This is a genomic window from Mesorhizobium sp. M0833 (genome assembly GCF_040319905.1).
Lineage (GTDB): Bacteria > Pseudomonadota > Alphaproteobacteria > Rhizobiales > Rhizobiaceae > Mesorhizobium.
Genome location: NZ_JAMYOQ010000013.1, coordinates 115,344 through 164,732, shown reverse-complemented (window position 1 = coordinate 164,732; position 49,389 = coordinate 115,344). Strand labels below are relative to the sequence as shown.

Here is a 49,389-nt window from a genome sequence, read left to right as displayed (position 1 = left end):
CCGGTCTTGCGCGAGATCCCGAACTCCCGGCACACCGCGCTCATGCCTTCTCCGTCGAGCAGGCGAGCCACAAAGCGAAGACGTTCCTCCATCACCGAACACTCTCTCCACGGCATCAACACCTCCCGGCAAAAACCGAAAAGTGTTACCTATGTGTCCGGTACAAATCGTCACCTATGTCTCGGGCCGCTCATCTTTGTCCCGAACGCAATCTCCCGGGCTTGCATCGAGATGACCGGGACGCGAGCGAGCCCCCGATCGGATTGATTTTTGCGCCGAAATATGGTGCTTCTCCCGCCCATGAATAGGTTATTTTTTGCGGTCCTCGCATGGATGGCGCTGCCTTGGCCGGCCAGCGCGATGGACAGCGCATTGCGCGCCGGCCTGCTGAAACTCGATCCGCAAACCCGGCTGGAGCAGCGATGCGACGCCGAAATTCTCGACCGGATTACCCGCGACGACCACAAATACAAAGCCGATCGTGTCGTCGCCTACGCTTTTGCGACGCCCGAAATGGGCGCCGATGCGATCAGGAGCCCGGGTGCTGCGTTTCGCAGCAAAGGACAATGGTACCGGCTGAAATTCAAATGCGAGACAGCGCCGGACCATATGGAAGTCCTGCAGCTCCGCTACCGGATCGGTGATGAAATTCCGGAAAGCGACTGGCCCAAATACAATCTCTATAATTAGGCATTCGCGACCTGTGGCCGCATTTTGCAGGTGTTTCGGGCCGATAGTCGCAAACTCTGTATATTGCCGACCTTGTTCTAACCAGTCCCTTGACGTCCGGGAACCATACACGTTAGGCCCTCCAGGCATTCGACGCAAACGGTCGGCCAACCAGCAAGGGACTTCCAGTCGATGGAAATTTTCACTGCCGCGGGCTTCTCTGCCCTGCTCCAGGTCATCGCCATCGACCTCGTGCTTGCAGGCGATAACGCCATCGTCATCGGCCTGGCCGCAGCGGGCTTGCCGGTCGAGCAGCGCAAGAGAGCGATTCTCATCGGCGTGGTGGCGGCAACGGTGCTGCGCATCGGTTTTGCCGCGATCACCGTCACCCTGCTGCAGATTGTTGGCCTGCTGCTGGCCGGCGGCATCTTGCTGCTGTGGGTGTGCTGGAAGATGTATCGCGAGCTGCGCACGTCGCATGCCGACGAGGTGGAGGCGACGGAAGCGCTGTCCAATTCCGATATCAACAGCGATGATATGGTGGCCGGCAAGACGCGTAAGAAGACCTTGGGTCAGGCGGCATTGCAGATCGTCATCGCCGACGTGTCGATGTCGCTCGACAACGTGCTGGCGGTCGCCGGCGCGGCGCGCGATCACTTCCAGGTGCTGGTGATAGGCCTCGTCCTGTCGATCGCGCTGATGGGCCTTGCCGCGAGCTTCATCGCCAAGCTGCTGCACCGCCATCGCTGGATCGCCTATATCGGCCTTTTGATCATCTTCTATGTCGCACTCGATATGATCTATCGAGGCGCGGTGGAAGTCTTGCCGCATGTCAGCAGTGCGGTGAGCTGACGCATCGACTCGAATTCGCATCGGCCGCGACTTCGATTTCGGCGAGCCTTCGGCGATGCCGGCGGTTGCGTTTCGCCGCAGCCGCTGCCCATACCAATGCGGCAACAACTGTGGTACTGCGCCGCCAATCCTGAATCCGGAAAAGCTTGATGTCCGCCCCTCGCGTCAGTTTCGTCAGCCTTGGATGCCCGAAAGCCCTTGTGGATTCGGAGCGCATTATCACCCGCCTGCGCGCTGAAGGCTACGAGATCGCCCGCAAGCACGACGGCGCCGACCTGGTCGTCGTCAACACCTGTGGCTTCCTCGATTCGGCTCGCGATGAATCGCTCAATGCCATCGGCTCGGCACTTTCAGAGAACGGCAGGGTTATCGTTACCGGGTGCCTCGGCGCCGAGCCGGACGTCATTCGTGAAAGACACCCCAACGTCCTCGCCATCACTGGTCCACAAGCCTATGAAAGCGTTATGGCGGCTGTGCATGAGGCAGCACCGCCGAGCCACGATCCCTACATCGACCTTTTGCCGCCGCAAGGGGTCAAGCTTACGCCGCGCCACTATGCGTATCTCAAGATTTCGGAAGGCTGCAATAACCGCTGCACCTTCTGCATCATCCCGGCGCTGCGTGGCGACCTCGTATCGCGGCCGGCCGCCGACGTGTTGTGCGAAGCCGAGAAGCTGGCCAAGGCCGGGGTCAAGGAGATCCTCGTCATCTCGCAGGATACCAGCGCCTACGGCATCGACATCAAATACCGGACCAGCATGTTCGGCGACCGCGAAGTGCGGGCGAAGTTCCTCGATCTATCAGAAGAACTGGGCAAGCTCGGTGTCTGGGTGCGCATGCACTATGTCTATCCCTACCCGCATGTCGCAGACGTCATCCCCCTGATGGCCGAAGGCAAGATTCTTCCCTATCTCGACATTCCGTTCCAGCATGCCTCGCCGCAGGTGCTGAAGAACATGCGCCGGCCCGCTCATGGCGAAAAGACGCTCGAGCGCATTCGCAGCTGGCGCGACGTCTGCCCGGACCTTGCCATCCGCTCCACCTTCATCGTCGGTTTCCCCGGCGAGACGGACGACGATTTCGAGATGCTGCTCGACTGGCTGGACGAGGCGAAGATCGACCGCGCCGGCTGTTTCAAATACGAGCCGGTCAGAGGCGCCCGCTCCAACGAGCTCGGCCTCGAGCAGGTGCCGCAGGAGATCAAGGAAGCCCGCTGGCACCGCTTCATGCAGCGCCAACAGAAGATTTCGGCAACGCAGCTCACCAAGAAAATTGGCAAGCGACTGCCGGTCCTGATCGACGAGGCGCATGGCAATTCGGCCAAGGGCCGGACCAAATACGACGCGCCCGAAATCGACGGCTCGGTCCATATCCAGTCGCGGCGGCCCTTGCGCGCGGGCGACATCGTCACGGTCAAGATCGATCGCGCCGACGCTTACGACCTCTACGGCTCGGCGGTCTGAGATCACTCAGTCCGAAATGAAAGGGCGCCTCGCGGCGCTCTTTCGTTCGGTGTGCTTCCCGGTTGCCTACTGCGGCAGCTTGTCGTCGACGCCTTTCACGTAGAAATTCATGCCGAGCAACGTGGCGTCGTCGGCGACCTCGCCCTCCTTCAGCCAAGGTGTGCCGTCCTGCTTGGCGATCGGCCCGGTAAAGGGGTTCCAGCCGTCGGCGATCTTCTTGGTGGTGGCCTCGGCCATCGCCTTGACGTCATCGGGCATGTTGGTGAACGGCGCCAGCTTGACGGCGCCGTCCTTGATGCCGAGCCAGACATTGTCGGGCTTCCAGGTGCCGTCGAGTGCCGCCTGGACCCGGCTGATGTAGTACGGGCCCCATTCGTCGGTCAGTGCGGTCAGTTGCGCGTGCGGTGCGAACTTGATCATATCGGAGGACTGGCCGAAGCCGTGCAGCTTGCGCTCCTCCGCCACCTGCAACGCAGCGGTCGAGTCGGTGTGTTGGACGATGATGTCGGCCCCTTGGTCGAACAATGCCTTGGCGGCGTCGGCTTCTTTGCCCGGATCGAACCAGGAGTTCACCCAGACGATTTTGGCTTTGAAGTTCGGATTGATCGACTGTGCGCCTAGCATGAAGGAATTAATACCCATCACAACTTCCGGGATCGGGAAGGAAACGATGTAGCCGGCGACACCCGACTTCGATTGCTTGGCGGCGATCTGGCCAAGTACGTAGCGGCCTTCATAGAAACGCGCATTGTAGATGCCGAGATTTTTGGCGGTCTTGTAGCCAGTGGCGTGCTCGAACATCACCTTGGGGAATTTTTTTGCGATCTTCACTTCCGGGTCCATGAAGCCGAAGGATGTGCCGAAAATGATCTTGCATCCCTCGCGCGCCAGGCGCTCGAAGGCGCGGTCGGCATCGGGGCCTTCGGAGACGTTTTCGAGATAGGCGGTCTCGACCTTGTCGCCGAGTGCCTTTTCCACCTCGAGGCGGCCCTGGTCGTGCTGGTAGGAGTAGCCGAAATCGCCGATCGGGCCGGTATAGACCCAGCATGCCTTCAGCTTGTCCGCCGCCTCGGCTGAGGCCGCCAGCGACAATGCGGCCGTCGTCGCCAGCAGGGCAATAAGCAGTTTTTTCATTTTGTTACCTCTCTGAGTTAAGCCTTGGAGCTTCCGTCTTTTTGTTGTCAACGATCCGGAACGAATGGCTGGCCCAAGGAGGCCGGCGTGTTCACCATCGTCAAACGTTTGTTGCGCGAGATTAGAACGAGAACCACGACGGTTGCCAGATAGGGCAGCGAAGAAAGCAGTTGCGAGGGGACCGGAATGCCGAATGCCTGTGCATGAAGCTGGCCGATCCAGACCGCGCCGAAAATATAGGCGCCGGCCAGCACCCGCCACGGCCGCCAGGAAGCGAAGACGACCAGAGCCAGCGCGATCCAGCCGCGGCCGGCGGTCATGTTCTCCACCCATTGCGGCGTGTAGACCAGCGATAGGTGGCCGCCGGCTAGGCCGGCACAAGCGCCGCCGAAAATCACTGAGAGATAACGGTAGCGGATGACATGGATACCAAGCGCATGGGCCGATGCATGGCTGTCGCCGATCGAGCGCAGCGTGAGCCCGGTGCGGGTCTTGAACAGGAACCACATGACGGCAGCGGTAAGCGCGATCGAGATGTAGAAGATTGGATCCTGGCCGAACAGCAGCTTGCCGACGACCGGGATTGCGGTCAGGCCGGGAATGTCGAGGTTTGGCAGCCTCTCGCCAGGCTGGCCGACAAAATTCGTCCCCATCATGCCGGAAAGCCCGAGGCCGAGCAGTGTCAGCGACAGGCCGGTTGCCACCTGGTTGGTGGCCAGCGACAGCGTCATGACAGCGAACAGAAGCGAGAACACTGCCCCCATGGTGATTGCCGCCAACAGCCCTATCCAAGGCGAGCCGGTGAGATAGCCGGCGCCGAAACCGCCGACCGCACCCATGATCATCATTCCTTCGACACCGAGATTGAGCACACCCGAACGTTCGACCACCAGTTCGCCGATCGCCGCGATCAGCAGCGGCGTCGCCGCCGTCGCGATCGTCAAGAGGATGTTGACGGTGACGTCCATCAGCGGGCTCCCTCCAGCTTCGGCGCTGCCTCGAGCTTCGGCGCGGAAAAGCCGATCAGGCGAATGCGGTAATGGATGAGCGTGTCGCAGCCGAGCACGAAGAACAAAAGCATGCCCTGGAACACGCGCGCCACCTTGTCGGAGATGCCGAGCGCGCTTTGCACTGCCTCGCCGCCCAGATAGGTCAGCGCCAGCACAAGGCCTGCGGCGACGATGCCGAGCGGATTGAGCCGGCCGAGGAATGCCACGATGATAGCGGTAAATCCGTAGCCGGGCGAGATCACCGGCTGCAATTGTCCGATGGCTCCCGAGACCTCCGAAATCCCGGCAAGTCCGGCCAGTGCGCCCGACAGCAGGAAGGCAAAGAAGACCATACGGTTAAGGCCAAACCCGGCGAAGCGCCCTGCCCTCGGGCTTGAGCCGAGCACACGGAGCTCGAAGCCTTTCAGCATACGGCTCATCAGGATCCAGATCAGTATCGCCGCGACCAACGCGAAGACAAATCCCCAGTTTGCCCGGCCGGATTCCGGGAGGAGTTCCGGCAGTATGGCCGAGTCGTTGAACTGGATGGTTTGCGGGAAACCGTGGCCCTGCGGATCGCGCCACGGCCCGCGTACGAGCCAATCGAGGAAGAGCTGGGCGACATACACCAGCATCAGGCTGGTCAGGATCTCGTTGGTGTTGAAGCGCGTCTTCAGCAGTGCCGGGATTGCAGCATAGGCAGCCCCACCGACCATGCCGAAAAGAAGCATCAGCGGCAGCACCAATGGGCCTTCGAACTGCGGAAACAGCACAGGGAAGATCGAGCCGACAATGCCGCCCAGGATGAACTGACCTTCGGCGCCGATGTTCCAGATGTTGGCTTTGTAGCAGACCGACAGTCCGACCGCGATCAGGATCAGGGGGGCGGCCTTGATCGCCAGCTCATGCAGCTGCCAGACCTGGCTGATCGGTTCGATGAAGTAGATGCGGAACGCACTCAACGGGTTGACGCCGAGCAGCGCGAACATGATGGCACCGGCTATGATCGTCAAAACGAAAGCGATGAAAGGCGAGAGTGCCGAAAACAGCATCGAGCGCTGCGGGCGTTTTACAAGTTCGAGGCGCATCAAGCCGTCTCCAGCGTATGTTCGGCATGACCGGGTTCGGCGCCGCCCATCAGCAGCCCGATTTTCTCGAATGTCGCTTCAGCTATCGGCAGCGGCTTCGACAGTTCGCCATTGTGCATGACCGTGATCGCATCGGAAATCTCGAACAGCTCGTCGAGGTCCTGGCTGATCACCAGCACCGCCGAGCCGCTGCGCGCCAGTTCGATCAGCGCCTGGCGGATGTGGGCCGCCGCACCCGCGTCGACCCCCCAGGTCGGCTGATTGACCACCAAGACGCTTGGCCGGCGGTCGAGTTCGCGGCCGACGATGAATTTCTGCAGATTGCCGCCCGAAAGGGCCGCAGCCTCTGGGTCCGGCGCGCTCTTGCGCACGTCCATTGCCTTTATGATGCGTTGAGCAGCGGTATAGATCCCATCGCTCTTGACCATTCCACCGGCGCCGACAAACATCTTGCCGTCGGTGGCGTGGCGCGACAGAAGCAGGTTTTCCGAAAGCCTCATGCGCGGTGCTGCGCCGTGGCCGAGCCGCTCTTCCGGAACGAAGGCAGCGCCCATCAGGCGCCTGCCGGTGATGGCGAGGCCGCCGGCATCCTTGCCGCGGATGCGGACCGAGCCGGTATCCTCCTGCAGCACCTCGCCGGAAACGGATTCGAAGAATTCGCCCTGGCCGTTGCCGGCCACACCGGCAATGCCGATCACCTCGCCTGCCCGGACTTCAAGATTGATGTTCCTGAGCGGGATCGAGAACGGGGTCGCCGGCTTGCGCGTGAGTTCGCGGATTTGAAGCAGCACCGGCGCGGTCTCGATACCCTCGGCCGGCGCCCGCACCACGGCCTGGACCTCGTTGCCGACCATCATGCGCGCCAACGAAGACGCGGTTTCCTGGCGCGGATTGCAATGGCCGACCACCTTGCCGTGACGCAGCACGGTGGCGCGGTCGCAGATGCGTTTGACTTCTTCCAGCCGGTGAGAAATGTAGAGGATGGACTTTCCTTCCGAACGCAGCCGTTCGAGCGTCTCGAACAACTTATCGGCCTCCTGCGGCGTCAGCACCGAAGTTGGCTCGTCGAGGATGATGAGTTGCGGCGTCTGCAGGAGGCAGCGGATGATTTCGATACGCTGGCGCTCGCCGACCGACAGATCACCGACCAGCGATAGCGGATCGAGAGGCAGGCCGTAACTGTAGGAGAGCGCCCTCGCCTTGGCCGAGATCGTGCTGATCGGCGAGCCGTCATCCAGCGACAGCGCGATGTTCTCCGCCGCCGTCAGCGCTTCGAACAGGGAAAAATGCTGGAAAACCATGCCGATGCCGAGCTTTTTTGCGGTGCCTGGGCTGGTGATCCTGACCGCCTGGCCATTCCAGAAAATCTCGCCAGAATTCGGTTCCAGCGATCCAAACAGCATTTTCACCAGCGTCGACTTGCCGGCGCCGTTCTCGCCAAGCAACGCATGGATCTCGCCCTTGGCGATGTTGAGATCGACATGGTCGCAGGCTGTCAGCGTGCCGAATATCTTTGTGAGGCCGCGAACCTCAAGCAGGTTTGCGCCGTCCTGATCTGCACTCACGGTGCCTCCATCTGGTTTGCCAGACATGTTCTGTGTTCCCGCAAGCATCGTATGCGCGCCCTGCTCTCTACGGTAAGCGCCTCACGACTTGAAAGAGCTTCAAGAATTTCAGCGGAAACTCAAGCGGTAAAGAGCAGTTCGCAAGAACCGCGGCGTCGGCGGGCCGAAACTGCGGGCGCTCAAGGGATAAGTATCGTTGTCCCGGTGGTCCTGCGCCCTTCGAGATCGGAATGCGCCTTGCCGGCCTCGCTGAGCGCGTAACGCTGGTTGATCTTGATCTTGACGGCGCCGCTGAGCACCACGTCGAACAATGCGGCGGCGGAAGCCTCGAGGTCTTCGCGCCTGGCATTGTAGACGAACAGCGTCGGCCGCGTTGCGAACAGCGAGCCCTTCTGCGCCAGCAACGAGATGCTGAAGGGCGGGATCGGCCCAGACGATTGACCGAAGCTGACGAACGTGCCGAGCGGCCGCAGGCAATCGAGCGAGGCTGGAAACGTGTCGTTGCCGACCGAATCATAGACGACGTCGCATTTCTTGCCACTGGTGATAGCGGCAACGCCGGCGACGAAATCCTGTTCGCGATAGTTGATCACGTGGTCGAAGCCATGCGCCTTGGCGAGTTCGATCTTGTCGGTTGAACTCGCGGTGCCGATCACCGTCGCGCCGAGATGCTTGGCCCATTGACCGAGGATCAGCCCGACACCGCCGGCCGCCGCATGAAACAGGATCGTGTCGCCGGCTTTCACCTTGAATGTACGGCGCAACAGATACTCGGCCGTCATGCCCTTTAGCATCACGGCTGCGGCCTGTTCGTCGCTGATGCCGTCCGGCACCTTCACCACGCGGTCGGCAGCGATCACGCGCTGCTCGGCATAGGCGCCGGTGGTCACGGCATAGGCGACGCGATCGCCGGGTTTGAGCCAGTCGACATCCGAGCCGACCTTAAAGACCACGCCGGCCGCCTCACCGCCGGGGATCAGCGGAAATCCGCCCTGCGGCGGATAAAGGCCCGAGCGATAATAGACGTCGATGAAATTGAGACCGATCGCGCTGTGCTTGACCAGGATCTGTCCCGAGCCTGGCTGCCCGGGATCGGCATCCTCATAGGTCAGGACCTCCGGACCGCCATGGGCATGGATGCGGATCGCTTTGGACATTTTCAGGCTCTCTTGGGATCAGGCTCTCTTGTCCGGCTTGGCGCCGAGATTTGGAAAGAACTGCATGATAGCGCCGATGCAGGCGAGGTAAAGCCCGGTGACCGTGATCCCGATCTTGATGAAGTCGCTGACCTGCTCGCCCAGCACGCCGATCTGGTCGTAGAAGGAGGCAAGTGCGGCCTGCGCCAGCGCCAGCGCGCCGAAAGCGCACCAAAGCAGCGTCATGCCGAGATTGACGCGCCGCAGCCGCTTCACCCGCACCGGATGGATGAAATTGATCGGCACGAAGGTGAGAATGCCGGCCACCACGACCACGGCGAAGGAAACCCATTGTCCTGGTTCGATGACGAACAGCGTGAACACCACCATGTTCCAGACGACCGGAAAGCCCTTGAAGAAATTCTCCTTCGTCTTCATGCCGGTATCGGCATAGTAGATCGCGCTCGACACCACGATGATCGCCGCCGACAGGAACGACAGGCGCTCGCCCATGAAGCCGCGCTGATAGAGCGCGAAGGCCGGAATCAACACGTAGGTCACGTAGTCGATGATGTTGTCGAGCAGCTCGCCCGACCATGTCGGCAGGATTTCCTTGACGTCGAGCTTCCTGGCGATCGGCCCGTCGATGCCGTCGACGAAAAGCGCCAGGCCCAGCCACCAGAACATCGCCGTCCACCTCTGCTCGCTTGCTGCCACCAGCGACAGAAACGCCAGGAATGAGCCCGACGCGGTCAAGAGATGGACCGAGAACGCCCGCGCCTGAGGCCATGTGACTTTCTTCTTCGGCCGCGGAATCCGGTCGGCGATTTTCCTGGCCGTCGTCTTCTTGCTCACGGGCCCCGCCAATCCAGCTTGCAGATTTCGGCCGAGCGGCCAGCAAAGTTCCAGTTGCGGCCAAAGGCCCGCATTTTGCTCTTGTCGGATTTGGCGACGATGATTTCCGGCGCAATCCAGTATTCCGAATTGCTGATGACCGTATCCTTGTCGCGATCCTTGCCGGTGATCGGCGTCACCGCACCATCGATGATCTTCGGTATCTGGAAAATGCGTGTTTTCTCACGCGTCTCGTAGGTGATCGGCACCTGCTCGACCCCGAGGAACTGTCCGACCAGGATGGAGAGCAGCGATGTGGTTCCACCCGCCTTGCCGGTGAATATCTTCGTCAGTCCCTTCACAGCGTAAACCGAGGCGCGCTTGTCGATGAAAAGGCCGGCCGTCCAGTTGCCGCGGCTCATATAGCCGGGGATTTCCATGATCAGCCCAAGATTGAGACCGGACAGGTCGACGTCGCCGAAATGGCCGGCATCGATGCGGAACCCCGCCCAGGTTTGGCAATAGCCTTCCGTAGGCGGATGGTTGCCGAGCGACAGAACGCAAGGGCAAAAAACCGTGCAATTGCAGGAGAGGACGAGTTCTCCCTTCATTGCCCAGTTTTGGTCTGTCATCGAATTGTCCCCCTCATGTCGAGACTACTAGTAGCGCTGCTGCCCAGACAAGCAGTATCGCACCGGCCAGCCGCGTCGGCAGATTGCCTGCCATCCGTTTTTCGACCAGGCTGAACAAGCCGATCATCGCCATCCAGAACACGTTCATCACACCGACGGCAAACATTACCAGCATTAGAGCCCAGCAGCATCCAAGGCACCACAGGCCCTGCTTCATGCCGAGCCGCAAAATACGAATGGGCCTGGCGCTCCAGTTGGCGAACAGGACCGAGAACGGATTTCTGCACTTGTCCAGACAGACTTCCTTCAGCCGGCTGAACTGATAGAGACCAGCGATCGACAGCGCGGCTGCCCCGGCAATTCCAACCAGCGGATCGAGCATCTGCCCGGATGAGGCGAATGCATGGATTGCGAGCGTCAGGGCAGCGAACATTGCCGAGGCGACAAGCCAGACGCTCAAATATCCAGCGACCAGGATCAGCGGATGGACGGCCGGCTCCCTCTTGATCCGGGCGGTATCCGCGATCTCGCAATAGGTGCGGATCATCGGCGCCGCGGAGGGCAGCATGGTCGCGATGGCCATCAACAGCCACATCGCGGTGAGTGCCCCGCCTTGCGCGCCTACGCTTGCGCGAACCGGCGCCGGCGCAAGGCAGAGGGCGAAGAAACGGGCAAGGAAATCCGGCAACGGCAGTTGCGGCAGGTATTCCAGCACGGCATCGCCGGGTGCATCGGCGCCCGGGAGCCGGCTTACGGCACCACGAACTGCCATTGCCCCGAGGAGGAGCCAGGCAAGGGCGACGCCCATGCCGGCAACGACGCTCACCGCCAGTCGAGGGCTGCGCGCAACGCTCGCCATCGCGCGGCCGGTACCATCGAGGTGGCTGAAATCGTCTTGTTGGCCGGTCATGGCAACCGAATGGGCCGAATCGCCGCGTTGATCAAGCCGCATCACCTGACCTATATGGACCAGCAGGTCGGACAGGCCTCACCTCGCAATCCGGAAGCCGAATTTGGACCATCGGGAAACAGCACGGATACTGGTCGCCGGCAGCGGCCCTGCGGGGCTGATCGCGGCGCTTGGCTTTGCCGAGGCGGGCTTTCCCGTGACACTCGTCGGACCCGACGCAGCCGGCCCCGACGGCCGGACGACAGCCTTGATGAACCCTGCCCTAGAGATGTTCGAACGGCTAGGGATCTTCGACGGAATCAGGCCGCACGCAGCGCCGCTCAAGGTGATGCGTATCGTTGACGCAACCAACCGGCTGATCCGCAGCCCGACAGTGACTTTTCGCGCCAGCGAGATCAACGAAGAGCAATTCGGGCTGAACTTGCCCAACAGCGTTCTCAACCGCACGCTAGCCGAGGCTGTCACGCATTCGGGTATCGAATGGCGAAAGTCGATGGTGGAGGCATGGCGCCTCGATGCCGACCATGCCCATGCCGTTCTCGCCGACGGTAGCGAGGTTGAGGCATCATTGGCAGTTGCCGCCGATGGCCGTCAATCGCCGGCCCGCGAGGCAGCCGGCATCCGGACCTCGGTCCGATCCTTTCCGCAGGCGGCGCTGGTGCTCAATTTCGGTCACCGCAGCGACCATGCATTCACCTCGACCGAATTCCACACCGAGACCGGTCCGTTCACACAGGTTCCCCTGCCCGGCAACCGGTCCAGCCTTGTCTGGGTGCTCGAACCCGAAATCGCCAAGGATCTTGCAGCACTCGACGAGGCCGAGCTTTCGACGCGGGTCGAACAGCAGATGCAATCGATGCTGGGCCGCGTGTCGGTTGAGCCCGGCCGGCAGGTCTACCCACTTTCAGCGGTGAGCCCGTGGCGGTTTGCGCATCGCCGCGTGGCACTTGTCGGTGAAGCCGCCCACGTGTTTCCCCCAATCGGCGCGCAAGGGCTTAATCTCGGCATCCGGGACATTGACGACCTGATTGGTACCGCAAGCAGAAACCGCTCGGACCCGGGCGCCGCCCAGACGCTTGCAGCCTATGATTTCAAGCGACGGCCGGACATTCTGGCGCGCAGCAGCGCGGTCAACCTGCTGAACATGTCGTTGCTTTCCGACATGCTGCCGGCCCAGCTGATGCGCAGTGCTGGTCTTGGCGCGCTTGAGGGGTTTGCGCCGTTGCGGGCGTTTTTCATGCGCGAGGGTCTTCGACCCGGCAGCGGTTTTGCGGCGTTTTTTGGCGGATTGCGAAAAGCGGCCGCGCGATAGCGATCGTGGCGCCGCCCTTGATCCGCATCTTGTGATGCTCAACCCGGCATCAGTTGATCGGGATTGAATTGACGCGGCGTCTGCGCCAAATAATGACGATGTCGACCGTAAGGTCTGGGCCGATCTTTGCCTGACCGGTGCGTGAGAATCTAAAGTCCTGGAGCGTTTCCTTGCGTGTTCCAGGATGCGTGGCGTTCAAGAAGTTCAAGTGGTGAGTGCTATGAAAACAGCCAAATTCTCGATCGGACAGGTGGTTCGCCACCGGCTGTTTCCGTTCCGCGGCGTCATTTTCGACGTCGATCCGCAATTCGCCAATACCGACGAATGGTACGAGGCGATCCCCGCCGACGTGCGGCCGCGCAAGGACCAGCCCTTCTATCATCTGCTCGCCGAGAATTCGGAGACGGAATACATCGCCTATGTGTCCGAGCAGAATTTACTCGAGGACCGGTCGGGCGAACCGGTTCGGCATCCGCAGATTGGGGAAATGTTCGACAAGAAGCCGGACGGGCGCTACGAGCCGAAGCACCAATTGAGACATTGACTTAGTCGGGATCTGGCTGGGCTCGGACAGGCTTGAGACAAGTCTGGACCCGATAATCAGCCGATTCAATAAAAAAGCGGGGCATGAACCCCGCTTTTTGTTTTGTTCGAAAACCCGTCGATCAGTTGGCGGCCTTTGCCTTTTCCTGCTCTTCCTTGAGCTTCTTGGCAAAATCCTGATTGTTCTTGGCGACGAACTCCTGGAGCTTCTTCTGTCGGTCCTCGATGTCCGACTGCTGCAGCGGCGGGCCGTCGAAGGCGCCGCTGAAGCCGGTCAGCGCGATCTTGATCGGGTTCGGCTGGTTCTGGAAATTGACCGAGGTCAGTGTCAGGTTCGAACCTTTCTTGAAGGACGCGACGAGCTGATCGGTCAGCGGCACTTCCGCCACGCAGCGATCCGGGAAACAGATCACGTACTCGAGCTTCTGCGCCTTGCCGGCGTCGATCTGGAGGCCGATGCCGGGAGGAACCAGACGGCCAGTCGGAACCGTCACCTGGAACACCTTGCGGTTCACCTTGCCCTTCAATTCGATCAGGCTGACGCCGGTGATGAGCTGACCATTGCCGGCGGTGGTGATGTTCTGGACATTGCAAATGTCGACATCTTCCTGCTTGGTGCAGGCCTTGAACCAGCCTTGCGGAATCTGCTGTTGCTGCTGCGCGACAGCAGCGGGAATGCCGGCGCCCAGAATGCCGACCACGCCAGCGGCCATGACCGACAGGCGGTACGCGTTGCTGTTCAGGCTCGTCATGTCGTGCATTCCTCTCAAATGATCCCGGGACCGGCTTTTTTCATGCCGTGTGGTCCAGCTACCTGTTGCCGAAATGAGGCAACAGAATGACTTCGGACGGCGTGTTACACTGCAAGCGGCGCCGAATCCAGCCCGGGCCGCGCGAATCTTGGCCGAGGGACTGGGTCGAGGGATTGGCCGGTGCACGACCGGCTCATGTATGCTGCGCATCGAATCGGGAAGGAGACGGTCATGGGCCGCGTTGTCGTTTGGCTGATCGCCACAATCTTGTTTGTCGGCCTTTCCCTGCAGCCGGCCCTGTCGGAACCGAAGCACGCGCTTGCCATGCAGGGCGAGCCGGCGCTGCCGGCCGACTATGATCATTTCAACTACGTCAATCCCGACGCGCCGAAAGGCGGCAGCATTACCTATTGTGTCGTAGGCAGCTTCGACAATCTCAATCCGTTCATCCTGAGAAGTCTGCGCACCACCGCGCGCGGCATGATGGATCAAGCTTTTGGCAATCTTGTCTTCGAGCCGTTGATGCAGCGCAACTACGACGAGGCCTTCAGTCTCTACGGCCTGCTCGCCGATACCGCCGACATGGATCCCGAGCGCAAGAGCATCGAATTCCACCTCGATCCCAGGGCCAAATGGTCGGACGGCGAGCCGGTGACGCCGGAAGACGTGTTGTTCACCTATGATGTCTTCACCGAGAAGGGTCGGCCACCTTACAGCCAGCGAATGAAAGCGATCGCCAAGCTCGAAAAGACCGGCGACCGCAGTGTGCGCTTCACCTTCAACGAAAAGGCGGACCGCGAATTTCCCCTAATCATTGCGCTGACGCCGATCATCCCGAAACACGCGTTCAACAAGGACACTTTCGACAGGACGACGCTGAAGCCGGTGATCGGCAGCGGGCCTTACATGGTGGCGCAAGTCGCGCCCGGCCAGCGCATCGTGTTCAAGCGCAATCCGGACTATTGGGGCAAGGACCTGCCGTCCAAGCGCGGCTTCGACAATTACGACCAGATCACCATCGAGTATTTCCTCAACGCCAACGCCAAGCAGGAAGCGTTCAAGAAAGGCATCTGCGCCATCGACGACGACAGCGACCCGGTCAAACGCGAGCGCGATCTCGACTTTCCGGCCTTCCACAGGGGCGAGGTCATCGCCGAAACTTTCGATACCGGCATTCCGCCGGTGTTCAACGGTTTCCTGTTCAACACGCGGCTGCCGAAATTTTCCAATCCGATCGTGCGGCGCGCGCTCGGCATGCTCTACGACTTCGAATGGGCCAACAAGAATCTGTTCGGCGGCAAATACACGCGCACGATGAGTTTTTGGCAGAATTCCGAGCTGTCCGCGCTCGGCCACCCGGCCAGCGAAAAGGAAAAGGCCCTGCTGGCCCCCTACCCCGGCCGCGTGCCCGCAGATGTCATGGACGGCACCTACAGGCCGCCCGTTACCGATGGCTCCGGCCAGGACCGCAAGGTGCTGAAGGCGGCATTCGAGCTGCTGAAGAGCGCGGGCTATACGGTGCAGGACGGCGCGATGCTCGATCCCCAGGGAAAGCCGTTCGGTTTCGAGATCCTGACCGCCTCGCAGGACGAAGAGCGACTTGCCGCTATCTATCAGCGCACGCTTGAGAAGCTCGGCATCGATGTCAGCATTCGCAGCCTCGACGGCGATCAGATCCAGTCGCGCAAGCAGCGTTTCGATTTCGAGGTGCTGGTCGGCTCGACCGGTTTCAACAACTCGCTGTCGCCCGGTATCGAGCAAGCCGGGCGCTGGGGATCCGCTGCCGCCAAGGCCGAAGGCTCGTTCAACCTAGCGGGTGTCGCCGACCCCGCAGTGGACGCGGCGATCGAGGCGATGTTGAGAGCCCGCTCGAAGGAGGACTATGTCGCTGCTGTCCGGGTCCTCGACCGGCTGCTGATCTCAGGCAATTACATGGTGCCGACCCAGCACAACAACCAGCAATGGCTCGCTTATTGGAACTATCTGGAACATCCGCAAAAGACGCCCATATACGGTTATCAGTTGCCGACCTGGTGGCGCAAACCGAAGTGACCTCTTCAGAACAGGAGATCAAGATGAACGACGAGAACTCGATTACCGTCGATGTGGTCTCCGACGTCGTGTGCCCCTGGTGCTTTATCGGCCAGAAACGGCTCGACAAGGCGATTGCCGCCGTCGACATCGACGTTCACATACGTTGGCGGCCCTTCCAGCTCGACCCGACGATTCCGCCCGAAGGCAAGAACCGCCGCGACTACATGGTGGCGAAATTCGGCAGCGAGCAACGCATCCGCGAAATCCATGCCCGGATCGAGCCGTTGGGCGAGGCTGAGGGGATTTCCTTTGCCTTCGACGCCATCAAGGTCGCGCCCAATACGCTGGATGCGCACCGGCTCATTCGCTGGGCCGGGACGGCCGGCGAGGCCGTTCAGAACCGGCTGGTGCGCCGGCTGTTCCAGCTGAATTTCGAAGAAGGCGCCAATCTCGGCGATCATGCCGTGCTGATCGAAGCCGCCCGCGAGGCCGGCATGGATGCCTCCGTCGTCGAAACGCTTCTGTCGACGGACGCGGATGTCGAGGCGGTGCGCACCGAAATCGCCACCGCTTCGCGCATGGGCATATCGGGCGTGCCGTGCTTTCTGCTTGAAGGCAAATATGCGGTGATGGGCGCCCAGGACGCCGATACGCTTGCCGATGCGCTGCGCCAGGTGGCTGCGGCCAAGGCACGCGGCGAACTGGAGACGGCGAACTGAGCTGGGCTATTTTCGACTATTTCACCGTCACCTTCGCCTTGCTGACGAAAAAGCCATGGCCATGCTTGGCGGTGCAGGTCAATCCCTTGGTGGAGGACTGGCAGGAAAACAGCCCCTTGCTCCAGCTGTTGCCGTAGGCCTTGCTCGCCCGGGTTCGTGATCTGTGTCGGAATCCATGTCGGTCCGCATCCTGGACGTAGGGGCAACGTCGTTGCTTGGCTGATTACGGGCTCTCCCGACAAGGCGGCTTCACCCACGAATCATACAGGTCGCGTTCTGGCCGCCAACGAGGTCGGACCTGGCCGTAAGGGCGCGCTGAAGATCGGTTCAGGCTGTGAAGATCGACCGCTGGACGGCGCTTCTACGTTCACAAAGCTGTGTGAGGGCCTTCCCCAAGGGAAGGTCCCTACTTTCTCCGGTGCAGGCAAGTAACATATTGAAATTGCATTGATATCAAGCGCCTAGAATTCCGACGGCACAGCCCCGTGATCATCCACTCTGTTGCTCCACTGCAACGGCCGGCGAGTTAAGCCACCCGCGGCTGGTGAAAAGCTAATGGAAAATGATCAATTGGTGTTACTGTCCGTAATAAAAGAAAAATCGTTTGGGCGGGATAGTGATTCGGGTCGATAGACCAACGCGACATTCAATATCGGAAAAATGGCTCCGCGGTGCCGCAAGGCAGTCGCCCCTTACGCCCGTATCGTCGATGCGCAGCTTCTGGGGCCTGATGCGGGCCTACTGGTTTTCGGACAAGTGGGTGGAAGCCTGGACCTTGACGCTGGTGATCGCGCTGCTCACCGCGCTCTCCAGCAAGTCAGGCGTGTGGTTTGCCGTAGCATCCGGAGAGCTGGTCAACTCGATCGCCTTTTTCCATGATGCCGCGAACACCACCCCGCTTCAGACACTGCTGGCCAATGCCGGGATACTTGTCCTCCTGGTCTTGCTCAAGGATGCGGGTTTTACCGGTATCCGCAGCCTGGTGTCCGCAACGTTGCATCGCAAGTGGCGCGGCTGGCTGGACAGCCAGTTCAACGAAGCCCTGCTTGATTCCAATCACACCCATTTCCACGCTCAGCATGGCTCGTCAGGTGCCGCCGCTCCCGACAATATCGACCAGCGCATCCAGGAATCGATCAAGGATATGACGGGCGGCGCCATCGGCCTCGCGATGGGGGTTTTGGCCGTTGCTACTTCATTGTATTTCGTCGGCCAGCAACTGCTTGCACACTCGGCGGAGGTCAAAGGGCTGGAGTTCCTCGGCAGCTATGGCAGCGCCGTCCTCGCCTTTCTGGCAGTCGCCACCTACGTGCCGTTGAACACCTGGATCGCCGTCAAGCTGGGCAGGCTGCTGGAACGGCTCAATGTCAGGATGCAGCAGGCCGAAGGCAGCTATCGCGGCGAGCTGATCACCTTTCTGCGCCGCAGTTTTCATGTCGCCGCATCGCAAGGCGAGAACGTGCAGAAGGCAGTGCACAGCCAGCGCTATGTCGACATCGACCGCACCTGGGCGCGGCTGAACATCGTCAACACAGGCTACAATTCGTTCGAGCTGATCTACAATTTCATCGGTGCCCGCATTGTCGCCTACGGGCCAGGCTTGGTTCCCTTCATCCATAACGGGTTCGATCTCAAGGGCTACATAACCGGCTCCGAGATGGTCAACTCGCTGATCAGTCAATGCTCGTGGTTCATCCATGTCATGCCTGCCATCGCCGCGCTGCGGGCCAACAGCCAGCGCGTCACCGAACTCGCAAACGCGATCGAAAACGTTCAGCACCCGCAGGAATTTTATCAGCAGACCGGCCGCTCCGATTTTCGCTACGACCGCCAAAACCCTGTTTTCGGCCTGACCATCCAGAAACTAGAGCTGGCGCATCAGGGCGAGGACGCAACGCCCTTCCTGAGTGCCGCGAACTTGCGCTTCCGGCGTGGCGAATGGACGTTCCTGAAGGGCGAATCCGGCTGCGGCAAGACCTCGCTGATCAAGGCGATCAACGGCCTTTGGCCCTATGGCCGCGGAACCATCGTCTTCCCGGAAGGGGTCAGGAGTTTCTACGCCGCCCAGGAGGTGAAGCTGCAGCAGGTTTCGCTGAAGCAATTGGTCTGCCTGCCCGGTTCCGAGCATGATTATCCCGACGTGCAGGTCGCATCCGCCCTGCACAAGGCCGGCCTCGGCGATTTCATCGAGCATTTGGCCGATGAGAGCCGTGAAGGAAAGATCTGGGATCAGGTTCTCTCGGGTGGGCAGAAACAGAAGCTGGTTGTCGCCCGTATCGTGCTGCAGCAGCCGGGATTGCTGTTCCTCGATGAAGCCACTGGCGCTCTCGACCCCGATGGACGGATCGCCTTCCACCAGGCGATCAAGGACAATTGCCCTGATGCAACTGTGATCTCGATCATGCATGAGGCGACGCCGCCGAGATCGCTCGCGGGCACCGAATTCTACCACAGCGTCGTTGCGATCGCCGACGGCGTCGCCACCAAGAAGCCGCTGGTTCCGAGCTTGCCGGTCGAGCTCACCACCATCCTCACGCAGCCGACGCGGCCGTCCGAGGACAAGTGGCTGCGCTTTCCCCGCCGGCTTAAGCAGAGATAGCTGCGGCACCATTGCCAGCATCCAGCCTGCCTGCCACGTAGCCCGATCACAGTCTCGCGATCCGGTCGGTCTGCCGCCGTTTTAACCCGCTCTCGCGATTGACTCGGCAAGGCGCGCGCCTATGTTGCGCCGGCTTGCAGAATCTCAATCCGAACCCGCGAGCAGAAAGGTCACCGCGCCATGCCTGGCGACAGTCACAGTCGAACGCAACCGCCGTCCGCTTGACGTGATCTGACAGGCTCACGTCCTGCCGGACGGCAAGGAGTGAGCCATGAACGAGTTTTCCCCCGTTGCGGGCGGCGATGCCATCGCCATCGCCCGCGTACTTGCTAACGAACATGTCGCCGACATGGTCGAGGCGCTGAACCAGGAGCCTCGCGAGACGGCATCGGAGCTGCTTTGCGAAGTGCCGTTCGAGCGGCTGGTCGAGATCTTCGACCAGCCGAAGCTCAACGGCGCATCCGAACTCGTCGAGGCACTACCCCGCATCAAGGCAGGCAGACTGCTTGCCGCCATGTCGGTCGACCGCGCCGCCGACATACTGCGCGATCTGAACGAACCGGCTCGTTCCGAGCTGCTCGGCGGCCTGGCGCCACCGCTGCGCGCGACGCTGCTTGCTATTCTCGGCTACCCCGAGGGCAGCGCCGCCTCGCTCATGACGACTGAATATGTCAGCGTGCCGCCGGACTGGAGCGTTGCCCGCACGCTGGATTACATTCGCAAGGTCGAGCGGACGCGCGAAACCGTCTACGCGATCTACATCGTCGATCCGCAAACGCAGGTCCTGTTGCGCTCGACCAGCCTGCGTCGACTGATCGCTGGCGAACCCGACGAGCTGATCATGGCAATAGCGCCGGATCGTGCGCCTATCACTGTTTCACCGCTGACCGATAGTGAAAAGGTTGCTCAGTTGATCTCCAAATATGATCTGCTCGCCGTCCCGGTCGTGGACAACGGCAAGCTGCTCGGCATCATCACCATCGACGACATTATCGATACGATGATCTCGGGAACGACCGAGGATGTGCATCGTTTCGGCGGCGTGGAGGCTCTCGACGAGCCCTATATGAAGATGGGGTTTCTGGCGATGATCCAGAAGCGCGCCGGGTGGCTGTGTGCGCTGTTTATCAGCGAGATGCTGACCGCCAACGCGATGCAGAGCTACGAGGGCGAGCTGGAAAAGGCGATCGTGCTGACCCTGTTCATTCCATTGATCATGAGCTCCGGCGGCAATTCCGGCTCGCAGGCGACCTCGCTCGTCATCCGAGCCCTGGCGCTGCGCGAGATCGGCCTTGGCGACTGGTGGCGGGTGGCCCTGCGGGAGCTGCCCACCGGCCTGGTGCTTGGCTCGATCCTTGGCGTAGTCGGCGTCTGCCGCATCGCGCTCTGGCAATATTTCGGCTTCTACGACTACGGCCCGCACTGGCCGCTGATCGCAATGACGATCGGCGCCACACTGGTTGGCATCGTCACCTTCGGCTCGCTGTCTGGATCAATGCTGCCGTTCGTCCTGAAGCGCATCGGCTTCGACCCGGCCAGCGCATCAGCCCCGTTCGTCGCCACGCTGGTCGACGTCACTGGGCTGGTGATTTATTTTTCGGTGGCGCTGGTAATCCTGCGCGGAACGTTGCTGTAAGATCACGCACTTCCATCGCGGCAATCTCGTTGCCGCGATGGGTCGTCGTCGCGTCAGACGCGCTCACCATCTCTCACCCGGTAAGTCGGTTTGTACATGGTGACGAGTTCTTCCGCCGCGGTCGGATGCACCGCCATGGTGCGATCGAAATCATCTTTGGTCAGCCCGGCCTTCAGCGGTATGCCGAGAAGCTGCGCCATTTCGCCGGCGTCCGGCCCGAGGATATGGGCGCCGAGGACCTTTTTCGAGCCGCCGTCGACGACCAGCTTCATCAGCATCTTTTCATCGCGGCCGGAAAGCGTGTGCCGCATCGGCCGGAAGGTGGCGCGGTAGATTTCAAGATCCGAAAAGCGCTTTGCCGCCTCATCCTCCGACAGGCCGACCGTGCCGATCTCGGGCTGTGAAAAGACTGCGGTGGCGATCGTGTCATGGTCGGGCGCCGTCGGCTTGTCCTTGAAGGCGGTCTCGACGAAGCACATCGCCTCGTGGATCGCCACCGGCGTCAATTGCACGCGGTGGGTGACGTCACCGATCGCCCAGATGTTGTCGATGTTCGTGCGGGAGTATTCGTCGACCTGGATTGCCCCGGTTTTGGTCATCTCGATGCCGACGCCTTCCAGCCCCATGTTCTCGGTATTGGGAATGCGGCCGATGGCGAGCATGACCTGGTCGACCGTCAGCACGGTGCCGCCGGTGACAAGCGCGTCGAGCCGGCCGTCAGGGCGCTTCCTGACCCACTCGGACACGGCGTGGCAGAGGATTTTTATCCCCTTCTTTTCCATCGTCTCGTGCAGCATGCGTCTGAGGTCCATGTCGAAGCGGCTGAGTATCTCCTTGCCGCGATAGACCAGAGTCGTGTCGACGCCCAGCCCATGAAAGATATTGGCGAATTCGACGGCGATATAGCCGCCGCCCTCGATCATGATTGCCTTCGGCAGTTCCTTGAGGTCGAAGGCTTCGTTGGAAAAGATGCAGTGCTCATGGCCGGGCAATGCCGGATGCGGCGCCGGGCGCCCGCCGGTAGCGATCAGGATCTGGTCGGCGGTAACGGTGCGATCCTCACCGAGAAGATGCACCACATGCGGATCGACCAGGGTGGCGCGCGAATGAAAGACCTCACCGCCGGCGCCCTGCACGTTCTTCTTGTAGACGGCCTCCAGCCGGCTGATTTCGCGATCCTTGTTGGCGACCAGCTTCTGCCAGTCGAAATGCCCCTCAGGCACCGTCCAGCCAAAACCGGCAGCGTCGGCGAAATGCTCGGGGAATTGCGAGGCGTAGACATAAAGCTTCTTCGGCACGCAGCCGCGGATCACGCAGGTGCCGCCGTAGCGGAATTCCTCGGCAATGCCGACACGCTTGTCGAGTAAGGCAGCGACGCGCGCCGCCCTCACCCCGCCGGAGCCGCCGCCGATGACGAAAAGATCGTAGTCGTAACCGGCCATGGTCCAGCTCCTGCCCCTCAAACAACGAGACAGGTAGGCTGCCAGCCACCAAAAGAAAAGCCCGGACTTGCCGGGCTTTCTGGTCCAGTGGCGGTCAGGCCACTCGGAAGTCCCCGATCAATTCGGCGTGGCGTCCGCGGGAGCAGCCCCGTCTGCCGGGGCGGCACCCTCGGCAGGTGCAGCCTGCGCCTTGGCATTCGCCGCTGCACCCAGGGTCTCGCCGACCTGCTGGGCGAGATCGCGAGCGAGGCCGTTCTGCCAGATCTCGGCAGCCTTCACCAGTTCGCGCGTCACGATCGGGCCGTTGTCGAGCAGCTTCTTGCCGGAATCGGAATTGTAGAAGGCGGCGATTTCATTGAGTTCCTTTTCCGAGAACACCTTTGCGTAGGCAAGCGCTGCTTCCTTTTCCAGGTCGGCGCGGCGCGATGCCAAGGCCATCGCCTTCTCGTTGATCGTCTTGGCGATCAGTTCCTGCATGTCCGGGTTCTTCTGGATCAGCTGCTGCTCGAGCGCCGCGGCCGCTTGCGGCAGGATGTTGTCGAACGTATCCGTCGCATGGATCGCCGCGACCGCGGCACGCGCCGCCTTCAGATGCGCATCAGTGACGTCCTGCGAAAACGCCGGCGACGAAAACGCGAAAACGGCCGAGGCCGCCAGAATGGCAAAAAAGCGGCCAACCCGGTTATGCAACATCATGATCGGTAAAACTCCTTGGTTTTCGGGCGGCATGGACGGTTTGGATGCCGTCGCCGCCGGCTATGATGGCCGTTGTCGCCAGCCCGATGAAAAGACCATGCTCGACCACGCCGGGAATGGCGTGGAGAGCATTCGAAAGCGCTCTTGTATCCGGAATGCGGCCAAAAGATGCATCGAGGATAAAATGGCCGCCGTCTGTAACAAATGGCTGGCTCCCCGTCATCCTCAATGTAACAGGGCCGGAAAGGCCCAGGTTTGCAGCCGCCGCGCCAACCGCAATTTCGGTGGCGCGCAGGCCAAACCGGTTGACTTCGATGGGCAGCGGAAAGCGGCCGATCATCTCGACCATCTTGGAGCTGTCGGCGATGACGATCATGCGGGCGGAGGCCGCCGCGACAATCTTTTCGCGCAGCAGCGCGCCACCGCCGCCCTTGACCAATATCAGCGCCGGATCTATCTCGTCGGCGCCGTCGATGGTGAGGTCGAGCTCCGGTGTTTCCTCGAGGGTTGACAGCGGCACACCAAGCTGGGTGCAAAGGACGGCGGTGCGCTCCGAGGTCGGCACGCCGATGACAGTCAGGCCGGTGGCGACCTTGTCGGCGAGCAGCCGCACGAACTCATCCGCTGTCGTACCGGTGCCGATGCCGAGCCGCATGCCATCCGTGACATGGGCCAGCGCTGTCCGCGCGGCCTCAACCTTCAATTGCCTCGCATCCATTGCCGGGCCCCACGATTTGTTTCGGCGCTCGTAGCATTTTTGCCGAGCTGGTCAAAGGACCTTGCCCGCGGTGGATAAGCCGGCTTGCCTGAACGGGCCGCAGCGGTTATCGCCTGCCGGCAATCGAATCGTCACAGGACAGGCCATGACCCGACCGACCATCGTGTTCGACCTCGACGGGACGCTGATCGACACGGCGCCGGACCTGCTCGACAGCCTCAACCACAGCCTTGCCGCCAGCCAGCTCGCGGCCGTCGACGAAGCCGGCTTCAAGCGTTTCGTCGGCCATGGCGGCCGCGTGATGATCGAGCGCGCCCATGCAGCGCAGCACAGGTCGCTGGCCGTGGAGGAGCACGATCGGCTGCTAAAGCTGTTTCTGGACCATTACACCGTTAACATTCCCGGCAAATCGCGCCCCTACCCGGGCGTTCCCGAGGCGATCGCACGGTTCGAGGCAGCCGGTTACCTGCTGGCCATCTGCACCAATAAATACGAGGCCAATTCGGTGGCACTCATCGAGGCGCTCGGCATGACCAGGCATTTCGCGGCGATCTGCGGTCAGGACAGTTTTCCGTTCCGCAAGCCCGACCCGCGCCATCTCACGCGGACTATCGCGCGCGCCGGTGGCGACCCGCACCGTGCACTGATGGTCGGTGATTCGCAGACCGATATCGACACGGCAAAGGCCGCCGGGATTCCGGTAGTGGCAGTCGATTTCGGCTACACTGATCGTCATGTGCGGGAGTTCGAGCCGTCGGCGGTGATCTCGCATTTCGATTCGCTGACGCTCGATCTGGTACAAGGGCTGATGGCCGCGGCGGAGGGCTGAAGCCGGTCATAGTCCAGACGGCCAGATGACGGCCGACAAGTGGTTGACTTCGCAGGCCGGCCTCCCTTATATCGCGGCGCGCTTGGCCTTCGGGCAACGAGCGGGCGATTAGCTCAGCGGGAGAGCACACCCTTCACACGGGTGGGGTCGCAGGTTCAATCCCTGCATCGCCCACCATCTTTTCGGCACTTAGCCATCACCGACGGGGAAGGCTGCCGTGATCGAGAACCAGCGCATGATCGCATTGGTTTTCCGTGCGCTTTTCCGCAAGCTATAAGACTGACAGGCACACTTACGCTTAGCACAATTGCCGGTCTGGACGATCCGCAAGCCCGAGTCCGGGAACAAACCCGTATGTAGATGAGTTTCTGCTCATCGAAATGTGAGGGAAAGCCATGTCCAGACTTGTTTTGGCGGCCGCCGTGCTGCTTGTCGGCGGATCGGCCTTTGCCGCGGACGAAAATCCGGTGCCGCCGCAGAATGCCAAGAAGCTGTCGGAAATCATCGCCAAGGTAGAGCAGCGCGACGACTTCCGCTACATCAAGGAAATCGATTGGGACAGCGGCGCCTACACCGTCATTTATTACACGAACGACAAGGCGAAAGTTGAAATCACCTATGATCCGGTGACAGCTGCGCCGAAATGAAGCTGGCCGCCAACGGTCCAGATTCTAAAAAATGCCTCTCCTCGAAGGCCCGCGGCCTTCGGCACACCCTTGTGTAGATATGACTTTGATGGCTGACTGGGTGCTATCATTTGCGCGCGGGGGTGGGCATGGCGACGGTAAAGCACGTATTGAAACGCTTTCTGATGATGCTCGCGGGTTATTTCATAGCGGTATTGGTTGGGCTGATCGCGGTGGCGGCAATCTATGGCGGGCTGAGTTCGCTGCCAAATGCGCCGAATTATTTCGACGTCATGGGTGTCACCCCCGTTGCGGTGCTGCTGTTGCCGCCGCTCGGCATGTTCATCTATTTTCTGACGATTGTGATGACCGGCCTGCAGACGCTGATCTTCGCACTGATTGCCGAGTTTTTCTCGCTGCGCAGCTTTTGGCTGCACATGATCTTCGGCGCGGCGGCCGCGGTTGGCGGCTTCGCCTTGATCTGGCCCAGTGTACCGGACGACACGAACCCGGAGCGCTGGGCCGATATCGGCATCATTGCCGCCGCAGGCGTTGTCGCGGGCTTGGTCTATTGGCTCATCGCCGGACGCGATGCGGGTTTCCGGCGTCCACTGTTTCAGCGCTAGAACCGTATCTCTCAGCTGGCCGGCGAACGCACCGCTTCCGTGCTGTCGAGCGCCTGCTGCAGCCTTGTGTCGCGGCCGTAGACGTCATTGAAATATTCGACGGTACCGGACAGGTCCGGCCATGCGGTGAAATAGGCGACATAGACCGGGATCTTGCGTGTCACGTCCTCGGTCGAATGTCCGTGTTTCAGTCTGTCCTCGATGTAGTCGACCGAGGTACCGAGCACGGCAGCCGCCATGCCGCGCGGATCCTGCAAGCGAACGCAACCATGGCTGAGCGCGCGCATGTCGCGCTGGAAAAATGACTTCTGTGGTGTGTCGTGCATGTAGATGGCGTGCTTGTTGGGAAACAGTATCTTCAGCTCGCCCAGCGCATTGGCCTCGCTCGGCAGCTGGCGCACGCCGTAGGGTATCTTTGCGCCATAGGCCCCCCAATCGACTGAGGATGAGGGAATGCGCTTGCCGCGGGCATTGACCACCTCATAGCCGGCGCGGTCGAGATAGCCAGGATCCCGCCGCAGCCGCGGCAACATCTCGTTGACCAGGATCGACTGCGGCACGCCCCAATAGGGATGAAAGTCGACCTGCTCGATCTGATCATAGAAGAAAGCAGTCTGGTTGGTGGGCCTGCCGACTACGGCGCGGGTCTTCAGCTTCTCCTCGCCGTCGTCGATATAGCTCGCGGTGAAAGCCGGCTGGTTGATGAAGACGCGCGGGCTGCCGAGGTCGGAAGGCAGCCAGCGCAATTCTTCGAGCGCAACCCGAACCTTCTGAATTTTGTCGGCCTTGGACGTTCCGGCCAACGATGCGACGGTACGCGGGCCGATGACGCCGTCGCCTTTCATGCCGGCCCGTTTCTGCACCGCCTTGATCACCGGCACCAGCTCCGGATCGTAGACCTCGCTGGTGGCGAGCCTCGCCAGCACCTCGCCATAGGCACCGCCCATCTCGTCATCGAGATTGCGCGCGATCCTTGTCAAAAGCTTCGGCAGCTCGGGGCTGGTCTGCCCCGGTTTCAACAGCAGATTGGGATCGACGACGATCTCGTCCTCGGCGCTTGCCTGTAGCGATTCCAGTTCGACGCGCAGCGCCTGATACTCGGAATTCTGTGGATGCCGTGATTCGAGATAAGTACGCACTTGCTGGGTATGGGCCAGCGTCTTCAGTACCCCTTCCATGTCGAGCGGCTTCGGCGGAAAATCGTAGTAGCCGGTGATGCGGTTGGGATCGACGCGGCCGCTTTGTGCGTCACGGGCGTAGCGCAGGACACGGGCCGACATCGCCATCTCGAAGCGAACCAGCTCTTTCAGGCGCTCATCGGCATTGCCCGCCGATGCGCCTGCTGCCGGAACTTCGACGGTGTAGTCGGCGGGCGTCAGGCCGTAGCTCGCGGCCTCGCCCAGCACCCGCACCGCATCCTCGGCACGGCTGTTGGGACTGGTTCCCGTCACCCAGATGAAATCCGGATTGGCTGAGTAGTACGCGATCAGCGCCTTGGCGATGTCCTTCTCGGCGTAGAGATCATAGCCGTCGAGCCCGGCAATGGCTTCGCGGAATGCAGCCCCGGTGGCCGTCGGCTCGAATGCAGCATCCTGAGGCGTTGCCGGTTCAGGCGCTGCCGACAGTGCCGAAAAATCGACGCGCACCAGTGGATCGCTCTTGTAGGTGTAATAGGACGGGCTGCTGATTTGCGCACCACCACCCCCACCGGAAGCGGCTGGCGCCTTGGGCTTGTATTTTGACGGTGGCGGCGGAAAGTTACCTTTCGGCGGTGCGTGTTTGACGCCGCCGCCGAAAAGCATGTCGAAGAACCCTTGCGCTTCAACCTGCGGCGTCCCGAAGGCCAACATTGCCGCGGCCACCGCGAACGGCAGCACGGTTGCTTTGTTTCCAAGGAGTTTCATGGATCACCCGCTCCGGTTGAACCGGATCCCGTTCCGCACCGCTTTCACGGTCTCGCCCACCCCATGGCGGATGTAAGGCGTGACTACACTGATTCATACTGATTTCGTTAAGCTTCCATAAATTTCGGAACGTCTGTTGCAGAACGGTTTCACAACGTCGTGACGGGTCAAGCGAATCCGTCGCCGTCCTCGGCCAGAACGGCAACCGTCCAGTGACCAAGTCTCACGCGTTTGCGCCGCCGTCGATGGTCAATGCCGCGCCTGTCACGAAGCGTCCTTCGGGACCGGCAAGCCAGGCGACCATGCCGGCGATCTCGTCGGCCGTTCCGAAGCGAGGCATCGCCATCTTCTGGCGCTGATGCTCGGCGTGCGGGCCGGCTGCCGGATTCATGTCGGTATCGGTCGACCCCGGATGGACGACATTGGCGGTGATGCCGCGCGGACCGAGATCGCGGGCAAAGGCCTTGGTCAGGCCAACCAAGGCAGCCTTGCTGGCCGAATAAGCGCTCAGGCCGGCGTCGGTGGCACGCTCGGCCAGATTGCTGCCGATCGAGATGATCCGGCCACCCTCGCCCATATGTGCTGCTGCCGCCTTGACGGCGACGAACGGGGCCCTGAGGTTGACCGCCATCGTCTCATCGAAGTCGGCAAGCGACAGAGCATCGATCGGCGCAGCGCGCCAGATGCCGGCGCTGTTGACGAGGATGTCGAGCCGTCCGAAGGCTTTTGCTGCCTCATCGACTGCCGCCTCGATCGCCGCAGCATCCCGATTGTCGGCCTTGATGGCAAAGCCCCGGCCGCCGGCCGCCTCGATTTCCCTGACCACCGCGAGTGCCCTTTCCTCACCATTCACATAGGTGATCGCCACGCCTGCGCCGTCGGCCGCGAGCCTTCTTGCGATCGCCGCACCAATGCCGCGGCTGCCGCCGGTGACGAGGGCGGCCTTGCCGTTCAAGCTTCTGGATGACATCTGCTTCTCCATTTTGTAGTAATTGATACATAAATATCTGCCAGCCTTGCTGAACCACGTCAACTGAATTATGTATCGATCAATACAGAAAGGATGCCATGCCGGAACGAGGCCGCCCCCGCACCTTCGATCGAGCCGCCGCCTTGCGGCGCGCAATGGAAGTGTTTTGGGTCAAGGGTTATGAGGGCGCGTCGATAAGCGATCTGACCGCTGCAATGGGCATCAACTCACCCAGCCTCTATGCCGCCTTCGGCAGCAAGGAAGCGCTATTTCTCGAGGCAACCGAGCTTTACACGCGGGTCGAGGGAACCGAGATCTGGTCCGCGCTGGAAAAGGCGCCGACCGCGCGCCAGGCCGTCGAGCGGTTCCTGCGGCAGACTGCCAGGGCCTATTCACAGACCGGTCGTCCGCAAGGCTGCCTTGTCGCGCTCGGCGCATTGCACCAGGACTCAAGCCGCGGCGCCATCTGCGATGATCTGCGCCGTCGCCGCGCCGAAAACCGCGAAGCGTTGCTGAGACGCTTCGAGCGTGGCGTGGCCGAAGGAGAGTTGCCGGCCGATTTCGACTGCGGTACGGCCGCGACCTTTTACGCGACCGTGCAGCACGGCATGTCTATCCAGGCGCGCGACGGCGCGTCGCGCTCGGCCCTTCTGGCGACGGTGGCCGGGGCAATGGCGGCTTGGATAGCGATGGCCGGCACCGGGGTGGCGGCGTGACGATCGAACCCGGCAGACAAGACCAGACATTCAGATCACTGCAGAGACGGCTCCAGCCTGCCGGCAACGAAGCCAACGGCACGCTCCACCACACCCCTGTCGGCGAGAATGCGGCGGTGGCCGAGCCCGTCGGCCCAGTACAGCCGCACATGGTCTCCGGCGCGCGCGTAGAGCCTTGCATGATCGGCGGACACTTCGCGGTCGTCCGGCGCGTGGATCACCAGCGTCGGCAGCAGCGTGCTTGCCAGCTGGCGATCACCGGTAAACTCGTGCAACGGCCGGCCGGCGATACGCTCGACCCGGTCGGCCATGGCGACCTGCGAGCGCGAGCCGACATTCAGCATGCGACTGAAATCAGCAAAGATTGCCGGCAGTGAGCTCGGCGCAGCGATAAGCACCAGTCGCCCGGCCGCCAATCGCGGGATGTTCCTGATTGAACCGGCAACTGCATTGGCGGCAACGGCACCACCAAAGGAATGGCCGACGATCGCGGCAAACGGCCCGAACCATTCGCCGGCAACCCGTGCCGCGTCGACCGCACTGACCAGGGTAAGCCGGCGGCCCTGCGACTGGCCGTGGCCCGGCAGGTCGAGCGAGACGACCTTATAGCCAGCATCGCGATAGGCTTCGATCAGCGTGCGCATGTATTCGGTGCGCGAACGCCAACCATGGATGACGAGCACGGTGCCGGCAGTGGCCCTGCCCGGCTCGGGCCGGAATTCATGCACCATGACGCAGCCGGTTCTGGTCTTTAGCCGGTGATGTCGTGCCTGGGTCATGAAATCGGCGGCGCGATCGATTGCGCGGCGCTCGCCTTCACTCAAGCTCTTCTCATGCGGCGTGCGGCAGAACAGCTCGAATGCAGCGCGCCCGGTGAGTCGCGGTGCCACATGCTCAGCCACTCCGAACGTGCCGCGGATGACCTTCAGTCCAAATGATGCCATAGTGGCGATCCATTCATTGGTTCAAGCATGAACATAATAGTTCAAACATGAACATTAAGCAAGACCTGCCCTGGGACAACCCGCGCTTTCGCAACTGGGTGGCAGTGGCGCGCGCATGCCACGTGCTGGAACGCACCCTGGCGGTGAAGCTGGCGCCGCTCGACCTGAAGCCGGCGCAGCTCGACGTGCTGATGAACCTCTACCGTCATCCCGGCATGTCGCAGCACGACCTCGCTCGCCGGCTGCTGGTCGGTCGCTCCAACATCACCATGCTTTTGCCGCAGCTGGAGACTCGTGGCCTGCTGCGCCGCGAGGGCGACGAGAAGGACAAGCGCGTGCTGCGGCTGACGTTGACCGAGACCGGCGAGGCACTGCTGATGCAGGCGCTGAAGGTCCATATGGCGCTGATCGAGAAGGCGATGAGCCAGTCGACGCCGGAGCAATGCGACATGATCGGCGAACAGATGCGTAGGGTTGCCGAGGTTTTGAAGACCGCCTGACAGCCCAGCGCTCCACCAACAAGTGCTTCACCACATCGATTTTTTCGCGCGCTCCGGCCATTCCTTGTCGTAGACCTCGCCGTCGATGTTCTTGCGGCTGGTGATTTCCAGGATTTGGCCGGGAGTCGGCAGCGATCTCGGGTCGACATGCCTTGCCGGATTCCACAACTCCGACCGGTGGATGGCGCGGGCGCACTGGAAATAGACCGTATCGACCTCGATGACCGTCACCGAGCGCGCCGGCTTGCCTTCGACTGCGAACGAGTCGCAGAGCGCGGCATCGGTGGTGATGTGGGCGCGGCCATTGACGCGCAGCGTCGTGCCGGAACCCGGCACCAGGAACAGGAGCGCGACGCGCGGATCGCGAAGGATGTTCCTTAGCGAATCGGCACGGTTGTTGCCGCGCCGGTCTGGCATCATCACCGTTTTCGGATCGTGGATGCGGACGAAGCCGGCGAGATCGCCGCGCGGCGAGCAGTCCAGCCCTTCAGGCCCGCAGGTTGCGAGCACGGCGAACGGCGAAGCCTCGATGATAGCTGCGTATTCGGGAATCAGCTGATCGAGTTCTTTGACCACCGACGCCTCGCCAGGCAGGCCATAGAGCGTTTCGAGCTGTTCGACGCTGGTGATCATGGACATGTTTTCGTCTCCAAAGCTTTGCCGGCGCTACTCCAGATGCATGACGTTTTCACGACATCGTGCCCGCTTGCCGGTCATCAGGAAACGGGTGTCGAGGCAACGCGAAGAAGGGCAAACCGCTTTCACCTACACAATCGCACCGACGGATACGGAGACCGAAAATGGATAAACCGCTCGACCGGCGACGCACCGCCATGGAACTTATTGAAAACATGTTCAATGTTGAAATGCGTTTCCTGCAATCAGGGTCGGAAAGCCTCGATGTGCTTGCCAGCGCATTCCATGCCGAGATTGTGGTGCATGAGCCGCAGTCCCTGCCCTATGCCGGTGACTGGAATGGCCTCGACGGCGTTGGCGCTCTTTTCCGCAACATGCGGGAAATCTGGAGCGACGTGGCGGTGGAGGATCTTCAAACCGCCCAGAACGATAACGTGGTGTTCATGAGCTGCATGCTTTCGCTGACGTCGCGAGCCACTGGTGCAACAATCATACAGCCGTTTGCCGAAGTCTTGCGCTTCAAGGATGACCGACTGATCGAAGGCACGCCGTTTTACTATGACACCGGCGAGATACTGGCGATCCTGCGCTGAGCATACCGCGAAACCATTCAGCGGTCGCGGCTCAGCCCCTTCTCTTCCAACTCGGCGAGATAGGCGGCCCAGCGTGCGTCCTTCTCATGACCCAGCGTATGCAGGTAGTTCCAGGTGAAGATACCGGTGTCGTGGAAATCGTCGAAGGTGATGCGCACGGCATAGTTGCCGACCGGCTCGATCTTCAGGATCGCCACATTGCGCTTGCCGGGGACGGTGACGCGCTGTTCGGGCGAATGGCCCTGCACCTCGGCCGATGGCGAGGCGACCCGCAGAAGCTCGGCCGGCAACTCGAACGGCTGATGTCCCGGAAAGGTCACGGAAAGCAGCTTGCGATCTTTCGAGACCCTGAGTTCCTTCGGCGCTGTCATGGTGGTGGATCCTGCGGAGAACCGCCCTTCCCTACGCCGCTTCGTGTCGAGGGAAAAGGCCGCATCGAAAGTTCCGACATGATCTGTCGGCGTCGGAATGTTACCGGAGATCGCGAGCTGATATCTTGAATGGCAAGTTGGCTCGTATCACATAGCTATATATAACGAAGCCGTTCACGGCCACGGGAAGCGTACAGCATGGATATGATCGATCCTTTCGGTCGCACGATCACCTACCTGCGCGTGTCGGTTACGGACCGCTGCGATTTTCGCTGCACCTATTGCATGGCCGAGGACATGACCTTCCTGCCCAAGAAGGACCTGCTGTCGCTGGAAGAGCTCGACCGGCTCTGCACGGTCTTCATCGAAAAGGGCGTGCGCAAGCTCCGCCTCACCGGCGGTGAGCCGCTGGTACGCAAGAACATCATGCATCTTGTGCGCCAGCTTTCGCGGCATCTCGAGAGCGGTGCGCTGGAAGAGCTGACGCTGACCACCAATGGATCGCAGCTTTCCCGCTTTGCCGCCGAGCTCGCCGACTGCGGCGTCAAACGCATTAACGTCTCGCTCGATACTCTCGATGCCGACAAATTTCGACAGATCACCCGCTGGGGCAATCTGGACAAGGTCATGGATGGCATCGACGCCGCGCAGGCGGCCGGGCTGAAGGTAAAGCTCAACGCTGTGGCGTTGAAGGACTTCAATGACGCCGAATTGCCGGACATGCTACGCTGGGCGCATGGCCGCGGCATGGATCTGACGGTCATCGAAACCATGCCGATGGGCGAGATCGATGCCGACCGCACCGATCAGTATTTGCCGCTGTCGCTGCTGCGTGCAGCACTCGAGCGCCAATTCACGCTGAGCGATATTCCCTACAAGACCGGTGGCCCGGCCCGCTACGTCCATGTCGCCGAGACCGGCGGGCGGCTGGGCTTCATCACGCCGATGACGCATAATTTCTGCGAAAGCTGCAACCGGGTCCGGCTGACCTGTACCGGTACCCTTTACATGTGCCTCGGCCAGGAAGATGCCGCAGACCTGCGCGCGCCACTGCGTGCGTCGGAAGGCAACGAGCTGGTCGCCGATGCCATCGACGACGCAATCGACCGCAAGCCCAAAGGCCATGACTTCATCATCGATCGCCGCACCAAACGTCCGTCGGTGTCGCGGCATATGAGCGTCACCGGCGGCTGATTTTTAGCCGATTTCGTGCAAGAACAATCGCCTTGGTATCAGCGCGAGGCAAGGCGTGCAGCGGTTTCTTGTAGTCCTGACGTTTTTCGGAGTGATGGCGGGGACCGTGGCAGTTGCCGCGTCATTTACCTATACGAACGAGCGCTTCGGTACCGTCTGCACCTTTCCGGATGAAATCTTCACTCTTCGCCAGGCTGAGCCGGATAATGGCGATGGACAACAGTGGCTCACTGCCGATGGCGCCAGCCTGATCTGTTCAGGCATTCTCAATGTCGATGATGACACCCCGAAAGCCTTCCTCTCCGCCGAGAGGGCCAGCCAGGAACCTGGCTATAAGATCACCTACAGCAAGACCGGCAAGGACTGGGCGGTGCTGTCGGGCATCAAAGGCGGGAACGTCTTCTACGAACGCCGCCTGTTCGGAAAAGATGGTGTCATCCGCACGGTCTGGATCGACTATCCGCCAGCCCTGAAATCGAAATACGACCCGCTCGTCGGTGCCATCGCCGGCAGCCTCAGGGGGCCGTGAGCATCCGGCCCGTCTCGACGTATTCGCAGCCTATTGTTTTTGCTGATGAATTAAGGCTGACGCGTGTAGTCGTACTGCACGGCGAGCCATTTCCTGCCGGTGCCATTGGCCTGGAGGAAATGCTGCTCGGCCACCTCGTGGTTGTCGCCATCCCTGGAAATGATGAAATCGGAGGCCGTGTATCGTCCTTCGACCTCGGGCCCGAAGCCGACGAAACCAAGCGGCTCGAAAAGCAGTGAAATCTTGCCGTCCTCCTCGCCACCAAAACTCCAGGCGGGCATGATCCCTGCCGGGAAACGGGTGTCCATGGAGACATACTTCCAGCGGCCCTCCACCCGGTCATAGCTCAAATAGGCTATCCGCTGGAAGTCCGGGATTTTCGACCCGGGCGCCGGGCGCATCACCTCCTGCATGAAGGGGCCGATCATCGTACGTTCGGCCACCAGCCCGGTCATCACGATCGGCTGCGCACCGGGGGTTGGCCAGATCGTGTTGACGACGTTCCATTTCCCGATGCGGCGAGCGAGCTCATTCGCTTCGTGACCCGGCGTGGACATCCGTTCGACTGCCGACGCCGAAGCGCCGTTCTCGGCCAACGCAGGCGCTATCGCCATGAAGATGACCGCCAGTGCAGAAGAGAACCGGAAAGCCGACGAAACGTGCCGCCTGCTGCCTGTGCCAAGCCTGGCCGCATTGCCCCGTGCATTCGTCATGGACCACCTCCCCGGACAAGATCAGAGGCCTACAATGACCAATTTGGCGACTCTTGCCGAGCAAATTGATCTCGTCGAGAATTTTCCTCGAGCGGCAGTGTGATCGATTTGCTATCCGAACCGAACCTTTAAAAGGGCACCTTTCGGGGTCACACCCAGAAAAGGTCTTGTCCGCAAACGGTCACCGGATTTACCGCAAGCCCATTCGAGCCTAGCCTCTGCTCTGGAGCGGTTCTTCGCCCAGTGGGGGAATACGATATGCGCAAACTCATTCTTTCTCTTGCATTGCTCAGCCTCGCGGCCCTGCCCGCGGCGGCCCAGTCGATCGGCGGCACCTATGCCGTGGCCGGCACCAATTTCGATGGATCGTCCTATGGTGGCAACGCGACGATCACGCTGACCAGCGAGACGACCTGCACGATCCATTGGGAGACGGGCAGCTCGTCCTCGGACGGCATCTGCATGCGCAACGACGATGCCTTCTCCGCCGGTTATGTCATGGGCAAGGCGGTCGGTCTTGTCGTCTACAAGGTGCAGGACGACGGCTCGCTGCGGGGCCTGTGGACGATTGCCGGTAAGGAAGGCAACGGCACCGAGGTACTGACGCCCAAATAAGCCCTGCCGCTCTTGCGCGACAGATGTTACGGGCCATAGAAAGGCTGTGGCCCAGCCCTTTGAGGTTGCTGTTTTGCGGGTGCCTGCTAGACGCTTGCTGCAGGATTCACCCGGTAATCTGCCTTGCCTCTTTCGCCAAACCTGCGCGGCGCGTTGTTCATGATGGTGGCCATGGCTGGTTTCACCCTCAACGACGCTATCACTAAATTCTCGTCGGAATCGATGAACATGGCGCAGGTCATGCTGATCCGCGGCGCCTTCGCTTCGCTTTTCGTTGGCCTGCTTGCGTGGCAACGCGGCGCGCTTGCCCGGCCAGGTTCGATGCTGCAGCCGACCGTTGCGCTGCGCGTTGCCAGCGAGGCCGGCGCCACGGTGTCGTTCCTGGTTGCTCTGGCGCATCTTCCGATCGCCAATGTCTCCGCCGTGCTGCAGGCGCTGCCGCTGGCGGTGACGATGGGCGCAGCGCTTGTGTTCAACGAGGGCGTCGGCTGGCGGCGCTGGCTGGCTATTGCCGTCGGTTTTGCCGGCGTGCTGATCATCGTGCGGCCGGGCTTCGAAGGGTTCAGCGTCTTTTCTCTGCTGGCGCTGGCCAGCGTGGCATGCTGTGCGGTGCGCGATCTCGCCACCAAGCGGATACCGCAGGCAATTCCGACATTGCTGGTGTCGAGCGCCACCGCCCTTGCCATGACGTTTCTGGGCGCGGCATTGCTTTCACCGATGGGCGGTTGGACACCGATGACAGGACAAAGCACGGCGTTTCTGGCGCTGGCGGCAGTGCTCGTGCTCATCGGCTACCACTTCATCATCACGGCGATGCGGGTGGGCGATATCTCCTTCATCGCGCCGTTCCGTTACACCGCCCTGCTCTGGTCGATCCTGCTTGGCTTCACGATCTTCGGCGATGTCCCGGATCTGCCGATGATCGTCGGTGCCACGATCATCATCGCCTCAGGCCTCTATGCACTCTACCGCGAACGGATCGTCGGCCGGCGAAAAACAGCCGCCGAAAGCACTGGACCGGACATGGCGCCGGACGGCATATAGGATGACTGTCGACGACTGTCCGATTTGAAAACTGGATTTTGGTCATTGGGTCTAGGCAGCAAACGATGGGCCGACATATCGCAGGGATCATTCTGGCCGGCGGCCGATCGAGCCGGATGGGTGGCGGCGACAAGACCCTGCTTGCGCTTGGCGACGGCACCTTGCTCGACCGTGTCGTTTCGCGCCTTGGCCCGCAGGTCGGCCCGCTTGCGCTAAACGCCAATGGCGATCCGACACGATTTGCCGCGACGGGGCTTCCGGTGCTTGCCGACACCGTCAAAGGTTATGCCGGGCCGCTTGCCGGGATACTGACCGGCCTCGAATGGGCTTCCGACACGGCCTGCCAGGCGCTGGTCACGGCTGCCGGCGATACGCCTTTCCTGCCCAAGGACATGGTCGAGCGGCTGCTCGCGGCAGCCTATGCGCGCCCGGGCTCTATCGCGGTCTCCTGTTCCGGCGGAAAACGGCATCCGACCTTTGCACTCTGGCCGCTAGGGTTAGATCAGGCCTTGCGACAATTTCTCGTCGAGGAAGACAACCGGCGCGTTGCGGCGTTCATCGACCGGCACGGTTTTGTCGAGGTGGAATTTCCCATCCTGAAATCCGGCGGAGCCGAGATCGATCCGTTCTTCAACATCAACACTCCCGACGACCTTGCCCAGGCCGCGCATCTGTTGCAGAGCATCGAGCCATGAAAAGACGTATCTTTGGCATCACCGGCTGGAAGAACTCCGGCAAGACGACATTGACCGAAAAGCTGGTGGCCGAGCTCGTCCGGCGCGGCTGGAAAGTGTCGACGGTAAAACACGCCCATCATGATTTCGACATCGACAAACCCGGAGCGGACAGCTTTCGCCACCGGCAGGCGGGAGCGATGGAGGTCGCGGTCGTGTCGGGCAGGCGCTGGGCGCTGATGCACGAATTGCGCGGCGAGGACGAGCCGACGCTGGACGCGATCCTGTCACGGCTGGCACCCTCCGATATCGTGCTGGTCGAGGGTTACAAGCGCGAGGCGCACAAGAAAATCGAGACGCGACGGCTCGAGGCCAAGGACCGGACACCGCTCTCTGCAGCCGATCCACACATTGTCGCCATCGCCTCCGACTTCCACATTGTCGGCGAAGACCTGCCGGCCTTCGATCTCGACGACACGAATTCGATAGCTGACTTCATCGAGCGCGCCACCGGCCTGACGCGCTGAGATCGCGGCCGCAGGGGGTTCCGGCCACTTTCTCTCCATTTAGGCGTTTGACCCAGCGTCACCGTTTTCTGAACATGACCTTCCCTCAAGCGACGGTTTTTGCAGTTGCTTTTTCTTGGGAAACAATGGGAGTATCGCGCCAGCGGGCGGTCAAAAGCACCGCCCACAGAGCCGTTCGGGAACGACGGCCGGGACCAACAGAGAGGACCATTATGCGTATTGCACTGCGTATCGCGCTCGCCGCTTCGGCTGCGCTGCTGACGCTTGGCGTTGCCCAGGCCCAGGAAAAAACCTTGAGGATCGGTACCGAGGGAGCGTATCCGCCATTCAACAACCTCACCGCCGACGGCCAACTCGTGGGCTTTGATATCGACATCGCCAAGGCGCTGTGCGACGAGATGAAGGTGAAGTGCACCTTCGTCGCGCAGGACTGGGACGGCATCATTCCAGCCCTTCAGGCAGGCAAGTTCGACGCCATCGTCGCGTCGATGTCGATCACGCCGGAACGCGCCGAGAAGGTCGACTTCACCCACAAATATTACAATACGCCGCCGGCGATCGCCGCGCCCAAGGACACCGACATCAAGGGTGTCACCAAGGAAGATTTGGCCGGCAAGACGATCGGCGTGCAGGCGTCCACCACGCATTTCAACTATTCGACCAAGACTTATACCGAAAGCACCGTCAAGCCGTACCCGACCGCACAGGAATACCAGCTCGATCTGGCCAATGGTCGGCTCGATGCCGCCAATGACGACGTCGTCGTGCTGCAGCAATGGCTGGATTCGCCGGACGGCGCCTGCTGCAAGCTGGTCGGCACAATCAAGCCGGTTATCGAAATCCACGGTCCGGGCGCCGGCATTGCCGTGCGCAAGGGCGAGACCGACCTCGTCAACCAGTTCAATGCGGCGATCGACGCCATCCGCGCAAACGGAAAGTACAAGGAAATCAACGACAAATACTTCAAATATGATGTTTATGGCGGCGAGTCCTGATCGACCGACATAGGAGGACGTGAACGGCGGGAGATTCCCGCCGTTCTTATAAGGTTGCCGCGCACCAGGGGTGATGCGGTACGGGTCTCAAAGAGCCTAAAGGAGAACAGGCAGGCGGATGCAGAGCGCACTGACGCTTCTCAGTTGGGGACCCGAAGGCTGGCTCGACGATATCGCTGCGGGTGTATTTGTTACGGTATGTCTTGCGCTGGCCACTCTGCCCTTCGGGCTGACGCTCGGCTTTTTCGTGGCGCTGGCCAAACAGTCGGAAGAGCCGTCGCTGAGACTGGCCGGGAACATCTACACCACGATTTTTCGCGGAATACCCGAGCTGCTCACGCTGTTTCTGATCTTCTTCGGCATCCCATTGATCCTGCAGTACTTTGTCCGGCTGGTGAGCCCCGGAACGTCCGCCGACGTCAACAGCTTCGTCGCCGGTATGATCGCGCTGTGCTTCATTTTTTCCTCTTATTCCAGCGAGGTGTTTTTATCCGCGTTCCGCGCCATTCCAAAAGGGCAATATGAGGGAGGCTATTCGGTTGGCCTGTCCAGCGGCCAGACTATGCGGCTGATCGTGCTGCCGCAGTTGATCCGCATCGCGTTGCCCGGACTTGCCAATCTCTGGCTTATCCTGCTCAAGGACACCGCCCTCGTCTCGGCCGTCGGCCTCAACGAGATCCTCCGCCAGAGCGGGGTTGCCGCTCGCGTCACCAAGCACGCGTTCCTGTTTTACGGTTTTGCCGGCCTGATCTATCTCCTGCTGGCGATCGTCTCCTCCTTCGGCATCAACGCGATCGAACGAGCGGTCGGCGGCAGCGAGGTCAAGAGATGAGCCTTGCCACCGACGCGCTGAAGGTCGACCGGCCGCCGCCGCCCGCACGCGGCTGGTCGCGCCAACGCATCCTCGGCCATGTCCTGGTCGGCCTGTGGATCGCTCTCGGCATTGGCATGGTCGTCTACCTAGTCGCTGCGTGGAACCCGGAGTTCTTCCAGAAATATGCACCCGGTTACATATCCGGCCTCGGCATCACCCTGTTGCTGGTTGCCATCTCGATTGTGCTTGGCGCGATCCTGTCGGTACCGATCGCCTATGCACGCATGTCGAAGAACCCGATCCTTTCGGGGTTCGCCTATGCCTATGTCTATTTCTTTCGCGGCACGCCGCTGTTGGCGCAGACCTTCCTGGTCTACTACGGGGTCGGCTCCTTCCGGCCGGAGCTCGAGATGGTCGGACTATGGGGCTTCTTCCGCGAAGCGTTCAACTGCGCGATCTTCGCCTTTTCGCTGAATACGGCCGCGTACCAGGCCGAGATCTTGCGTGGCGCGATCGAGAGCGTGCCGCGGGGCCAATGGGAAGGTGCCGCCTCGCTCGGCCTGCATAAACTACAGACGATGTGGAAAATCATCCTGCCACAGGCGCTGATTGTGGCGCTGCGCCCCTATGGCAACGAGATCATCCTGATGATCAAGGGCTCGGCGATCGTCGCCATCATCACGGTCTACGATTTGATGGGCATCACCCGGCTCACCTATGCGCGCACCTTCGACTTTCAGTCGTATATCTGGGCGGCGATCATCTATCTGGTCATCGTTGAAACACTGCGCCACGGCGTCGAGTGGATCGAACGGCGCATCACCATCCATCTGCACCGCTGACTCCCATCGCCTTGCCTGATCCGGTAAGAAGACCGCAAAGCAGGCTTCTAAGGGATTCGAAAACATGGCTTCGGTGGCATTTCTCGGTCTTGGCGTCATGGGCTATCCGATGGCCGGGCATCTCAAGAACAAGGGTGGTCACGACGTCACCGTCTACAACCGCACCAGGGCGAAGGCCGAGCAGTGGGTTGCCCAGTATGGCGGCAGCCTCGCCGCGACGCCAGCCGAGGCGGCCGAGGGCAAGGATTTCGTCTTTTCCTGCGTCGGCAATGACGACGACCTGCGCTCGGTGACGACCGGCGCCCGAGGCGCCTTCAATTCCATGAAGAAAGGCGCCATCTTCGTCGACAACACCACGGCATCGGCCGAGGTCGCGCGCGAACTGGCGCAGCAGGCGCAAGCGCTCGGGTTTTCGTTCCTCGACGCCCCGGTCTCCGGCGGTCAGGCAGGCGCCGAGAACGGCATGCTGACCGTGATGATCGGCGGCGAGCCCGACGCCTTCGACAGGGCGAAGCCTGTCATAGATGCTTATGCCCGCATGGTCGGATTGATGGGACCGGCCGGGGCTGGCCAGCTCACCAAGATGATCAACCAAATCTGCATCGCCGGCCTCGTTCAGGGCTTGGCCGAGGGCATTCATTTCGGCAAGAAGGCTGGGCTCGACATCGAAAAGGTCATAGAGGTGATTTCCAAGGGTGCGGCCGGTTCCTGGCAGATGGAGAACCGGCACAAGACGATGAATGCCGGCAAATATGATTTCGGCTTCGCCGTCGACTGGATGCGCAAGGATCTTGGCATCTGCCTCGCCGAGGCCGACCGCAACGGCGCCAAACTGCCGGTGACGGCACTCGTCGACCAGTTCTACAAGGACGTGCAGGCGATGGGCGGCAAGCGCTGGGACACGTCCTCGCTGCTGGCGCGGTTGGAGAAATAGGATTTCGCCGTGGCCGAGCTTTCGCGTCAATCCAGCGCCGATGAAATTGTCGCTCATCTGCGCTCGATCGCCTCGGAGGAAAATCGACTTGGCATGCTGCGCTACGGCATCAAGATCGAACGTGCGCTCGGTATCTCGCATGGCCTCCAGCGGCAGATTGCCAAGAAAATCAAGCGCAACCACGAGCGTGCCTTTGAGCTTTGGCAGACAGGCATCATGGAAGCGCAGTTCATCGCTTCCGTGACAGCCGATTCGGAGCGGTTCTCCGCCGCGGATGCAAGACGATGGGCGGCGACTTTCGACTCCTGGGATATCGTCGACGGGGTGTCCGATCTCTTTGTCGATACGGATTGCTGGAAGGAATTGATCGCCGAATTCGCGGTCGACGAACGGGAATTTGTTCGACGCACGGCTTTTGCGATGATGGCCTGGTCGGTGATCCACCGGAAGAAGGAACCCGAGACGACCTTCCTCGAATTCCTGCCGATCATCGAAGCGCATGCGACCGACGGCCGCAATTTTGTGAAGAAGGCCGTGAACTGGGCGCTTCGTTCGATCGGCAAGCGATCGGTGAATTTGCACGGCCCTGCCCTTGCCGTGGCGCTAAAACTGGCGGCCTCGACAGACAGGACTGCTCGCTGGATCGGCAAGGATGCCGTGAAGGAACTCTCCGATGCCAAGACGCTCGAACGGCTCGCCGCCAGAAAAGCTTGACCTGAGCGAAGTGCGCTTCACGGAGGTGACGCAATCGACGCGCGCCGATTTCGAAAACCTGTTCGAGCAACCCGGCGGGCCGAAATACTGCTGGTGTATGGCTTGGCGCAATCTCGACCGCCGCGAGCATGTCGAGAACGACGAGAAGAAACGCGCGATGATGGCGCTGATCGACGCCGGCACGCCGGTCGGCATTGTCGCCCAGTTCGATGGCCGGACCGTCGGCTGGTGCTCGGTCGCGCCGCGCGAGAGCTACCGCAAGTTGTCACGACAGCAGGACGACCGCGAGGCCGGGATCTGGTCGATCGTCTGCTTCTTTGTGCCGAGAGCGTTGCGCGGTGGCGGGCTGGCAAGCGCATTGCTTGATGCAGCCATCGATCACGCCTTTGCCAAAGGTGCCACGACGATCGAGGCTTTTCCGGTCGACCAGGCATCGCCGAGCTACAGCTTCATGGGTTTTCGTGACATGTTCGTCGCCCGCGGCTTTCGCGAGATCGGCATGACCGGCTCGCGCCGGCATGTCATGCGGCTTGAACGTTGACCTTGGCGACAGCGGCAGCTTTACTTGCTGGCATAGGCCGCAGATCAAGGCCCAGCAGTGGAGCAGGAATGAAAAACCGTCTCAAGTCAGGCGCGACGCTTGCAGCCGCAGTGTTCGTCTCTGTTGTCGCAGGCAACGCTTGCGCCGGGACGATGCATATTTTCTGGAAGGATCTGCGCCCGGCGAGCCAGGCAGCCGCCGAAAGCGTCGGGCTGCCGATGATCGCGGCCAAAATGCCGGATCATGGATCATGGCGAAACGCTGTCACTCAACTTGCAGGACAAGACCGTACAACTCGCGGGCTATGCACTGCCGGTCGATCGCGACGGTGATCTCGTCTACCAATTCCTGCTGGTGCCCTGGACGGGGGCCTGCAGCCATATGCCGACGCCGCCGCCCAACCAGATCGTCCTCGTTACGCCTGCCCAACCCTACCGGATGTCTGAGGCCTACCAGCCGGTTTCGGTGACCGGCGCCTTGCAGCCGGGCATGGAGAAGAGTCAGCTTTTTATCCTTGACGGCGTAAGTGTCATCCAGTCGGGCTACGCTGTGCGCAAGGCCGAGGTGGTCGACGTCGGCACCGTGCCGGACACGATCACGCTGCCGGTCAACTCGCCCTGGACTTTCCTCAACAAAAAGAAAAACTAAGCAAAAGAATCTCAGGCGGCGTTGGCGCCGGACTCCTTGTCGAGCACCATGTAATCCAGCGGCATCTCGGTCGTGTATTTGATCTGCTCCATGGCGAAGGAAGACGACACGTCGCGGATCTCGATCTTGGCGATCAGCCGCTTGTAGAAGGCGTCGTAGGCGGCGATGTCGGGCACCACGACGCGCAAGAGATAGTCGACGTCGCCGCTCATGCGGTAAAATTCGACCACTTCGGGAAACTCCTGGATGACCTCCGAAAAGCGCCGCAGCCATTCATGGCTGTGCGAATTGGTGCGGATCGAGACGAACACCGTCACCCGCACATTGACCTTTTCATGATCGAGGATGGCAACGCGCCGCTTGATGACGCCCTCTTCCTCGAGCTTCTGGATGCGCCGCCAGCACGGCGTCGTCGACAGGCCGACCTTCTTGGCGACGTCGGCGACTGCAAGCGTCGCATCCTCCTGAAGGAGGCGGAGAATTTTTCTATCGAGGCGGTCCATTGGGTGCTCCCCTGATGCAAATCGTCAAAATGCGCGGCTTTGGCACAACGACATGCATGAAAACAAGAATTTAACGCGCGTCCCGTCATGCGACACGCTTCGAGGAATAGATTACCATATTCCCTCTTGCTCAAGCCTATTACAAGAAAGAAATTCTGTTGAATAGCGCAAAAGCGAGTGATTTCTTGCTGAACGCTTAGCCGAGGCGATAGCGGATTTCCGATCTCAGAAAGGGCAGCAAATCCATTTCAAACCATGGATTGCGCTTCAGCCAGCCGGTGTTGCGCCAGGACGGGTGCGGCAGCGGCACGATCTTCGGGTCAGTCGACGCTGCCCAGATGGCGCGCCAGTCCATGACTGTTTCTGTCAGCGAGGGACGGCGCGCCGCGCCCATATGCCAGCTTTGGGCGTAGGTGCCGATCGTCAGTACCAGATCGACTTGCGGCATCAGTGCCATCAGCAATGCGCGCCAGGCCGGCGCACATTCGCGGCGCGGCGGCAGGTCGGCGCCCTTGGCGTCCTGACCGGGAAAGCAAAAACCCATCGGCACGATGGCAAACTTGTCCGTATCATAGAATTCCTCGCTGCCGACGCCCAGCCAGCTTCGCAGCCGGTCGCCGGAGGCGTCGGTGAACGGCATCCCTGTGATGTGGACCTTGGTACCCGGCGCCTGGCTGGCGATCAGGATGCGGGCGCTCGACGATGGCCGGAGCACCGGACGCGGCTGGTGCGGCAACGGCCTGCCGGCTGGCTTATCGACGCAGATGCGGCAGGCACGCACCCTCACCGCCAGGGCTTCCAACTGTTCGCTCATTTGGGACTCGTTATCAGGCGGCGGCACTCGGCCGGCTGGAGATTTCCCGATGCCAGCGCAGCACGTTGGTGCACTCTTCGGGTACCTTGATGCGAGCCGGCTTCATGAAATCGATGGCGACCAGCCCGGTGATGTCAGCGATCGAATAGGCATCGCCGGCGACGAATTCCCTGCCGGCGAGCTCAGTGTCCAGAAATCTCAGGAATTCGACCGCCTTCGGCTTGTTGGCCTCGCCCCATTCGGGGATCTGCGGGATCTCCCATTCCCTCATTGCGGGGTGGATGTGCCGGAAGGCCGCGGCGACGCAGCCGAACAAATTGAACTCCAGACGTCTTTGCCACATCTCGACGATTGCCTTGCCGAGCGCCCCATGCCCGAACAAAGCCGGCTCGGGGTGCAGTTCCTCGAAGTAACGACAGATTGCGACGGATTCGGTGATGATGGTGCCGTCATCGAGCTCGAGCACCGGCAGACGCTTCAGCGGATTGCGCGAGCTGACCGGCTGCTCTTTGTGCTCCAGCGCGCCCATGTCGACGGGCATCAGCGGAACCTGAAGTCCCTTTTCGGCCAGAAAAATCCGAACCCGACGTGGATTGGGCGCGCGCCCGCCGTCGAACAGCTTCATCTCCATCCTCCTCGTCCGTCCCGACGAACTATAGGCACAACTCACCAGAAGCGAAAAATTTCACGCAGGGCATCGCCGATCGACGCCAAGGCGCCGTGCTTTCTTTCGACCAGCTCATGGCCGTGGCTCTCGCGCCAGTTCTTCGGCTCGTCGAAAGTTCCGCCCCAGATGCCGGCTTTGCCCGCGCGCGCAGCAGCTTCCTCGGTCTCGAAATCGCCAAAGGCGACCGCCCAGCCGGCCTCGACCTGTGCGCGGTTGAGATCCTTGCCGCCGGCCTTGCAGTCGCCGAGCAGCCTGCCGTAGCGGTCGCGCTGCCAGCCGCTGCAGGAGACCGCTTTGCCGGCTATCAACCGCACCAGGGATTGCCGCGCGAGCTTGCCGCAAGGATAGTCGGCACCGTCCTTGCGGCAGATTTGCGAATATTCCGGCGCATCGATGCCACGCATGCGGATGCGCTCGCTGCCGAGCGTCATGCTATCGCCGTCATTGACGGTGGCCGCACCCTCCGTCTTGCGCGTCTCCACCCGGTCGAGGCGCGCCGCCAGGAGGATCAGCAGGCCCAGCACGATGAGTGTCAGCCCATAGTCCATCAGTCGGCGCCACAGGCTTCGCGGACGTGGCGCATAGTATCGCTGGCGCGGCCATCGCGACCACGAACGGCTCATATGGCAAACCGTTGGTTAATCATTCGAACGTAGCTTAACGATTTGAAATTGCTGCCCGCGTAAATTGAAGACTTCATGCCCCTGCAACGCTCGACCACGGCGGACAAGTTTATTGTGGACCGCAGGAAACGCCATCGCAACAGCGATGTCGCGCGCGCGGTGCGCAAGACGCGCGACCGTCTTTCGCAGCAAGCCGGAAATCCCGACTTCGACCGCGAGCTGTTGAAGCTCCACGCGCTTTCGATGACCGGCGGCGTGATCGTTATCCCGCTGCTCGTTCTGGCAACGGCCGCGGCAGGCTTGTTCGCGGGCCTCGGCAAGGAGATCGGCGTCTGGGCGCTGTTCACATTCATCTGCTATACCATCGTTGCGTTCATGGCCAGACGCGTCACGCAAGCGTCCGAGCTCAACCCGCTGGAGACGCACAGGGATTTCCTGATCGGCCATTTTCTTTGCGGGCTTGGCTGGGCCTGGTTCGCATGGCTTGGCTGCGAAGCTTGCCAAATCGACCAGTTCCAGGTCGCCAAGGCGGTGGTGCTGCTGCTCGCCATGTCGGCAACCGCGATCCTGGCATCGTCCCTTCGCGGTGCGCTGTTGGCGACCTTCGCCCTCCCGGTCGCCATCTATGCCTATGCCAGTGCAAAATTATGGATGCCGGTCGAAGTGATCATGGCCGGGTTGCTGATCTCGTCGCTGCCGTTCTTCGCCTATGTGGCGCGCCAGCTCAACCGTTCCTCGCTGATGCTGTTTTCGTTCCGCTCCGAAAAGGATGCGCTGATCGCCGAACTGGAGACGGCGAAATCGATGTCGGACGAGGCACGGCGGCGGGCGGAAGACGCCAATCTGGCGAAATCGCGTTTCCTGGCCTCGATGAGCCACGAATTGCGCACGCCGCTCAACGCCATTCTCGGCTTTTCCGAAGTGATGGCCAACGAGGTGCTCGGCCCGATGAGCAACCCGACATACCGCGACTATGCCCGTGACGTGCACGACTCCGGACAGCATCTGCTCGACCTGATCAACGAAATCCTCGACCTGTCGCGTATCGAAGCGGGCCGTTATCAGCTCAATGAGGAGCCGATGATGCTGCTTTCCGTCGTCGAGGATTGCTGCCACATGATGGAGTTGAAGGCGCGCAACAAGGACATCCGCATCGTCCAGGATTTCGAAAACGCCTTGCCGCGCCTGTTTGCCGACGAACGCGCGGTGCGGCAGATTGTGCTCAACCTCTTGTCCAATGCCATCAAGTTCACCGCGACCGGCGGCGAAATCCGCGTGCGCGTCGGCTGGACGGCGGGCGGCGGGCAATATCTCTCCGTCAAGGACAATGGGCCGGGCATACCGGAAGACGAGATTCCGATCGTGCTCTCGGCCTTCGGCCAGGGCTCGATCGCCATCAAGAGCGCCGAACAGGGTACAGGGCTTGGCCTGCCGATCGTGCAAGGCCTGCTGGCCATGCATGGCGGCGAATTCCAGCTCCATTCCCGGCTGCGCGAAGGCACCGAGGCGATCGCCATCTTCCCGCTGAGCCGGGTGATGGAGGAACTGCCGGCGCTGCCGACCAAGGCGGTTGCTTCGCGCCGGCGCTGAATGCTTAACCGCCGACCGCGGCTGCCATGCCGGAGCTGGTCAGCGCGGCCGCCTTGACCAGGCCGGCGGCAAGCGCCGCTCCTACCCCCTCGCCTTGACTGACGCCCAGATCGAGCAGCGGGCGAAGGCCGAGGCGCTCGGCGGCCTTGGCATGGCCAGGCTCCGGCGACAGGCTTGCGAGGAGACAGTGATCGAGCGCGGCGGGGTTGGCGGTATGTAGGACGCCAGCGGCCGCAGTCACCGCAAACCCGTCGAGCAGCACCGGGATCTTCTGCATCCGCGCCGCCAGAATGGCGCCGCAGATCGCTGCGAATTCCCGTCCACCGACCCGGCGCAGCGCTTCCAGGGGGTCCTTGAGGCTCGCGCCGTGAAACGCGACCGCGGCATCGACCACCTCCGCCTTGCGCCTTTGCATCGCTGCGTCGGCCCCTGATCCGGGACCGACCCAGTCGGCGCCGGTGCCGCCGAACAGTGCGGTGCAAAGGGCCGCGGCGACAGTCGAATTGCCAACACCGAGGTCGCCAAGGCAAAGCAGGTCGGTGCCGCCGGCAATCGCCTCCATGCCGAAGGCCATGGTGGCGGCGCAACCGCGCTCGTCCAGTGCCGCATCCTCGGTGATGTCGGCTGTCGGAATGTGCAGAGCCAGATCGAACACCTTCAAGCCGAGATCGTTGGCGATGCAGATCTGGTTGATCGCTGCACCGCCGGCGGCGCAGAGCTCGACTGCATTTGCCGTAGCGGCGGCGGGGCGCGGCGAAATACCGTGGCGGGTGACGCCATGATTGCCGGCAAAGATCGCCACCAATGGTCGAGTCACCGCCGGCGGCGCGCGACCGCTCCAGCCGGCGAGCCAGGCGGCGATGTCCTCGATGCGGCCAAGCGAGCCTTCGGGCTTGTCTGCCTTGGCAAACAACTGGCGAACGCGGGTGTTGGCAGCCATATCTGCCGGCGGCAGGCTCACCAGGAGGTCGCGAAAATCGTCGAAAGGCAGTGCGCTGGTCATGTCGATGGCAATCGTCCTTGTGAATTGGTGAGCGGCATAGCCGCCTTGGCGGGCCGGCACAACCTCGGCAAAACTTCGAGGTATTGACGCGAACGCACCCGTTGGCGGCGCATCCCGGAGGGCTTGCATTGACTTTGTCGTTGCACCATGTGGAGGCTAGCCAAGGAAATCCTTATGACGGCCATTGAATCCCCGTGCATCTTGGTCTGCTCGATCGACATGAAAACCGGCTTCTGTTTCGGTTGCGGGCGCACGCGCGAGGAAATCGCAGCCTGGATCGACATGACCCCGCAAACCCGCCGCAGCGTGATGGCCGAGCTGCCGGCAAGGCTGGAAACGGTCGAGCGACGCCCCCGCCGGGAAACCCGTCGCAGCCGCATGGCACGCGAACGCGACGCCCTCTCGTGAACCGGCCGCACAGATGAACCGACTGCTGTGGATTCTGATCGTCGCGATCGGGGCAGGTGTACTCCTGCTCATGCTCCACGATTCCGCCGGCAGTACATTCGGCATTGAGAATTACGATTTCAGCCAGTTGATCTGGCTTGGCGCCTTAGCGGCACTCGTCGGCGCCGGCCTGCTCAGATCGGGCAGGCCGTTGGGCACCATGGCCCGCAGCCTCGGCGCCTGGGGCGCCATCGTGCTGGCGCTGATCGCCGGCTATCAGTACCGCTATGAGTTGCAGGATTTCGCCAGCCGCGTCACCGCCGGCCTTGTTCCCGGCAGTCCGCTGGCGCTGGGCGTGGAAGAAGGCCATGCCACCGTCACCCTGGACAAGGCCGGCAGCGGCCATTTCGAAGCGCGCGTCACGATCAACGGCACGCCGATCCTGACGGTTGTCGATACCGGCGCGACCAGCACAGTGCTGACCGCCGAGGACGCTCTGGCGGCCGGGTTCAATTCGGCGGCTCTCCACTTCACCATCCCGATCTCGACCGCCAACGGCATGACGCGCGCAGCGGCGGTG

At 61.5% G+C, this 49,389-nt stretch carries 55 protein-coding genes, 1 tRNA gene and 1 pseudogene (1 of these 57 cut by a window edge); 33 read left to right on the top strand and 24 right to left on the bottom strand.

Annotation, left to right across the window (positions count from 1 at the left end; translation table 11 throughout):
• A partial coding sequence (locus tag NKH98_RS17260) for a helix-turn-helix domain-containing protein (protein WP_352900016.1) occupies positions 1-116 on the bottom strand: 116 nt, incomplete at its 3' end.
• 166 nt (positions 117-282) lie between these two features.
• On the opposite strand from NKH98_RS17260, the gene NKH98_RS17255 reads away from it, so the two are divergent.
• The 3 genes from NKH98_RS17255 (at position 283) to rimO (ending at position 2,984) form a co-directional block, all read left to right on the top strand.
• Positions 283-690: a DUF930 domain-containing protein gene (locus NKH98_RS17255; RefSeq protein WP_352478848.1), complete on the top strand. Its 408-nt coding sequence runs from the start codon at positions 283-285 to the stop codon at positions 688-690.
• Positions 691-861: 171 nt separating this feature from the next.
• Positions 862-1,521 carry a TerC family protein gene (locus tag NKH98_RS17250; protein WP_352900011.1) on the top strand — a complete coding sequence of 220 codons (660 nt, stop codon included), beginning with the start codon at positions 862-864 and terminating at the stop codon, positions 1,519-1,521.
• 149 nt (positions 1,522-1,670) lie between these two features.
• A complete protein-coding gene (gene rimO / locus NKH98_RS17245; RefSeq protein ID WP_352900008.1) occupies positions 1,671-2,984 on the top strand; it encodes a 30S ribosomal protein S12 methylthiotransferase RimO in 1,314 nt (437 codons plus the stop codon).
• Between the two features lie 66 nt (positions 2,985-3,050).
• Here the strand turns inward: rimO and NKH98_RS17240 are convergent, their stop codons facing one another.
• The 8 genes from NKH98_RS17240 to NKH98_RS17205 all read right to left on the bottom strand — a co-directional run bounded on the left by NKH98_RS17240 (position 3,051) and on the right by NKH98_RS17205 (position 11,272).
• Positions 3,051-4,118, bottom strand: a complete 1,068-nt coding sequence (locus NKH98_RS17240) for a BMP family ABC transporter substrate-binding protein (protein ID WP_352508441.1) — start codon at positions 4,116-4,118, stop codon at positions 3,051-3,053.
• Between the two features lie 47 nt (positions 4,119-4,165).
• Positions 4,166-5,086 carry an ABC transporter permease gene (locus NKH98_RS17235; protein WP_352900006.1) on the bottom strand — a complete coding sequence of 307 codons (921 nt, stop codon included), beginning with the start codon at positions 5,084-5,086 and terminating at the stop codon, positions 4,166-4,168.
• Positions 5,086-6,198 (bottom strand): ABC transporter permease, encoded by a 1,113-nt coding sequence (locus NKH98_RS17230; RefSeq protein ID WP_352900003.1) that lies wholly within the window; start codon positions 6,196-6,198, stop codon positions 5,086-5,088. The genes NKH98_RS17235 and NKH98_RS17230 overlap by 1 nt, the downstream gene beginning before the upstream one ends.
• Complete coding sequence (locus NKH98_RS17225) at positions 6,195-7,787, bottom strand: ABC transporter ATP-binding protein (protein WP_502894269.1); 1,593 nt, start codon at positions 7,785-7,787, stop codon at positions 6,195-6,197. The genes NKH98_RS17230 and NKH98_RS17225 overlap by 4 nt, the downstream gene beginning before the upstream one ends.
• Before the next feature lie 152 nt (positions 7,788-7,939).
• On the bottom strand, positions 7,940-8,917 hold the full coding sequence (locus tag NKH98_RS17220) for a quinone oxidoreductase family protein (RefSeq protein ID WP_352899998.1): 978 nt from the start codon (positions 8,915-8,917) through the stop codon (positions 7,940-7,942).
• Between the two features lie 18 nt (positions 8,918-8,935).
• Entirely contained in the window at positions 8,936-9,751 is an 816-nt protein-coding gene (pcsA, locus tag NKH98_RS17215; protein ID WP_352899997.1) for a phosphatidylcholine synthase, read from the bottom strand.
• Positions 9,748-10,362: a DUF1326 domain-containing protein gene (locus NKH98_RS17210; protein ID WP_352478853.1), complete on the bottom strand. Its 615-nt coding sequence runs from the start codon at positions 10,360-10,362 to the stop codon at positions 9,748-9,750. Before NKH98_RS17210 ends, pcsA begins: the two co-directional genes overlap by 4 nt.
• Before the next feature lie 13 nt (positions 10,363-10,375).
• Positions 10,376-11,272, bottom strand: coding sequence for a DUF2182 domain-containing protein (locus NKH98_RS17205; RefSeq protein ID WP_352899994.1), 897 nt, complete (start codon positions 11,270-11,272; stop codon positions 10,376-10,378).
• Positions 11,273-11,375: 103 nt separating this feature from the next.
• Here NKH98_RS17205 and NKH98_RS17200 point away from each other — a divergent pair, with 103 nt between their 5' ends.
• On the top strand, positions 11,376-12,584 hold the full coding sequence (locus tag NKH98_RS17200; protein WP_352899993.1) for a UbiH/UbiF family hydroxylase: 1,209 nt from the start codon (positions 11,376-11,378) through the stop codon (positions 12,582-12,584).
• A gap of 220 nt (positions 12,585-12,804) precedes the next feature.
• Positions 12,805-13,128, top strand: a complete 324-nt coding sequence (hspQ, locus tag NKH98_RS17195; RefSeq protein ID WP_023675043.1) for a heat shock protein HspQ — start codon at positions 12,805-12,807, stop codon at positions 13,126-13,128.
• A 121-nt stretch (positions 13,129-13,249) separates the two neighbouring features.
• Here the strand turns inward: hspQ and NKH98_RS17190 are convergent, their stop codons facing one another.
• Positions 13,250-13,879: an invasion associated locus B family protein gene (locus NKH98_RS17190; protein ID WP_352478856.1), complete on the bottom strand. Its 630-nt coding sequence runs from the start codon at positions 13,877-13,879 to the stop codon at positions 13,250-13,252.
• Positions 13,880-14,110: 231 nt separating this feature from the next.
• Here NKH98_RS17190 and NKH98_RS17185 point away from each other — a divergent pair, with 231 nt between their 5' ends.
• The 4 genes from NKH98_RS17185 to mgtE all read left to right on the top strand — a co-directional run bounded on the left by NKH98_RS17185 (position 14,111) and on the right by mgtE (position 20,867).
• On the top strand, positions 14,111-15,931 hold the full coding sequence (locus NKH98_RS17185; protein WP_352899990.1) for an extracellular solute-binding protein: 1,821 nt from the start codon (positions 14,111-14,113) through the stop codon (positions 15,929-15,931).
• Positions 15,932-15,954: 23 nt separating this feature from the next.
• Positions 15,955-16,632, top strand: coding sequence for a DsbA family oxidoreductase (locus NKH98_RS17180; RefSeq protein ID WP_254817233.1), 678 nt, complete (start codon positions 15,955-15,957; stop codon positions 16,630-16,632).
• Positions 16,633-17,341: 709 nt separating this feature from the next.
• A complete protein-coding gene (locus tag NKH98_RS17175; RefSeq protein WP_352899987.1) occupies positions 17,342-19,231 on the top strand; it encodes an ABC transporter ATP-binding protein/permease in 1,890 nt (629 codons plus the stop codon).
• A 271-nt stretch (positions 19,232-19,502) separates the two neighbouring features.
• Positions 19,503-20,867, top strand: a complete 1,365-nt coding sequence (gene mgtE, locus NKH98_RS17170) for a magnesium transporter (RefSeq protein WP_352899984.1) — start codon at positions 19,503-19,505, stop codon at positions 20,865-20,867.
• Between the two features lie 53 nt (positions 20,868-20,920).
• Here mgtE and gor read toward each other — a convergent pair whose 3' ends face one another.
• The 3 genes from gor to rpiA all read right to left on the bottom strand — a co-directional run bounded on the left by gor (position 20,921) and on the right by rpiA (position 23,723).
• On the bottom strand, positions 20,921-22,309 hold the full coding sequence (gene gor / locus NKH98_RS17165; RefSeq protein WP_352899981.1) for a glutathione-disulfide reductase: 1,389 nt from the start codon (positions 22,307-22,309) through the stop codon (positions 20,921-20,923).
• Between the two features lie 117 nt (positions 22,310-22,426).
• Positions 22,427-23,005 carry a DUF2059 domain-containing protein gene (locus NKH98_RS17160; RefSeq protein ID WP_352899978.1) on the bottom strand — a complete coding sequence of 193 codons (579 nt, stop codon included), beginning with the start codon at positions 23,003-23,005 and terminating at the stop codon, positions 22,427-22,429.
• Positions 22,992-23,723 (bottom strand): ribose-5-phosphate isomerase RpiA, encoded by a 732-nt coding sequence (rpiA, locus tag NKH98_RS17155; protein WP_352899975.1) that lies wholly within the window; start codon positions 23,721-23,723, stop codon positions 22,992-22,994. Before rpiA ends, NKH98_RS17160 begins: the two co-directional genes overlap by 14 nt.
• Positions 23,724-23,868: 145 nt before the next feature.
• Here rpiA and NKH98_RS17150 point away from each other — a divergent pair, with 145 nt between their 5' ends.
• The 4 genes from NKH98_RS17150 to NKH98_RS17135 all read left to right on the top strand — a co-directional run bounded on the left by NKH98_RS17150 (position 23,869) and on the right by NKH98_RS17135 (position 25,804).
• The gene (locus tag NKH98_RS17150; RefSeq protein ID WP_352899972.1) at positions 23,869-24,552 is read left to right on the top strand and encodes a phosphoglycolate phosphatase; all 684 of its coding nucleotides are present in this window, start codon (positions 23,869-23,871) and stop codon (positions 24,550-24,552) included.
• Positions 24,553-24,654: 102 nt separating this feature from the next.
• A tRNA-Val gene (locus NKH98_RS17145) sits at positions 24,655-24,729 on the top strand.
• Between the two features lie 218 nt (positions 24,730-24,947).
• A complete protein-coding gene (locus NKH98_RS17140) occupies positions 24,948-25,199 on the top strand; it encodes a PepSY domain-containing protein (protein ID WP_254817240.1) in 252 nt (83 codons plus the stop codon).
• A 128-nt stretch (positions 25,200-25,327) separates the two neighbouring features.
• Entirely contained in the window at positions 25,328-25,804 is a 477-nt protein-coding gene (locus tag NKH98_RS17135; protein ID WP_254817402.1) for a hypothetical protein, read from the top strand.
• Positions 25,805-25,815: 11 nt separating this feature from the next.
• Here NKH98_RS17135 and NKH98_RS17130 read toward each other — a convergent pair whose 3' ends face one another.
• Positions 25,816-27,708 carry a L,D-transpeptidase family protein gene (locus NKH98_RS17130; protein WP_352899969.1) on the bottom strand — a complete coding sequence of 631 codons (1,893 nt, stop codon included), beginning with the start codon at positions 27,706-27,708 and terminating at the stop codon, positions 25,816-25,818.
• 223 nt (positions 27,709-27,931) lie between these two features.
• Positions 27,932-28,678 (bottom strand): 3-oxoacyl-ACP reductase family protein, encoded by a 747-nt coding sequence (locus tag NKH98_RS17125; RefSeq protein WP_352801581.1) that lies wholly within the window; start codon positions 28,676-28,678, stop codon positions 27,932-27,934.
• 98 nt (positions 28,679-28,776) lie between these two features.
• On the opposite strand from NKH98_RS17125, the gene NKH98_RS17120 reads away from it, so the two are divergent.
• Positions 28,777-29,394, top strand: coding sequence for a TetR/AcrR family transcriptional regulator (locus NKH98_RS17120; RefSeq protein ID WP_352899966.1), 618 nt, complete (start codon positions 28,777-28,779; stop codon positions 29,392-29,394).
• A 35-nt stretch (positions 29,395-29,429) separates the two neighbouring features.
• Here NKH98_RS17120 and NKH98_RS17115 read toward each other — a convergent pair whose 3' ends face one another.
• Complete coding sequence (locus tag NKH98_RS17115; protein ID WP_352508427.1) at positions 29,430-30,338, bottom strand: alpha/beta hydrolase; 909 nt, start codon at positions 30,336-30,338, stop codon at positions 29,430-29,432.
• A gap of 47 nt (positions 30,339-30,385) precedes the next feature.
• On the opposite strand from NKH98_RS17115, the gene NKH98_RS17110 reads away from it, so the two are divergent.
• Entirely contained in the window at positions 30,386-30,838 is a 453-nt protein-coding gene (locus tag NKH98_RS17110) for a MarR family winged helix-turn-helix transcriptional regulator (RefSeq protein ID WP_352689332.1), read from the top strand.
• A 27-nt stretch (positions 30,839-30,865) separates the two neighbouring features.
• Here NKH98_RS17110 and NKH98_RS17105 read toward each other — a convergent pair whose 3' ends face one another.
• On the bottom strand, positions 30,866-31,477 hold the full coding sequence (locus NKH98_RS17105) for a pyridoxamine 5'-phosphate oxidase family protein (RefSeq protein WP_352899964.1): 612 nt from the start codon (positions 31,475-31,477) through the stop codon (positions 30,866-30,868).
• 161 nt (positions 31,478-31,638) lie between these two features.
• Here NKH98_RS17105 and NKH98_RS17100 point away from each other — a divergent pair, with 161 nt between their 5' ends.
• Positions 31,639-32,067, top strand: a complete 429-nt coding sequence (locus NKH98_RS17100; RefSeq protein ID WP_254817245.1) for a nuclear transport factor 2 family protein — start codon at positions 31,639-31,641, stop codon at positions 32,065-32,067.
• 17 nt (positions 32,068-32,084) lie between these two features.
• On the opposite strand, the gene NKH98_RS17095 is transcribed toward NKH98_RS17100, so the two are convergent.
• Positions 32,085-32,438, bottom strand: a complete 354-nt coding sequence (locus NKH98_RS17095) for a gamma-butyrobetaine hydroxylase family protein (protein ID WP_023717628.1) — start codon at positions 32,436-32,438, stop codon at positions 32,085-32,087.
• A gap of 198 nt (positions 32,439-32,636) precedes the next feature.
• Between NKH98_RS17095 and moaA the strand changes: the two genes are divergently transcribed.
• Both moaA and NKH98_RS17085 read left to right on the top strand, forming a co-directional pair.
• Positions 32,637-33,632, top strand: coding sequence for a GTP 3',8-cyclase MoaA (gene moaA / locus NKH98_RS17090; RefSeq protein ID WP_352899960.1), 996 nt, complete (start codon positions 32,637-32,639; stop codon positions 33,630-33,632).
• A gap of 55 nt (positions 33,633-33,687) precedes the next feature.
• Positions 33,688-34,161 (top strand): hypothetical protein, encoded by a 474-nt coding sequence (locus NKH98_RS17085; RefSeq protein WP_352899959.1) that lies wholly within the window; start codon positions 33,688-33,690, stop codon positions 34,159-34,161.
• Positions 34,162-34,211: 50 nt separating this feature from the next.
• Here NKH98_RS17085 and NKH98_RS17080 read toward each other — a convergent pair whose 3' ends face one another.
• The gene (locus NKH98_RS17080; protein WP_352899956.1) at positions 34,212-34,757 is read right to left on the bottom strand and encodes a DUF1579 family protein; all 546 of its coding nucleotides are present in this window, start codon (positions 34,755-34,757) and stop codon (positions 34,212-34,214) included.
• Between the two features lie 16 nt (positions 34,758-34,773).
• On the opposite strand from NKH98_RS17080, the gene NKH98_RS17075 reads away from it, so the two are divergent.
• The 12 genes and pseudogenes from NKH98_RS17075 (at position 34,774) to NKH98_RS17020 (ending at position 43,222) form a co-directional block, all read left to right on the top strand.
• The gene (locus tag NKH98_RS17075; RefSeq protein WP_254817250.1) at positions 34,774-34,977 is read left to right on the top strand and encodes a hypothetical protein; all 204 of its coding nucleotides are present in this window, start codon (positions 34,774-34,776) and stop codon (positions 34,975-34,977) included.
• 155 nt (positions 34,978-35,132) lie between these two features.
• Entirely contained in the window at positions 35,133-35,489 is a 357-nt protein-coding gene (locus NKH98_RS17070) for a hypothetical protein (protein ID WP_352899953.1), read from the top strand.
• Between the two features lie 123 nt (positions 35,490-35,612).
• Complete coding sequence (locus NKH98_RS17065; RefSeq protein WP_352540518.1) at positions 35,613-36,533, top strand: DMT family transporter; 921 nt, start codon at positions 35,613-35,615, stop codon at positions 36,531-36,533.
• 65 nt (positions 36,534-36,598) lie between these two features.
• On the top strand, positions 36,599-37,228 hold the full coding sequence (gene mobA / locus NKH98_RS17060; RefSeq protein ID WP_352478875.1) for a molybdenum cofactor guanylyltransferase MobA: 630 nt from the start codon (positions 36,599-36,601) through the stop codon (positions 37,226-37,228).
• The gene (mobB, locus tag NKH98_RS17055) at positions 37,225-37,734 is read left to right on the top strand and encodes a molybdopterin-guanine dinucleotide biosynthesis protein B (protein WP_352645712.1); all 510 of its coding nucleotides are present in this window, start codon (positions 37,225-37,227) and stop codon (positions 37,732-37,734) included. Before mobA ends, mobB begins: the two co-directional genes overlap by 4 nt.
• 212 nt (positions 37,735-37,946) lie before the next feature.
• The gene (locus tag NKH98_RS17050; RefSeq protein WP_352898892.1) at positions 37,947-38,729 is read left to right on the top strand and encodes an ABC transporter substrate-binding protein; all 783 of its coding nucleotides are present in this window, start codon (positions 37,947-37,949) and stop codon (positions 38,727-38,729) included.
• A 118-nt stretch (positions 38,730-38,847) separates the two neighbouring features.
• Positions 38,848-39,561, top strand: a complete 714-nt coding sequence (locus NKH98_RS17045; RefSeq protein ID WP_254817256.1) for an ABC transporter permease — start codon at positions 38,848-38,850, stop codon at positions 39,559-39,561.
• Positions 39,558-40,385, top strand: a complete 828-nt coding sequence (locus NKH98_RS17040) for an ABC transporter permease (protein ID WP_254817257.1) — start codon at positions 39,558-39,560, stop codon at positions 40,383-40,385. Before NKH98_RS17045 ends, NKH98_RS17040 begins: the two co-directional genes overlap by 4 nt.
• Positions 40,386-40,443: 58 nt before the next feature.
• Positions 40,444-41,319: pseudogene (locus NKH98_RS17035) on the top strand (NAD(P)-dependent oxidoreductase); the annotation flags it as partial.
• Between the two features lie 9 nt (positions 41,320-41,328).
• Positions 41,329-42,033 (top strand): DNA alkylation repair protein, encoded by a 705-nt coding sequence (locus tag NKH98_RS17030; protein ID WP_352899948.1) that lies wholly within the window; start codon positions 41,329-41,331, stop codon positions 42,031-42,033.
• The gene (locus NKH98_RS17025; protein ID WP_352898898.1) at positions 41,993-42,574 is read left to right on the top strand and encodes a GNAT family N-acetyltransferase; all 582 of its coding nucleotides are present in this window, start codon (positions 41,993-41,995) and stop codon (positions 42,572-42,574) included. The genes NKH98_RS17030 and NKH98_RS17025 overlap by 41 nt, the downstream gene beginning before the upstream one ends.
• Positions 42,575-42,817: 243 nt before the next feature.
• Positions 42,818-43,222, top strand: coding sequence for a DUF3299 domain-containing protein (locus NKH98_RS17020; protein WP_352899945.1), 405 nt, complete (start codon positions 42,818-42,820; stop codon positions 43,220-43,222).
• Positions 43,223-43,233: 11 nt separating this feature from the next.
• Here the strand turns inward: NKH98_RS17020 and NKH98_RS17015 are convergent, their stop codons facing one another.
• The 4 genes from NKH98_RS17015 to NKH98_RS17000 all read right to left on the bottom strand — a co-directional run bounded on the left by NKH98_RS17015 (position 43,234) and on the right by NKH98_RS17000 (position 45,829).
• On the bottom strand, positions 43,234-43,725 hold the full coding sequence (locus NKH98_RS17015; RefSeq protein WP_006333679.1) for an Lrp/AsnC family transcriptional regulator: 492 nt from the start codon (positions 43,723-43,725) through the stop codon (positions 43,234-43,236).
• Positions 43,726-43,921: 196 nt separating this feature from the next.
• The gene (locus NKH98_RS17010; RefSeq protein WP_502894268.1) at positions 43,922-44,539 is read right to left on the bottom strand and encodes a uracil-DNA glycosylase family protein; all 618 of its coding nucleotides are present in this window, start codon (positions 44,537-44,539) and stop codon (positions 43,922-43,924) included.
• 13 nt (positions 44,540-44,552) lie between these two features.
• Complete coding sequence (locus NKH98_RS17005) at positions 44,553-45,164, bottom strand: glutathione S-transferase (RefSeq protein WP_352478881.1); 612 nt, start codon at positions 45,162-45,164, stop codon at positions 44,553-44,555.
• Between the two features lie 41 nt (positions 45,165-45,205).
• Positions 45,206-45,829 carry a thermonuclease family protein gene (locus NKH98_RS17000; RefSeq protein ID WP_352801605.1) on the bottom strand — a complete coding sequence of 208 codons (624 nt, stop codon included), beginning with the start codon at positions 45,827-45,829 and terminating at the stop codon, positions 45,206-45,208.
• A 75-nt stretch (positions 45,830-45,904) separates the two neighbouring features.
• Here NKH98_RS17000 and NKH98_RS16995 point away from each other — a divergent pair, with 75 nt between their 5' ends.
• The gene (locus tag NKH98_RS16995; protein ID WP_352478883.1) at positions 45,905-47,419 is read left to right on the top strand and encodes a sensor histidine kinase; all 1,515 of its coding nucleotides are present in this window, start codon (positions 45,905-45,907) and stop codon (positions 47,417-47,419) included.
• A 4-nt stretch (positions 47,420-47,423) separates the two neighbouring features.
• Here NKH98_RS16995 and NKH98_RS16990 read toward each other — a convergent pair whose 3' ends face one another.
• Positions 47,424-48,422, bottom strand: a complete 999-nt coding sequence (locus tag NKH98_RS16990; protein WP_254817266.1) for a nicotinate-nucleotide--dimethylbenzimidazole phosphoribosyltransferase — start codon at positions 48,420-48,422, stop codon at positions 47,424-47,426.
• A 174-nt stretch (positions 48,423-48,596) separates the two neighbouring features.
• Between NKH98_RS16990 and NKH98_RS16985 the strand changes: the two genes are divergently transcribed.
• Positions 48,597-48,830 carry a DUF1289 domain-containing protein gene (locus tag NKH98_RS16985; RefSeq protein ID WP_031193575.1) on the top strand — a complete coding sequence of 78 codons (234 nt, stop codon included), beginning with the start codon at positions 48,597-48,599 and terminating at the stop codon, positions 48,828-48,830.
• Between the two features lie 13 nt (positions 48,831-48,843).
• Positions 48,844-49,389: the 5' portion of a TIGR02281 family clan AA aspartic protease gene (locus NKH98_RS16980; RefSeq protein WP_352801607.1), read on the top strand. Its footprint extends 159 nt past the window's final position; only the first 546 of its 705 coding nucleotides appear in the window; its start codon is at positions 48,844-48,846; its stop codon lies beyond the right edge, outside the window.

Excerpts from the sequence above, each read along its gene's own strand:
- NKH98_RS17095 (WP_023717628.1), bottom strand. The coding sequence starts at position 32,438 with ATGACAGCGCCGAAGGAACTCAGGGTCTCGAAAGATCGCAAGCTGCTT.
- NKH98_RS17125 (WP_352801581.1), bottom strand. The coding sequence starts at position 28,678 with ATGTCATCCAGAAGCTTGAACGGCAAGGCCGCCCTCGTCACCGGCGGC.
- NKH98_RS17100 (WP_254817245.1), top strand. The coding sequence starts at position 31,639 with ATGGATAAACCGCTCGACCGGCGACGCACCGCCATGGAACTTATTGAA.
- mgtE (WP_352899984.1), top strand. The coding sequence starts at position 19,503 with ATGAACGAGTTTTCCCCCGTTGCGGGCGGCGATGCCATCGCCATCGCC.
- NKH98_RS16985 (WP_031193575.1), top strand. The coding sequence starts at position 48,597 with ATGACGGCCATTGAATCCCCGTGCATCTTGGTCTGCTCGATCGACATG.
- NKH98_RS17130 (WP_352899969.1), bottom strand. The coding sequence starts at position 27,708 with ATGAAACTCCTTGGAAACAAAGCAACCGTGCTGCCGTTCGCGGTGGCC.
- NKH98_RS17220 (WP_352899998.1), bottom strand. The coding sequence starts at position 8,917 with ATGTCCAAAGCGATCCGCATCCATGCCCATGGCGGTCCGGAGGTCCTG.
- NKH98_RS16995 (WP_352478883.1), top strand. The coding sequence starts at position 45,905 with ATGCCCCTGCAACGCTCGACCACGGCGGACAAGTTTATTGTGGACCGC.
- NKH98_RS17010 (WP_502894268.1), bottom strand. The coding sequence starts at position 44,539 with ATGAGCGAACAGTTGGAAGCCCTGGCGGTGAGGGTGCGTGCCTGCCGC.
- mobB (WP_352645712.1), top strand. The coding sequence starts at position 37,225 with ATGAAAAGACGTATCTTTGGCATCACCGGCTGGAAGAACTCCGGCAAG.
- NKH98_RS17105 (WP_352899964.1), bottom strand. The coding sequence starts at position 31,477 with ATGTCCATGATCACCAGCGTCGAACAGCTCGAAACGCTCTATGGCCTG.
- NKH98_RS17025 (WP_352898898.1), top strand. The coding sequence starts at position 41,993 with ATGCCAAGACGCTCGAACGGCTCGCCGCCAGAAAAGCTTGACCTGAGC.
- NKH98_RS17225 (WP_502894269.1), bottom strand. The coding sequence starts at position 7,787 with ATGTCTGGCAAACCAGATGGAGGCACCGTGAGTGCAGATCAGGACGGC.
- NKH98_RS17020 (WP_352899945.1), top strand. The coding sequence starts at position 42,818 with ATGGATCATGGCGAAACGCTGTCACTCAACTTGCAGGACAAGACCGTA.
- NKH98_RS17185 (WP_352899990.1), top strand. The coding sequence starts at position 14,111 with ATGGGCCGCGTTGTCGTTTGGCTGATCGCCACAATCTTGTTTGTCGGC.
- NKH98_RS17000 (WP_352801605.1), bottom strand. The coding sequence starts at position 45,829 with ATGAGCCGTTCGTGGTCGCGATGGCCGCGCCAGCGATACTATGCGCCA.
- rpiA (WP_352899975.1), bottom strand. The coding sequence starts at position 23,723 with ATGGATGCGAGGCAATTGAAGGTTGAGGCCGCGCGGACAGCGCTGGCC.
- NKH98_RS17075 (WP_254817250.1), top strand. The coding sequence starts at position 34,774 with ATGAAGATGACCGCCAGTGCAGAAGAGAACCGGAAAGCCGACGAAACG.
- NKH98_RS17235 (WP_352900006.1), bottom strand. The coding sequence starts at position 5,086 with ATGGACGTCACCGTCAACATCCTCTTGACGATCGCGACGGCGGCGACG.
- NKH98_RS17070 (WP_352899953.1), top strand. The coding sequence starts at position 35,133 with ATGCGCAAACTCATTCTTTCTCTTGCATTGCTCAGCCTCGCGGCCCTG.
- hspQ (WP_023675043.1), top strand. The coding sequence starts at position 12,805 with ATGAAAACAGCCAAATTCTCGATCGGACAGGTGGTTCGCCACCGGCTG.
- NKH98_RS17050 (WP_352898892.1), top strand. The coding sequence starts at position 37,947 with ATGCGTATTGCACTGCGTATCGCGCTCGCCGCTTCGGCTGCGCTGCTG.
- NKH98_RS17110 (WP_352689332.1), top strand. The coding sequence starts at position 30,386 with ATGAACATTAAGCAAGACCTGCCCTGGGACAACCCGCGCTTTCGCAAC.
- NKH98_RS17255 (WP_352478848.1), top strand. The coding sequence starts at position 283 with ATGGTGCTTCTCCCGCCCATGAATAGGTTATTTTTTGCGGTCCTCGCA.
- NKH98_RS17160 (WP_352899978.1), bottom strand. The coding sequence starts at position 23,005 with ATGATGTTGCATAACCGGGTTGGCCGCTTTTTTGCCATTCTGGCGGCC.
- NKH98_RS17005 (WP_352478881.1), bottom strand. The coding sequence starts at position 45,164 with ATGAAGCTGTTCGACGGCGGGCGCGCGCCCAATCCACGTCGGGTTCGG.
- NKH98_RS17205 (WP_352899994.1), bottom strand. The coding sequence starts at position 11,272 with ATGACCGGCCAACAAGACGATTTCAGCCACCTCGATGGTACCGGCCGC.
- NKH98_RS17045 (WP_254817256.1), top strand. The coding sequence starts at position 38,848 with ATGCAGAGCGCACTGACGCTTCTCAGTTGGGGACCCGAAGGCTGGCTC.
- rimO (WP_352900008.1), top strand. The coding sequence starts at position 1,671 with ATGTCCGCCCCTCGCGTCAGTTTCGTCAGCCTTGGATGCCCGAAAGCC.
- moaA (WP_352899960.1), top strand. The coding sequence starts at position 32,637 with ATGGATATGATCGATCCTTTCGGTCGCACGATCACCTACCTGCGCGTG.
- NKH98_RS17135 (WP_254817402.1), top strand. The coding sequence starts at position 25,328 with ATGGCGACGGTAAAGCACGTATTGAAACGCTTTCTGATGATGCTCGCG.
- NKH98_RS16990 (WP_254817266.1), bottom strand. The coding sequence starts at position 48,422 with ATGACCAGCGCACTGCCTTTCGACGATTTTCGCGACCTCCTGGTGAGC.
- NKH98_RS17240 (WP_352508441.1), bottom strand. The coding sequence starts at position 4,118 with ATGAAAAAACTGCTTATTGCCCTGCTGGCGACGACGGCCGCATTGTCG.
- NKH98_RS17180 (WP_254817233.1), top strand. The coding sequence starts at position 15,955 with ATGAACGACGAGAACTCGATTACCGTCGATGTGGTCTCCGACGTCGTG.
- NKH98_RS17120 (WP_352899966.1), top strand. The coding sequence starts at position 28,777 with ATGCCGGAACGAGGCCGCCCCCGCACCTTCGATCGAGCCGCCGCCTTG.
- NKH98_RS17175 (WP_352899987.1), top strand. The coding sequence starts at position 17,342 with ATGCGCAGCTTCTGGGGCCTGATGCGGGCCTACTGGTTTTCGGACAAG.
- mobA (WP_352478875.1), top strand. The coding sequence starts at position 36,599 with ATGGGCCGACATATCGCAGGGATCATTCTGGCCGGCGGCCGATCGAGC.
- NKH98_RS17150 (WP_352899972.1), top strand. The coding sequence starts at position 23,869 with ATGACCCGACCGACCATCGTGTTCGACCTCGACGGGACGCTGATCGAC.
- gor (WP_352899981.1), bottom strand. The coding sequence starts at position 22,309 with ATGGCCGGTTACGACTACGATCTTTTCGTCATCGGCGGCGGCTCCGGC.
- NKH98_RS17190 (WP_352478856.1), bottom strand. The coding sequence starts at position 13,879 with ATGACGAGCCTGAACAGCAACGCGTACCGCCTGTCGGTCATGGCCGCT.
- NKH98_RS17250 (WP_352900011.1), top strand. The coding sequence starts at position 862 with ATGGAAATTTTCACTGCCGCGGGCTTCTCTGCCCTGCTCCAGGTCATC.
- NKH98_RS17140 (WP_254817240.1), top strand. The coding sequence starts at position 24,948 with ATGTCCAGACTTGTTTTGGCGGCCGCCGTGCTGCTTGTCGGCGGATCG.
- NKH98_RS17115 (WP_352508427.1), bottom strand. The coding sequence starts at position 30,338 with ATGGCATCATTTGGACTGAAGGTCATCCGCGGCACGTTCGGAGTGGCT.
- NKH98_RS17015 (WP_006333679.1), bottom strand. The coding sequence starts at position 43,725 with ATGGACCGCCTCGATAGAAAAATTCTCCGCCTCCTTCAGGAGGATGCG.
- NKH98_RS17040 (WP_254817257.1), top strand. The coding sequence starts at position 39,558 with ATGAGCCTTGCCACCGACGCGCTGAAGGTCGACCGGCCGCCGCCGCCC.
- NKH98_RS17210 (WP_352478853.1), bottom strand. The coding sequence starts at position 10,362 with ATGACAGACCAAAACTGGGCAATGAAGGGAGAACTCGTCCTCTCCTGC.